This is a genomic window from Pseudomonas glycinis, from assembly GCF_054871425.1.
Map to the genome: position 1 here is coordinate 1 of NZ_JBTYHF010000016.1, position 47,704 is coordinate 47,704.

46 protein-coding genes and 1 pseudogene are annotated in these 47,704 nt (G+C 60.9%); 31 read left to right on the forward strand and 16 right to left on the reverse strand.

The genetic code is table 11. From position 1 onward, the window contains the following. Window positions 1-179, reverse strand: a pseudogene (locus ACYSTU_RS26340) (DUF6124 family protein); the annotation flags it as partial. A 621-nt stretch (window positions 180-800) separates the two neighbouring features. On the opposite strand from ACYSTU_RS26340, the gene flhA reads away from it, so the two are divergent. The 14 genes from flhA to ACYSTU_RS26410 all read left to right on the forward strand — a co-directional run bounded on the left by flhA (window position 801) and on the right by ACYSTU_RS26410 (window position 15,344). Then, window positions 801-2,930: a flagellar biosynthesis protein FlhA gene (flhA, locus tag ACYSTU_RS26345; RefSeq protein ID WP_016771062.1), complete on the forward strand. Its 2,130-nt coding sequence runs from the start codon at window positions 801-803 to the stop codon at window positions 2,928-2,930. Window positions 2,931-2,941: 11 nt separating this feature from the next. Beyond that, entirely contained in the window at window positions 2,942-4,282 is a 1,341-nt protein-coding gene (gene flhF / locus ACYSTU_RS26350) for a flagellar biosynthesis GTPase FlhF (RefSeq protein WP_499002604.1), read from the forward strand. Between the two features lie 116 nt (window positions 4,283-4,398). Next, on the forward strand, window positions 4,399-5,229 hold the full coding sequence (gene fleN, locus ACYSTU_RS26355; RefSeq protein ID WP_016771060.1) for a flagellar synthesis regulator FleN: 831 nt from the start codon (window positions 4,399-4,401) through the stop codon (window positions 5,227-5,229). Beyond that, complete coding sequence (gene fliA, locus ACYSTU_RS26360; RefSeq protein WP_016771059.1) at window positions 5,226-5,966, forward strand: RNA polymerase sigma factor FliA; 741 nt, start codon at window positions 5,226-5,228, stop codon at window positions 5,964-5,966. Before fleN ends, fliA begins: the two co-directional genes overlap by 4 nt. A 167-nt stretch (window positions 5,967-6,133) precedes the next feature. Beyond that, window positions 6,134-6,505, forward strand: a complete 372-nt coding sequence (locus ACYSTU_RS26365) for a chemotaxis response regulator CheY (RefSeq protein WP_024012118.1) — start codon at window positions 6,134-6,136, stop codon at window positions 6,503-6,505. An 18-nt stretch (window positions 6,506-6,523) separates the two neighbouring features. Then, window positions 6,524-7,312, forward strand: coding sequence for a protein phosphatase CheZ (locus tag ACYSTU_RS26370; RefSeq protein WP_016771058.1), 789 nt, complete (start codon window positions 6,524-6,526; stop codon window positions 7,310-7,312). A 53-nt stretch (window positions 7,313-7,365) separates the two neighbouring features. After that, window positions 7,366-9,651, forward strand: coding sequence for a chemotaxis protein CheA (locus ACYSTU_RS26375; RefSeq protein ID WP_499002607.1), 2,286 nt, complete (start codon window positions 7,366-7,368; stop codon window positions 9,649-9,651). 49 nt (window positions 9,652-9,700) lie between these two features. Next, a complete protein-coding gene (locus ACYSTU_RS26380) occupies window positions 9,701-10,852 on the forward strand; it encodes a protein-glutamate methylesterase/protein-glutamine glutaminase (RefSeq protein WP_076566611.1) in 1,152 nt (383 codons plus the stop codon). Next, the gene (locus tag ACYSTU_RS26385) at window positions 10,852-11,592 is read left to right on the forward strand and encodes a flagellar motor protein (protein WP_016771055.1); all 741 of its coding nucleotides are present in this window, start codon (window positions 10,852-10,854) and stop codon (window positions 11,590-11,592) included. Before ACYSTU_RS26380 ends, ACYSTU_RS26385 begins: the two co-directional genes overlap by 1 nt. Before the next feature lie 12 nt (window positions 11,593-11,604). Continuing rightward, window positions 11,605-12,495 (forward strand): flagellar motor protein MotD, encoded by an 891-nt coding sequence (gene motD / locus ACYSTU_RS26390; protein ID WP_016771054.1) that lies wholly within the window; start codon window positions 11,605-11,607, stop codon window positions 12,493-12,495. 43 nt (window positions 12,496-12,538) lie between these two features. Then, window positions 12,539-13,327: a ParA family protein gene (locus ACYSTU_RS26395; protein ID WP_024012121.1), complete on the forward strand. Its 789-nt coding sequence runs from the start codon at window positions 12,539-12,541 to the stop codon at window positions 13,325-13,327. 90 nt (window positions 13,328-13,417) lie between these two features. Further along, window positions 13,418-14,371: a CheW domain-containing protein gene (locus ACYSTU_RS26400; RefSeq protein ID WP_499002614.1), complete on the forward strand. Its 954-nt coding sequence runs from the start codon at window positions 13,418-13,420 to the stop codon at window positions 14,369-14,371. A 90-nt stretch (window positions 14,372-14,461) separates the two neighbouring features. Next, window positions 14,462-14,947: a chemotaxis protein CheW gene (locus tag ACYSTU_RS26405; protein ID WP_016771050.1), complete on the forward strand. Its 486-nt coding sequence runs from the start codon at window positions 14,462-14,464 to the stop codon at window positions 14,945-14,947. Window position 14,948: 1 nt separating this feature from the next. After that, entirely contained in the window at window positions 14,949-15,344 is a 396-nt protein-coding gene (locus tag ACYSTU_RS26410; RefSeq protein ID WP_016771049.1) for a DUF2802 domain-containing protein, read from the forward strand. A 314-nt stretch (window positions 15,345-15,658) separates the two neighbouring features. Here the strand turns inward: ACYSTU_RS26410 and ACYSTU_RS26415 are convergent, their stop codons facing one another. Both ACYSTU_RS26415 and fliK read right to left on the reverse strand, forming a co-directional pair. Next, window positions 15,659-15,988 (reverse strand): EscU/YscU/HrcU family type III secretion system export apparatus switch protein, encoded by a 330-nt coding sequence (locus tag ACYSTU_RS26415; protein WP_499002617.1) that lies wholly within the window; start codon window positions 15,986-15,988, stop codon window positions 15,659-15,661. Further along, window positions 15,985-17,559 carry a flagellar hook-length control protein FliK gene (fliK, locus tag ACYSTU_RS26420; RefSeq protein WP_499002619.1) on the reverse strand — a complete coding sequence of 525 codons (1,575 nt, stop codon included), beginning with the start codon at window positions 17,557-17,559 and terminating at the stop codon, window positions 15,985-15,987. The genes ACYSTU_RS26415 and fliK overlap by 4 nt, the downstream gene beginning before the upstream one ends. 197 nt (window positions 17,560-17,756) lie before the next feature. Between fliK and ccmA the strand changes: the two genes are divergently transcribed. The 10 genes from ccmA (at window position 17,757) to ACYSTU_RS26470 (ending at window position 25,153) form a co-directional block, all read left to right on the forward strand. Further along, window positions 17,757-18,392 carry a cytochrome c biogenesis heme-transporting ATPase CcmA gene (gene ccmA, locus ACYSTU_RS26425; protein WP_499002622.1) on the forward strand — a complete coding sequence of 212 codons (636 nt, stop codon included), beginning with the start codon at window positions 17,757-17,759 and terminating at the stop codon, window positions 18,390-18,392. Next, entirely contained in the window at window positions 18,389-19,057 is a 669-nt protein-coding gene (gene ccmB, locus ACYSTU_RS26430) for a heme exporter protein CcmB (protein WP_499002625.1), read from the forward strand. Before ccmA ends, ccmB begins: the two co-directional genes overlap by 4 nt. A gap of 97 nt (window positions 19,058-19,154) precedes the next feature. Then, a complete protein-coding gene (locus ACYSTU_RS26435) occupies window positions 19,155-19,910 on the forward strand; it encodes a heme ABC transporter permease (RefSeq protein WP_122611635.1) in 756 nt (251 codons plus the stop codon). Then, complete coding sequence (gene ccmD, locus ACYSTU_RS26440; RefSeq protein ID WP_016771045.1) at window positions 19,907-20,083, forward strand: heme exporter protein CcmD; 177 nt, start codon at window positions 19,907-19,909, stop codon at window positions 20,081-20,083. Before ACYSTU_RS26435 ends, ccmD begins: the two co-directional genes overlap by 4 nt. Then, a complete protein-coding gene (gene ccmE, locus ACYSTU_RS26445; protein ID WP_016771044.1) occupies window positions 20,080-20,535 on the forward strand; it encodes a cytochrome c maturation protein CcmE in 456 nt (151 codons plus the stop codon). Before ccmD ends, ccmE begins: the two co-directional genes overlap by 4 nt. 3 nt (window positions 20,536-20,538) lie before the next feature. Continuing rightward, window positions 20,539-22,527 (forward strand): heme lyase CcmF/NrfE family subunit, encoded by a 1,989-nt coding sequence (locus tag ACYSTU_RS26450; RefSeq protein ID WP_056783848.1) that lies wholly within the window; start codon window positions 20,539-20,541, stop codon window positions 22,525-22,527. Continuing rightward, window positions 22,524-23,060 (forward strand): DsbE family thiol:disulfide interchange protein, encoded by a 537-nt coding sequence (locus ACYSTU_RS26455; protein WP_024012128.1) that lies wholly within the window; start codon window positions 22,524-22,526, stop codon window positions 23,058-23,060. Before ACYSTU_RS26450 ends, ACYSTU_RS26455 begins: the two co-directional genes overlap by 4 nt. After that, window positions 23,057-23,527, forward strand: coding sequence for a cytochrome c-type biogenesis protein (locus ACYSTU_RS26460; RefSeq protein WP_016771041.1), 471 nt, complete (start codon window positions 23,057-23,059; stop codon window positions 23,525-23,527). The genes ACYSTU_RS26455 and ACYSTU_RS26460 overlap by 4 nt, the downstream gene beginning before the upstream one ends. Further along, a complete protein-coding gene (gene ccmI / locus ACYSTU_RS26465; protein ID WP_281876731.1) occupies window positions 23,524-24,723 on the forward strand; it encodes a c-type cytochrome biogenesis protein CcmI in 1,200 nt (399 codons plus the stop codon). The genes ACYSTU_RS26460 and ccmI overlap by 4 nt, the downstream gene beginning before the upstream one ends. Before the next feature lie 25 nt (window positions 24,724-24,748). Beyond that, on the forward strand, window positions 24,749-25,153 hold the full coding sequence (locus tag ACYSTU_RS26470) for a hypothetical protein (protein WP_016771039.1): 405 nt from the start codon (window positions 24,749-24,751) through the stop codon (window positions 25,151-25,153). Window positions 25,154-25,516: 363 nt separating this feature from the next. On the opposite strand, the gene ACYSTU_RS26475 is transcribed toward ACYSTU_RS26470, so the two are convergent. The 9 genes from ACYSTU_RS26475 to gcl form a co-directional block, all read right to left on the reverse strand. Beyond that, window positions 25,517-26,704, reverse strand: a complete 1,188-nt coding sequence (locus tag ACYSTU_RS26475) for an MFS transporter (RefSeq protein WP_499002632.1) — start codon at window positions 26,702-26,704, stop codon at window positions 25,517-25,519. A 166-nt stretch (window positions 26,705-26,870) separates the two neighbouring features. Then, window positions 26,871-27,869, reverse strand: a complete 999-nt coding sequence (locus ACYSTU_RS26480) for a sulfate ABC transporter substrate-binding protein (RefSeq protein ID WP_499002635.1) — start codon at window positions 27,867-27,869, stop codon at window positions 26,871-26,873. A gap of 104 nt (window positions 27,870-27,973) precedes the next feature. Then, window positions 27,974-28,798, reverse strand: a complete 825-nt coding sequence (locus ACYSTU_RS26485) for an ion transporter (protein WP_122611606.1) — start codon at window positions 28,796-28,798, stop codon at window positions 27,974-27,976. A 21-nt stretch (window positions 28,799-28,819) separates the two neighbouring features. Continuing rightward, a complete protein-coding gene (locus tag ACYSTU_RS26490) occupies window positions 28,820-29,734 on the reverse strand; it encodes an urea transporter (protein ID WP_123442829.1) in 915 nt (304 codons plus the stop codon). Window positions 29,735-29,885: 151 nt separating this feature from the next. Next, window positions 29,886-31,301 carry a pyruvate kinase gene (gene pyk, locus ACYSTU_RS26495; protein ID WP_122611608.1) on the reverse strand — a complete coding sequence of 472 codons (1,416 nt, stop codon included), beginning with the start codon at window positions 31,299-31,301 and terminating at the stop codon, window positions 29,886-29,888. Next, window positions 31,298-32,572 (reverse strand): glycerate kinase type-2 family protein, encoded by a 1,275-nt coding sequence (locus tag ACYSTU_RS26500; protein ID WP_499002640.1) that lies wholly within the window; start codon window positions 32,570-32,572, stop codon window positions 31,298-31,300. Before ACYSTU_RS26500 ends, pyk begins: the two co-directional genes overlap by 4 nt. A gap of 154 nt (window positions 32,573-32,726) precedes the next feature. Further along, window positions 32,727-33,620 carry a 2-hydroxy-3-oxopropionate reductase gene (locus ACYSTU_RS26505; RefSeq protein WP_016771028.1) on the reverse strand — a complete coding sequence of 298 codons (894 nt, stop codon included), beginning with the start codon at window positions 33,618-33,620 and terminating at the stop codon, window positions 32,727-32,729. A 119-nt stretch (window positions 33,621-33,739) separates the two neighbouring features. Continuing rightward, window positions 33,740-34,522: a hydroxypyruvate isomerase gene (gene hyi / locus ACYSTU_RS26510; protein WP_056783872.1), complete on the reverse strand. Its 783-nt coding sequence runs from the start codon at window positions 34,520-34,522 to the stop codon at window positions 33,740-33,742. Between the two features lie 209 nt (window positions 34,523-34,731). Then, a complete protein-coding gene (gene gcl / locus ACYSTU_RS26515; protein ID WP_336355198.1) occupies window positions 34,732-36,507 on the reverse strand; it encodes a glyoxylate carboligase in 1,776 nt (591 codons plus the stop codon). A gap of 268 nt (window positions 36,508-36,775) precedes the next feature. Here gcl and ACYSTU_RS26520 point away from each other — a divergent pair, with 268 nt between their 5' ends. Beyond that, on the forward strand, window positions 36,776-37,216 hold the full coding sequence (locus ACYSTU_RS26520) for a GlcG/HbpS family heme-binding protein (protein ID WP_130927505.1): 441 nt from the start codon (window positions 36,776-36,778) through the stop codon (window positions 37,214-37,216). Between the two features lie 212 nt (window positions 37,217-37,428). Then, the gene (locus tag ACYSTU_RS26525; RefSeq protein WP_073472715.1) at window positions 37,429-37,887 is read left to right on the forward strand and encodes an REP-associated tyrosine transposase; all 459 of its coding nucleotides are present in this window, start codon (window positions 37,429-37,431) and stop codon (window positions 37,885-37,887) included. Window positions 37,888-37,989: 102 nt separating this feature from the next. Here ACYSTU_RS26525 and ACYSTU_RS26530 read toward each other — a convergent pair whose 3' ends face one another. Beyond that, window positions 37,990-38,598, reverse strand: coding sequence for a TetR/AcrR family transcriptional regulator (locus ACYSTU_RS26530; RefSeq protein WP_051600396.1), 609 nt, complete (start codon window positions 38,596-38,598; stop codon window positions 37,990-37,992). Between the two features lie 135 nt (window positions 38,599-38,733). Between ACYSTU_RS26530 and ACYSTU_RS26535 the strand changes: the two genes are divergently transcribed. Continuing rightward, window positions 38,734-39,648, forward strand: coding sequence for a DUF808 domain-containing protein (locus tag ACYSTU_RS26535; RefSeq protein WP_123442825.1), 915 nt, complete (start codon window positions 38,734-38,736; stop codon window positions 39,646-39,648). Between the two features lie 127 nt (window positions 39,649-39,775). Here the strand turns inward: ACYSTU_RS26535 and ACYSTU_RS26540 are convergent, their stop codons facing one another. Together ACYSTU_RS26540 and ACYSTU_RS26545 are read right to left on the reverse strand one after the other, a co-directional pair. Further along, a complete protein-coding gene (locus ACYSTU_RS26540; protein ID WP_024012144.1) occupies window positions 39,776-40,564 on the reverse strand; it encodes an MlaA family lipoprotein in 789 nt (262 codons plus the stop codon). Further along, complete coding sequence (locus ACYSTU_RS26545; RefSeq protein WP_024012145.1) at window positions 40,557-41,855, reverse strand: serine protein kinase PrkA; 1,299 nt, start codon at window positions 41,853-41,855, stop codon at window positions 40,557-40,559. Before ACYSTU_RS26545 ends, ACYSTU_RS26540 begins: the two co-directional genes overlap by 8 nt. Window positions 41,856-42,079: 224 nt before the next feature. Between ACYSTU_RS26545 and ACYSTU_RS26550 the strand changes: the two genes are divergently transcribed. Next, window positions 42,080-42,448 carry a hypothetical protein gene (locus tag ACYSTU_RS26550; RefSeq protein WP_499002648.1) on the forward strand — a complete coding sequence of 123 codons (369 nt, stop codon included), beginning with the start codon at window positions 42,080-42,082 and terminating at the stop codon, window positions 42,446-42,448. 106 nt (window positions 42,449-42,554) lie between these two features. Here the strand turns inward: ACYSTU_RS26550 and ACYSTU_RS26555 are convergent, their stop codons facing one another. Continuing rightward, complete coding sequence (locus tag ACYSTU_RS26555; protein WP_499002651.1) at window positions 42,555-44,150, reverse strand: glycoside hydrolase family 17 protein; 1,596 nt, start codon at window positions 44,148-44,150, stop codon at window positions 42,555-42,557. A gap of 297 nt (window positions 44,151-44,447) precedes the next feature. Here ACYSTU_RS26555 and ACYSTU_RS26560 point away from each other — a divergent pair, with 297 nt between their 5' ends. The 3 genes from ACYSTU_RS26560 to ACYSTU_RS26570 all read left to right on the forward strand — a co-directional run bounded on the left by ACYSTU_RS26560 (window position 44,448) and on the right by ACYSTU_RS26570 (window position 47,507). Then, window positions 44,448-45,299 carry a glycine betaine ABC transporter substrate-binding protein gene (locus ACYSTU_RS26560; protein WP_041479599.1) on the forward strand — a complete coding sequence of 284 codons (852 nt, stop codon included), beginning with the start codon at window positions 44,448-44,450 and terminating at the stop codon, window positions 45,297-45,299. Between the two features lie 241 nt (window positions 45,300-45,540). Beyond that, window positions 45,541-45,852 carry a DUF485 domain-containing protein gene (locus ACYSTU_RS26565; protein ID WP_016771016.1) on the forward strand — a complete coding sequence of 104 codons (312 nt, stop codon included), beginning with the start codon at window positions 45,541-45,543 and terminating at the stop codon, window positions 45,850-45,852. Continuing rightward, window positions 45,849-47,507, forward strand: coding sequence for a cation acetate symporter (locus tag ACYSTU_RS26570; RefSeq protein WP_016771015.1), 1,659 nt, complete (start codon window positions 45,849-45,851; stop codon window positions 47,505-47,507). The genes ACYSTU_RS26565 and ACYSTU_RS26570 overlap by 4 nt, the downstream gene beginning before the upstream one ends. Window positions 47,508-47,704: the final 197 nt, after the last annotated feature.

Below are 47,704 nucleotides of genomic sequence, written 5' to 3' on the forward strand. Positions count from 1 at the left end.
TTGTGTCGGCGGTGACGGCATACATGGCGCGGGGGCTGAACGGCGGCGGGGTCGAGCCGGGTGGGCAGAGGTAGTGGTCGAGGGCGCGGTCGGCGGCTTGGTGGAGTTTTTTTGAGTCGAGGGATTCGTAGGGGGAGGTGGGGGTCGGTTTCGGGCGGGTTGGGTGTTGGTTTGATCATGGTGAAGCTCCTGAGGTTATGGAGCCACTTTCCCCCTGTCGCTAAACAAGTGAAGGTGGCAGCTGTACGCAGGTTAGCGAACCGGTCTCAGGCACCCCGGTAGACCCGAAGGTCTCCCACATACAGCCGCCATAACGTTATTGCGGGCGAAAAATCCCGCAACGAAGCCACGATCGCTGATGCACTGAGTTGGTCCGAGTCGCTAAACCCGATCGCTGATTCGTCAGCGACCGGACCACGATAGAACCCGACCCCCAGGTGCACAAGCCGGCGGATTCTGGCTTGGCTGTAGGCAATGGCGCAAGGATTTGTAGCCTTGAGACCGTGTCTGCAGGTGTCTTTTAAACAGCTTCGTTTAAATCGAAAAAATGCGCCGCATTCGAAGGCCTCTTCGCGAGCAGGCTCGCTCCCACAGGGGCCGTATTCCAAATGTCCGATTGGGAATGCATTTCAAACTGTGGGAGCGAGCCTGCTCGCGAAGGGGTCAGCCCAATCAGTCGATAATCCCAAGTAAAACCGCTCTATTTCATTCCCCGGCAAAAGTTGGAAAGCTTCTTGCAATAGCCGCCGTGCGTCCGTTCGGGGCGTCAAAAGTTTGCTTTAAAGGAACGGGGAAAACCGGTGGATCGCACTCAGTTATTCAATACAGCACGCACCAACGTTGCCGATCTCAGTCGAGGCAATCTGGGCGTGCCGTTGTTGCTGCTGGTCATGCTGGCGATGATGATGTTGCCGGTACCGCCGTTCCTGCTCGACGTTTTCTTTACCTTCAACATTGCCCTGTCCATCGTCGTCCTGTTGGTCTGCGTGTATGCGCTGCGGCCGCTGGATTTCGCGGTGTTCCCGACCATTCTGCTGGTGGCGACGCTGCTGCGTCTGGCGTTGAACGTGGCCTCGACGCGGGTGGTGATGCTCCACGGTCAGGACGGCCACGCCGCCGCCGGTAAGGTGATTCAGGCCTTCGGTGAGGTGGTGATCGGCGGTAACTACGTGGTCGGTATCGTGGTCTTCGCAATCCTCATGATCATCAACTTCGTCGTGGTGACCAAGGGTGCCGGGCGGATTTCGGAGGTGAGCGCGCGTTTCACCCTCGATGCGATGCCTGGCAAACAAATGGCGATCGACGCCGACCTCAACGCCGGCCTGATCGACCAGAATCAAGCCAAGTCGCGCCGTCAGGAAGTCGCCCAGGAGGCGGAGTTCTACGGTTCGATGGACGGTGCCAGCAAGTTCGTCCGTGGTGACGCGATCGCCGGCCTGCTGATTCTGTTCATCAACCTTATCGGCGGCATGGCGGTTGGTATCTTCCAGCACGGCATGAGCTTCGGCGATGCGGGCAAGGTTTACGCCTTGCTGACCATCGGTGACGGTTTAGTGGCGCAATTGCCATCACTGTTGTTATCTACAGCAGCGGCGATCATGGTGACCCGTGCTTCCGGCTCGGAAGACATGGGCAAGCAGATCAACCGGCAGATGTTCGCCTCGCCGAAAGCGCTGGCCGTGGCCGCTGGTTTGATGGCGGTGATGGGCCTGGTGCCAGGCATGCCGCACTTCTCCTTCCTGAGCATGGCGGCGCTGGCTGCGGGCGGCGCGTACCTGTTCTGGAAAAAGCAGAACGTCGCCAAGGTCGTGGCGCTGGAAGAGGTCAAGCGTCAGCAGGAACTGCTGCCGTCGCCGGCCCGCGCCATGGAAACCAAGGAGCTGGGCTGGGACGACGTGACGCCGATCGACATGATCGGCCTGGAGGTCGGCTATCGCCTGATCCCGTTGGTGGACCGCAATCAGGGTGGGCAATTGCTCGCGCGGATCAAGGGCGTGCGCAAGAAGCTCTCGCAGGATCTGGGCTTCCTGATGCCGACCGTGCACATCCGCGACAACCTTGATCTGGCGCCGAGCGCGTATCGCTTGACGCTGATGGGCGTGATTCTCGCCGAGGCCGAGATCTACCCGGATCGCGAACTGGCGATCAATCCGGGCCAGGTGTACGGCTCGCTCAACGGGATCAACGCCAAAGATCCGGCTTTCGGCCTCGAGGCGGTGTGGATCGAAATCAGCCAGCGCGCCCAGGCGCAATCGCTCGGCTACACCGTGGTCGACGCCAGCACCGTGGTCGCCACCCACTTGAACCAGATTCTGTACAAGCACTCCAGTGAGCTGATCGGCCACGAGGAAGTGCAGCAACTCATGCAATTGCTGGCCAAGAGCTCGCCGAAACTGGCAGAAGAGCTGGTGCCGGGCGTGGTTTCGCTGTCGCAGTTGCTCAAAGTTCTGCAAGCGCTGCTCGCCGAGCACGTGCCGGTGCGTGACATCCGCAGCATCGCCGAGGCGATCGCGAACAACGCTGCCAAGAGTCAAGATACCGCCGCGCTGGTCGCCGCCGTGCGGGTCGGCGTATCCCGTGCAATCGTCCAAAGCATTGTAGGCACTGAGTCCGAGCTGCCTGTAATCACATTGGAACCAAGGTTGGAACAGATATTGCTCAATAGTCTGCAGAAGGCAGGACAAGGCTCGGAAGAGGGCGTTCTGCTGGAGCCGAGCATGGCCGAGAAGCTGCAACGTTCGTTGATCGAAGCGGCCCAGCGTCAGGAAATGCAAGGCCAACCGGTGATCCTGCTGGTAGCAGGCCCGATTCGCGCGATGCTCTCGCGCTTCGGCCGCCTCGCAGTGCCAGGGCTGCATGTACTGGCCTACCAGGAAGTACCGGACAACAAGCAAGTGACCATCGTTGCGACAGTAGGGCCCAACGGCTGAGGTAGTGGTTTATGCAAGTTAAGCGTTTTTTCGCCGCCGATATGCGTCAGGCCATGAAGCTGGTTCGCGATGAGCTGGGCGCTGATGCCGCCATCATCGGCAACCGCCGCATTGCCGGCGGCGTCGAGTTGACGGCGGCTCTGGATTACAAATTGTCGGCGCTGGCGCCACGGGTTCCGAACATGGAACTCGAAGACGAGCTGCGCAAGACCCAGTCGCGCATCGTCACCGCCCAGGCCGAGCTGAGCCTGCGTGGCGAAGCCGACGGCAACACCAATCAGCAGTTGTTCGCCGGGCTGCCGTTGACCGCAGGCCTGCCGCTGACTGCTGCCGAGCCGCTGAGCGAGCCGACCTACGCCGCACCGACGCGCCCGGCCGCAGCGCCTGCGCAGGCCTCGGCGGGTGTCGATCCACGTGCGCTGGATTCGATGCGTTTTGAATTGAACAGCCTGCGCGAGCTGATGGAAGTGCAGCTCGGCACCCTGGCCTGGAATCAGCTGCAAGGCAGCCGCCCGGCCCAGGCCAATATGTATCGTCGTCTGCAGCGCATCGGCCTGTCCGGCCCGCTGTCGCGCGATCTGCTGGCGATGATCACCGACATCGAAGAACCCCGTCAGGCCTGGCGCATGCTGCTGGCCCACCTGGCGCGGATGATTGCCGTACCGGAAGTCGAGCCGCTGGAAGAGGGCGGTGTGATTGCCATGGTCGGCCCCGCCGGCATGGGCAAGACCACCACGCTGGCCAAGCTCGCCGCGCGTTACGTGCTCAAGTACGGCGCGCAGAACGTTGCACTGGTGAGCATGGACAGCTTCCGCATCGGCGCGCAGGAACAACTGAAAACCCTCGGGCGCATCCTCAACGTGCCGGTAACGCACGTCGATCCGGGTCAGTCGCTGGTGCAGGCATTGGATCCACTGCTACGCAAACGCGTGGTTTTGATCGATACTGCCGGCCTGCAAGCCAGTGATCCGGCGTTGCGCATGCAGCTTGAGAGCCTGGCCGGGCGTGGCATTCGCTCAAAAAATTATCTGGTCCTGGCAACCACCAGCCAGAAACAGGTTCTAACCGCCGCTTATCACAGTTACAAGCGTTGCGGGCTGGCCGGCTGCATCCTGACTAAACTGGATGAAACGGCCAGTCTCGGCGAAGTGTTGAGCCTGGCGATCAGTCATGAATTGCCGGTCGCGTACCTGACCGATGGCCCACGGATTCCGGATGATTTGCATCTGCCGCGCCGTCATCAACTGGTCAGCCGCGCCGTCAGCGTGCAAATGCAGGAAGAACCCAGCGAAGAAGCCATGGCTGACATGTTCGCTGATATCTATCACAGCCCGACCAAGCAGGTTGGCTGAGGTAATCATGAACAGTTTTTGTACCTACATCGATGGTCTGCCACGCATTGTTCCGATCAGGAACGCGCAGCCAGTAATGTGGCCTCCGTCTATGCAAGACAAGGTAAAGAAATAACATGGGCAGCATGCATCCCGTACAGGTGATCGCGGTGACCGGCGGCAAAGGTGGCGTCGGCAAGACTAACGTGTCAGTGAACTTGTCGCTGGCGCTGGCAGAGCTTGGCCGTCGGGTCATGCTGCTGGACGCCGACCTGGGCCTGGCGAACGTCGACGTTCTGCTGGGGCTGACACCCAAGCGCACACTGGCCGACGTCATCGAAGGCCGTTGCGAACTGCGCGACGTGCTGTTGCAGGGCCCGGGCGGGATTCGCATCGTGCCGGCGGCCTCCGGCACGCAGAGCATGGTGCACCTGAGCCCGGCGCAACACGCCGGCCTGATCCAGGCGTTCAGCGACATCGGCGACAATCTCGACGTGCTGGTGATCGACACCGCTGCGGGTATTGGTGACTCGGTAGTCAGTTTCGTTCGTGCCGCCCAGGAAGTGTTGCTGGTGGTCTGCGACGAGCCGACTTCGATCACCGATGCTTACGCGCTGATCAAGTTGCTCAACCGCGATTACGGCATGAACCGCTTCCGCGTGCTGGCCAACATGGCGCAGAGCCCGCAGGAAGGGCGCAACCTGTTCGCCAAGTTGACCAAGGTCACGGATCGCTTCCTTGACGTCGCCCTACAATACGTCGGCGCGGTGCCGTACGACGAAAGCGTGCGCAAAGCGGTGCAGAAGCAGCGCGCCGTCTACGAAGCCTTTCCCCGTTCCAAGTGCGCGCTGGCCTTCAAGGCCATCGCCCAGAAGGTCGACACCTGGCCGCTGCCGGCCAACCCGCGCGGGCATCTGGAATTTTTCGTCGAGCGTCTCGTGCAGCAAACCGCAGGGCCTGTGATATGACCGCCAGTGGCATGAATCTTTACAAAAAGTCGGCGCGTGACGCGCAATACGAATTGATCGAGCGTTACGCGCCACTGGTCAAGCGCATTGCCTATCACTTGCTGGCGCGCCTGCCGGCCAGCGTGCAGGTCGAAGACCTGATCCAGGCCGGGATGATCGGTTTGCTCGAAGTCTCGACCAAATACGACGCCAGCAAAGGCGCCAGTTTCGAAACGTACGCGGGCATTCGAATCCGCGGCGCGATGCTCGATGAAGTGCGCAAAGGGGATTGGGCGCCACGCTCGGTTCACCGTAATACCAGGATGGTCAGCGACGCGATTCGCTCGATTGAAGCTAAAACCGGCCGTGACGCTAAAGATCACGAGGTTGCGGCCGAACTCCAATTGAGTCTCGACGATTACTACGGGATTCTGAATGACACCTTGGGCAGTCGCCTGTTCAGTTTCGACGACCTGTTGCAGGACGGCGAACACGAAGGGCTGCACGAGGATGGCGCGAGTGCTCATATGGAGCCGTCACGCGATCTGGAAGATGAACGCTTCCAGGCGGCGCTGGCGGACGCGATTGCCAATTTGCCGGAGCGTGAGCGACTGGTGTTGGCGCTGTACTACGACGAAGAGCTGAACCTCAAGGAAATCGGTGAAGTCCTTGGCGTCAGTGAATCGCGGGTCAGCCAGTTACACAGCCAGTGCGCGGCCCGTCTGCGGGGGCGTTTGGGGGAGTGGCGAGCGCGCTGAAGGCAGTGTGGGGACACTGCGAAACGAGGCTGGTGCGGTGATGAACGGCGCCGGTCTCGATCCGTTGTGCTCCAGACAAACTTCGAGTGCTATGCCGATTGATTGAAGTGGCGCGTCCAGGTGCTGGGCGCGTTTAAGACTGCTTGGAGGTCGAATTGAACAAAGACATGAAAATCCTCATCGTTGATGACTTCTCAACGATGCGGCGGATCATCAAGAACCTGCTGCGCGATCTTGGGTTCACCAACACCGTCGAGGCCGACGATGGCACCACTGCCATTCCGGTGCTCAACAGCGGCAGCATCGACTTTCTGGTAACGGACTGGAACATGCCGGGCATGACCGGTATCGACCTGCTGCGTCACGTGCGCGCCGATGAAAAACTCAAGCACCTCCCGGTGTTGATGGTGACTGCTGAAGCCAAGCGCGAGCAGATCATCGAGGCCGCTCAGGCCGGTGTGAACGGTTACGTGGTCAAACCTTTCACGGCTCAAGCGTTGAAAGACAAAATCGAGAAGATTTTCGAACGCATCGGCTGATGAATGCGCGGGGGAGCTATGGAGCATAACGAATCATCACAGGGCGATTTCGAATCGACCCTGAAAAAACACGCGGTCGAACTGGTCGAGAGCCTTGAAAAAGGCAAGTTCGGCGACGCGGTGCAACTGATCCATGAGCTCAATCAGACCCGTGACCGCGGCCTGTATCAGGAAGTGGGCAAGCTCACACGTGAACTGCACAGTGCGATCGTCAATTTCCAGATTGATCCGCACATGCCGCAGGCCGAGGAAGTGTCGCAAATCACCGACGCCACCGAACGCCTGGGCTATGTGGTCAAGCTGACGGAAGCCGCGGCCAACCGCACCATGGATCTGGTGGAAAGCGCCACGCCGGTGGTCAACAGTCTCGCTGATGAAGCGCAGACGTTGAGCGCCGATTGGGGCCGCTTCATGCGTCGCGAGGTCGGGGCTGAAGAGTTCCGCGAACTGGCGCGCCGGGTCGACGGTTTTCTGTCACGCAGCAGCACGGACAACCGTGCGGTGTCGAGCAATCTCAACGACATCCTGCTGGCTCAGGATTACCAGGACCTCACAGGTCAAGTGATCAAGCGTGTGACCCAACTGGTCACCGAAGTCGAAAGCAATCTGCTCAAACTCGTGCTCATGGCCAGTCAGGTCGACCGCTTTGCGGGCATCGAACATGACCGCGCTGCAATGCTTGCTGAAAAAGATCCACAAAAACATCTCTCGCAGGGTGAAGGTCCGCAGATTCATGCCGATAAACGAGAAGACGTTGTGTCCGGTCAGGACGATGTGGACGATTTGTTATCCAGCCTTGGATTCTAGAGTTTCGGAATTCGGGTTTTTTGGGTTTTTAGACCTGTAGGAGCACCCCATTAATGAGCTTCGGCGCCGATGAAGAGATCCTTCAGGATTTCCTGGTTGAGGCCGGCGAGATTCTTGAGCAACTGTCCGAACAACTGGTCGAGCTGGAAAGCCGTCCGGATGATGCAGATCTGCTCAATGCAATTTTTCGCGGTTTCCACACTGTAAAAGGGGGCGCCGGCTTCCTTCAGCTCAATGAGCTGGTGGAGTGCTGTCACATCGCCGAAAACGTGTTCGACATCCTGCGCAAGGGTGAGCGTCGCGTTGATGCAGAACTGATGGACGTGGTGCTCGAAGCACTGGACGCGGTGAACAGCATGTTCAGCGAAGTCCGTGAACGTGCACCGATCACCGCTGCGACGCCGGAACTGCTGGCCGCGCTGGCGCGTCTGGCCGAGCCGCAATCGGCGGATGAAGCCCCGGCTTCGCCGGTTGCCGAGATGATCGAAGAACTGGTCGTTGAAAGCGACTCCTCGGACGACATCACCGATAACGAATTCGAACAACTGCTGGACTCGCTGAATGCCGTCAAGGCCCAGGCCGAGGCTCCGGCCGCTGTCGCTGCTCCCGCGCAGGTTGCCGATACGGCGGCCAGCGATGAAATCACCGACGCCGAATTTGAATCGCTGCTCGATCAACTGCATGGCAAAGGCCAGTTTGCTGTCGATGCGGTCGCTCCGGCGCCAGCACCAGCGGCTCCGGCTGCGCCTGCTGCGGGCGATAGCTCGGACATCACTGACGACGAATTCGAAGCCTTGCTCGATCAGTTGCACGGCAAGGGCAACTTCGCCGTTGACGCGCTGGAATCGGCCATCGCTTCGGCCCCGGCCGCACCTGCTGCACCGGCAGCCGCTGCGGCCGGCAGTGACCTGATCAGCGATCACGAATTCGAATCGCTGCTCGACGAATTGCACGGCAAAGGCAAGTTTGACGCCAGCGCTGCGACTGCCGGCTTTGCGTCGAGCGTCGCCACGCCAGCGGCGAAAGCTCCGGCTGCCGCTGCCGCTGCTGCGCCGAAGCCTGCCGCCAAGCCTGAACCGAAAGCCGAGACGCCGAAACCGGCCGCCGCTGCTGCACCGGCTGCGGCCCGTGCGCCAGCCGCTGCACCGGCAGAAAAACCGGCCAGCGAAGCAGAAACCACCGTGCGCGTCGATACCGCGCGGCTCGACGAGATCATGAACATGGTCGGCGAGCTGGTGCTGGTGCGTAACCGTCTGGTGCGCCTGGGCCTCAACAGCGGCGACGAAGCCATGTCCAAGGCCGTGTCGAACCTCGACGTGGTCACCGCTGACCTGCAGACCGCCGTGATGAAGACGCGGATGCAGCCGATCAAGAAGGTCTTCGGGCGCTTCCCGCGTCTGGTTCGCGACCTCGCACGTCAGCTCAAGAAAGAAATCAACCTGGAACTGGTGGGTGAAGAAACCGACCTCGACAAAAACCTTGTCGAGGCTCTGGCCGACCCGCTGGTCCACTTGGTGCGCAACGCTGTCGACCACGGCATCGAGTCGCCGGAAGAACGCGAAGCATCGGGCAAGGCCCGTGGCGGTCGCGTGGTGCTGGCGGCCGAGCAGGAAGGCGACCACATCCTGCTGTCGATCTCCGACGACGGCAAAGGCATGGATCCGAACGTCCTGCGTTCGATCGCGGTGAAACGCGGTGTGATGGACAAGGACGCGGCCGATCGCCTGAGCGATACCGAGTGCTACAACCTGATCTTCGCCCCGGGTTTCTCGACCAAGACCGAGATCTCCGACGTGTCCGGCCGTGGTGTCGGCATGGACGTGGTGAAGACCAAGATTTCCCAGCTCAACGGTTCGATCAACATCTACTCGACCAAGGGCCAGGGCTCGAAGATCGTCATCAAGGTGCCGCTGACCCTGGCGATCATGCCGACGCTGATGGTCATGCTCGGCAATCAGGCCTTTGCGTTCCCGCTGGTCAACGTCAACGAAATCTTCCACCTCGACCTGTCGACCACCAATGTCGTCGACGGTCAGGAAGTGGTGATCGTGCGCGACAAGGCGCTGCCATTGTTCTACCTCAAGCGCTGGCTGGTCAGCTCCGCCGCTCACGAAGAGCAGCGCGAAGGCCATGTGGTGATTCTTTCGGTGGGCACTCAGCGGATCGGCTTCGTCGTCGATCAGCTGGTCGGCCAGGAAGAAGTGGTCATCAAGCCATTGGGCAAAATGCTCCAGGGAACTCCGGGCATGTCCGGCGCCACCATCACCGGTGACGGCCGCATTGCGCTGATTCTCGATGTTCCAAGCATGCTCAAGCGTTACGCCACAAAGCGTATTTGAATCCGGGGCGGCGGCGCGATGACGCGCCGCTGCACCTAATGGAGTGTTTATGGCAGTCAAAGTCCTGGTGGTGGACGATTCGGGTTTTTTCCGCCGCCGCGTCTCGGAAATTCTTTCGGCGGATCCGAGCATCCAGGTGGTCGGCACGGCCACCAACGGTAAAGAGGCGATCGATCAGGCCATGGCCCTCAAGCCTGACGTGATCACCATGGACTACGAGATGCCGATGATGGACGGCATCACGGCAGTGCGGCACATCATGCAGCGCTGCCCGACCCCGGTGTTGATGTTCTCCTCGCTGACCCACGAAGGCGCGCGGGTAACCCTCGATGCGCTGGACGCCGGCGCGGTGGATTTCCTGCCGAAGAATTTCGAAGACATCTCGCGCAACCCCGAGAAGGTCAAGCAGCTGCTGTGCGAGAAAGTCCACAGCATCTCGCGCAGCAATCGTCGTTTCAGTGCCTACAGCGCGCCGGCTCCCGCCGCTGCGCCAGCGCCGACGCCTGCTCCGGCAGCGTCGAGCTACGGCAGCCACACGAGCCACAGCAGCCCTGTCCCGGCACGTCCGGCACCAGCGCCTGCGCCCGCGCCTGCCCGTGCATCCGCTGCCAGCGCTTCGTCGCCGGCACCGAAACGCAAAGCCTACAAACTGGTTGCCATCGGCACTTCGACGGGCGGCCCGGTTGCGCTGCAACGCGTACTGACGCAGTTGCCGGCGAACTTCCCGGCGCCGATCGTGCTGATCCAGCACATGCCGGCGGCGTTCACCAAAGCGTTTGCCGAACGTCTCGACAAGCTCTGCCGTATCAGCGTCAAGGAAGCCGAGGATGGCGACATCCTGCGTCCGGGCCTGGCGCTGCTGGCACCGGGTGGCAAGCAGATGATGATCGACGGCCGTGGCGCGGTGAAGATTCTGCCGGGTGACGAACGTCTGAATTACAAGCCGTGCGTGGACATCACTTTCGGTTCTGCAGCCAAGTCCTACGGCGACAAAGTTCTGGCAGTGGTGCTGACCGGCATGGGCGCCGACGGCCGCGAAGGCGCGCGTCTGCTCAAGCAGGGCGGCAGTTCGGTGTGGGCGCAGGACGAAGCAAGCTGCGTGATCTACGGCATGCCGATGGCCATCGTCAAAGCCGATCTGGCTGACGCCGTGTATGGTCTGGACGACATCGGCAAGCACATCGTCGAGGCGTGTATCTGATGGATGTTCTCAGCCTTATCGGCCTCATCATGGCGTTTGTCGCCATCATCGGCGGCAACTACCTTGAAGGCGGTCACCTCGGCGCGCTGGCCAACGGCCCGGCAGCGCTGATCGTGCTGGGCGGCACGGTCGGTGCTGCGCTGCTGCAATCGCCGATGAGCGCGTTCAAGCGCGCTATGCAGATTCTCGGCTGGATCTTCTTTCCGCCGCGTGTCGACCTGGCCGGCGGCATCGACCGCGTAGTCAATTGGAGCCTGACGGCGCGCAAGGAAGGCTTGCTCGGCCTCGAAGGCGTGGCCGACGCCGAGCCCGACAGCTATTCGCGCAAGGGTCTGCAACTGCTGGTCGACGGCGCCGAGCCGGAGGCGATTCGCAGCATTCTCGAAGTGGATTTCTACACCCAGGAATCCCGTGATATCGAAGCGGCCAAGGTGTTCGAAAGCATGGGCGGCTACGCGCCGACCATCGGCATCATCGGTGCGGTGATGGGCCTGATTCACGTGATGGGCAACCTCGCTGATCCGTCGCAACTGGGTAACGGCATTGCCGTGGCGTTCGTCGCGACCATCTACGGCGTGGCCAGTGCCAACCTGATCCTCTTGCCGGTCGCGGCCAAGCTCAAGTCCATCGCGTTGCGGCAGTCGCGTTATCGCGAAATGTTGCTGGAAGGAATTCTGTCGATCGCCGAAGGTGAAAACCCTCGTTCCATTGAGTTGAAGCTGCAAGGCTTCATGGACTAAGGGAATAACCTCATGGCTCGTCGTCGCCACCAGGAAGAACACGTCAATCACGAGCGCTGGCTCGTGTCCTACGCGGATTTCATCACTTTGCTGTTCGCGTTTTTCGTGGTGATGTACTCGATCTCGTCGATCAACGAAGGCAAGTACAAAGTCATTTCCGAAGCGCTGATCGGCGTGTTTACCGACTCCGACCGCTCGCTCAAACCGATTCCGATCGGCGACGAACGACCGAAAACCGTGACCCCGGCCAAGCCGCTGGTCAAGGATGCCGAGCAGGTCGACGCCGGTATTTCCGGGGCCAGCGATCCGCTGAAAAGCATCGCCGATGACATCAGCGCCGCCTTCGGTGATTTGATCAGCTCCAACCAGATGACCGTGCGCGGCAACGAGTTGTGGGTCGAGATCGAGCTCAATTCCAGCCTGTTGTTTGGCAGCGGCGACGCCATGCCGAGCGACATCGCGTTCAACATCATCGACAAGGTCGCGGCGATCCTGAAGCCGTTCGACAACCCGATCCACGTCGAAGGCTTCACCGACGATCAACCGATCCGCACCGCGCAGTACCCGACCAACTGGGAACTGTCCTCGGCGCGTTCGGCGAGCATCGTGCGCATGCTCGCCATGCAGGGCGTAAACCCTGGGCGACTGGCGTCGGTGGGTTATGGCGAATTCCAGCCAGTGGCCAACAATGCCACGGTCGAAGGCCGGGCGAAGAACCGTCGCGTGGTGCTGGTGGTGTCGCGCAATCTTGATGTGCGCCGCAGCCTGACGGGCACCGGAACCGCCAATGCGCAACCGGATGCGGCGTTGAAGCGCGCTGGCACACAAACTGCACCGACCCCGGTCAAGACGCCGGGACGCGAGAGTGCCGTCAATTCTCCGTCGCCCGCATTAACACGCTGAAGCATGTCTCGGTCAATCAACCTGGCCGGGAGGAACGAACTGAATGAGAGTCTGGGCAGTCGCCAATCAAAAGGGTGGTGTCGGTAAAACCACATCCTCCATCGCTTTAGCCGGATTGCTGGCCGAGGCGGGCAAGCGCGTGGTTGTGGTCGATCTCGACCCGCACGGCTCGATGACCAGCTATTTCGGCTACGACCCCGACAGCCTGGAACACAGCAACTACGACCTGTTTCTGCACAAGGGCAGCGTGCCGCAAGGCCTGCCGGGGCAGTTGCTGTTGTCGACCAGCGACGAACGCATTTCCCTGCTGCCATCGAGCACTGCACTGGCCACCCTTGAGCGCCAGTCGCCGGGGCAGAGTGGCCTGGGTCTGGTGATCGCCAAGAGTCTGGCGCAACTGTGGCAGGACTTCGATTACGCGATCATCGACAGCCCGCCGTTGCTCGGTGTGCTGATGGTCAACGCTCTCGCGGCGAGCCAGCAATTGGTGATCCCGGTGCAGACCGAGCACCTCGCCGTGAAAGGTCTGGAGCGCATGGTCAACACCCTGGCGATGATCAATCGCTCGCGCAAACAGCCGCTGCCGTTCAGCATCGTGCCGACCCTGTTTGACCGCCGCACGCAGGCGTCGATGGGCACCTTGCGCGTGCTGCGTGACAAATTCCCCGACGACATCTGGCACGGCTACATCCCGGTCGATACTCGTCTGCGCGACGCCAGCCGGGCGGGCGTCACGCCTTCGCAATTCGACGGCAAGAGTCGTGGCGTGCTGGCCTACCGCGCGCTGCTCAAGCACCTGCTCGCGCAGCAACTTGTTCCGCAGGTGGCCTGAGATGATTTCGATCTGTTTGCCCGAACCCTGTGGGAGCGAGCCTGCTCGCGAAGCAGACAACGCGGTTTCCCTGTCAGGCGCTGATCACCGATGAACCGCCCAGTGAAACTCACGTCACGTCCGCAACAGGCCTTGCAGTCCTATCTGGAAGACCTGCTGCTCGACCTGCCCGAGGACTTGCCTGCGCCGGCTGTAGCGCTGCCGCCAGTCGTCGAACAGGCGCAGCCTGAAGTGGTGGAAAGCACCGAGGCCATGGATGAGTTCCAGGCAGCGGTGCTGGAAGAGCAGGCCCGTGACGCTCAGAAATCCGTCGCTCCGATTGCCGCGCCTGCTGCTGCCCCCGTGGCCAAAGCACCGGTGGTGCTGATCGACGAACCGCGCGCGCCACTGTCGACACTGGCGCCGCTGCTGCAAACACAATTATTGACCGTGCCGGAACCCGAACCGGAGCCAGAACCCGCGCCGCAGATTGCTGAGCCGCAGGTGCTGGTCCCGCCGCTGGTGGAAGTGCACCTGCCGCCGAACAACCCGCCGCCACCGGTCGAGCCCGATGGCCGTCCGGCCTGGGCTGCCGAAGCCTTCGAATGCTTGCTGTTCGATGTTGCCGGGCTGACCCTGGCGGTGCCGCTGGTGTGCCTTGGCTCGATCTATTCGCTGGCCGGCCACGAGCTGACGCCGCTGTTTGGTCAGCCGGAGTGGTTCCTCGGGATTCTGCCGAGCCAGGCCGGCAATCTGAAAGTCTTGGACACCGCGCGTTGGGTCATGCCGGATCGTTACCGCGATGACTTCCGGCAGGGCCTGCAATACGTGATTTCGGTACAAGGTTACGAGTGGGGGCTGGCAGTGCATCAGGTCAGCCGCTCGTTGCGCCTGGACCCGAATGAGATCAAATGGAGAAGTCACCGGGGTCAGCGGCCATGGCTCGCCGGCACCGTGATCGAGCACATGTGTGCATTGCTTGACGTATCCGCACTGGCCGAGTTGATCGCCAGCGGCGGGGCAAAGCACTTGAATGGCAACAAGCCGCTACATAAACCGACATAGCAGCCGACATAACAATCACGCGATGGCATTTTCCAGTGCCACCACACAGAACACACACCGCCCGGGGCGGTTTTTTCGAGGGGTCAGGGTATGAGTAGTCAGGCGTCGAATGCAAAAGGTTCTGAAGATCCGATCCTGCAATGGGTGACCTTCAAACTGGATAACGAAACCTACGGCATCAACGTGATGCGCGTGCAGGAAGTGCTGCGCTACACCGAGATCGCGCCGGTGCCGGGTGCACCGAGCTACGTGCTGGGCATCATCAACCTGCGCGGCAACGTGGTCACCGTGATCGACACCCGTCAGCGCTTCGGCCTGCACAGCGGCGAGATCAGCGACAACACCCGTATCGTCATCATCGAAGCCGACAAGCAAGTCGTCGGCATCATGGTCGACAGCGTCGCCGAAGTGGTTTACCTGCGTCAGTCGGAAATCGAAACCGCACCGAACGTCGGTAACGAAGAATCGGCCAAGTTCATCCAGGGCGTGTGCAACAAGAACAACGAACTGCTGATTCTGGTCGAGCTGGACAAGATGATGAGCGAAGAAGAATGGTCGGAACTGGAGAGCATCTGATTTGATTCTCGAGGTTGCGGTAATTGTTCTGTTCCTGTTCTGGGCCGGCACGCTGGCGATGTTCGTCTCGTACATCAAGGCGCAGCGAGTGATCGCTGCGCAGCAGGCCCAGGGCGATGCGCTGCGTGATCAGCGCATCAAGGAACTGGCCAAACGCGTCGACGACTACCAGAACGGCAACGTGCGCATGGGCGAAGCCCTGCACGAGTTGCGCGCAGTGGTGAGTCCGTTGCCGGACAAGATCGTTGCCCTCGAACAACGCGACCCGTCGAGCCTGTCATTCGCCCAGGCGGCGAAGCTGGTAGGCATGGGCGCCAGCGTCGATGAACTGACTCAGTCGTGCGGCTTGACCCAGGCTGAGGCGGAGTTGATGCGCAAGTTGCACAAGGGCAGCTAGAAGCTTCAAGCTTCAAGCTTCAAGCTTCAAGCTTCAAGCGGCAAGCAAGATCAAAAGCGCTAGTCGCGAGCAGGCTCGCTCCCACATTTGATCACGGTCGAATGTGAGATCGTTCCCACGCTCTGCGTGGGAACGCATCCTGGGACGCTCCGCGTTCCGCCTGTGAAATGTGACGCGGAGCGTCACGGGCGGCATTCCCACGCGGAGCGTGGGAACGATCAAATCAAAAGCGCTATTCGCGAGCAGGCTCACTCCCACATTTGATCACGGTCGAATGTGGGAGCGAGCCTGCTCGCGAAGGCGTCTTTGAAACCTCAATAATCATCCCCGCGTGCGGTGATGTCCTTCTCGACCATCGGCGCATCCGGATCCTGTCCCTCGGGGAATTTGCCTTTCAGGTTCCAGGCAAACGCGATGATCTCGGCGATGGTGCGATAGAGCTCTTCGGGGATGCTGTCGCCCAGTTCCATCCGCGCCAGCAGGCGCACCAGTTCAGGGTTCTCGTAGATCGGCACTTCGTAATCGCGGGCAATGCGCAGGATTTCTTCGGCCAGTTCCTCGTCGCCCTTGGCGGTGAGGGTCGGGGCGTGGTTGCCGTCGTATTTGAGGGCGATGGCCTGGCGTGGGGCAGTGGAATCGTTCATGCGGTTTCGTCGACCCAGCGGTGCTCGAGGCGGGTTTGGTTGCCTTGCGGCGGCGTGCCGTGGTGGCAGTCGAGGTCGCCGACGTTGAGCCCGGAATCGAGCAAGCGCTGGCGCAGGGCGAACAGGTTGTTCTCGATCAGGTCGGCGGTGTACGGCCGCTCGGCCCACAGCTGACTGGACAGGCTGCCGGCGATCAATTGCGCCTGAATCTGCATTGGCCCGAGCGGTTCCAGATCGAAGGCCAGATCGACGCGCCACAGTTGCTGTTTGGCTTCGCGCTCATCGCGGCGTTCGTGCGGCTGCGGTTCGCGCTCCGGCGCTTCTTCACGCTGGAATTTGACCTGCAACGGCACGATGTCTTGCAGGTTGCGCATGGGGATTTCCAGCTGCCAGGTGCTGAGCAGGCGGCCATCGTCGGTGACGCCGGTCTGTTCCAGGCTCGACAGCTGATGGCTTTGCAGGCGCGACACCGCTGCGGCGGCGAGGCGCAACAGTTGTTCGAGATCACCTTCGCCTTCGAGTTTCGCCAGCAGTCGTTCGGGCAACGGGAAGCTGCTGGGCACCGGTTTGGCGCTGACCTGGCCGAGGGTGCCGAGGGCGTTCCGGACGAAACTCGGCAGCGCTTGCGCCAGGGTGTTGGCGGCGATGATCGCATTGAAATTGGTGTTGCTCGGCAGGCCCGGGGTCAGTTGCGCGATCAGTTTGAGCAGGTCGGCTTTCATGTCCGGGGCGAGAGTCGGATTCTGTCCGCCGAGCAATTTCGCTTCGAGGAACGCGCCGCTGTTGGCCAAGGCCAGCGCCACGCCTTTGGCGGTGCTCATTTGTTGCACGTCCGGCAGGCTGGCGAGCAGCTTGTCGACCACCGCGCGCAGATCCGCCGAGGTCTGGTCAGTGGCCGGCGGCAGATTTTGCAACATCTTCAGCAGACCATCGAGCGAGCCCTGACGACTTTGCTGACCGAGCAATTGCTGACTGACCGCCAGTTGCTCCTGACGGCTGCTCAGCGGCACGAATTTGAGGGTTTGCGCGTCCTGCACCTGCGCCGACAACAAGGTGCCGATGCGCAGGGGCTGGGGGCTGTCGACGGTCAAGGTGCTGCCGCTCAATGCGGTGTTGAGCAGGGTGACCATCGAGCGAAATACCGCCGCTTGCCCCGGCGTCTGCGGCAGGGCTTGCGAGGTCACGACTTTGCCTTGCAGCAAGGTGCCGGCGGGCAACTGTGCGGTATCGACGCGGGTCAGGGTGGCGACGCTGCTGGCAATCGCTTGTTGCACGGTGATCGCCAGATTGCCGGCCGACGGCTGAGTGATCGCCAGGTTGGTGCCCTGTGGCAACGGCAGGTTGCTGCTGGCCTGCACGGTGGTCTGACGGCCGCTGTCGAGGGTCACCTTGAGCAGCAATTCAAAGGTCTGATCAGCCTGCTTGAGCGACAACACCTCAGCCTTGGCGCTTTGCCCCGCGCCGATCAAGCCCTCGACCGGCGTCAGCAGCTTGAGCAGTTCACCCGTCTGCGGGCGAGCGCTCGCCGGCACGGTGGGCGGCAGCGGGAGGATGTTCATTTCGCCTGTCATACGCGGACACAACCTGAGGAAATTGCGCTCTTGAGAGTAAGGCACGGCATGTATAATGCCGCGCGTCGTGCGCTTCGTTCAAAAAACCTGGCAATTGTTTGATCCAGCTCGCCAGATCGAGCGATCAAAGCATCTATGCTGCATCTCTTTAACGGCCGCTCTAGAGCCGACTTGAACCGTATAAGGCCCGTGATCCCTTGACCAGTCCTGTCCTGCAAACCGTTGCCCTGGCGTGTGAACGCGATCTGCGGCTGCTTTTCGAAAACCTCGAATTGCGCCTGGCCAGTGGTGACATGGTGCAGATCAGCGGCCCCAACGGCAGCGGCAAGACCAGTCTTTTACGTCTGCTCGCCGGTTTGATGCAACCCACCGACGGCCAGGTACTGCTCAACGGTCAGCCGTTGACCGAGCAACGCAGCGAAGTGGCGCGAAACCTGTTGTGGATCGGCCACGCCGCTGGCATCAAGGATCTGCTCACTCCCGAAGAAAACCTGTCGTGGCTGTGCGCCTTGCATCATCCCGCCGAACGCGAGGCGATCTGGCAGGCGCTGGCAGCAGTAGGATTGCGCGGTTTCGAAGACGTTCCCTGCCACAGCCTTTCCGCCGGCCAGCAGCGCCGCGTGGCGCTGGCGCGGTTGTATCTGGACAGCCCGCCGTTGTGGATTCTCGACGAACCGTTCACCGCGCTGGACAAGCAGGGCGTCACTCAGTTGGAAGAGCATCTGGCCGGCCACTGCGAACGCGGCGGTCTGGTGGTGCTGACCACCCACCACACCCTGAGCCGCATGCCAGCCGGTTATCGCGACATCGATCTGGGGAAATGGGCGGTATGAGTGTCTTCGGCCTGCTGCTTGCCCGCGAATCGCGACTGCTGTTCCGCCGCCCGGCGGAGCTGGCCAATCCGCTGATTTTCTTTGCCATCGTCATTGCCCTTTTTCCGCTGGCCGTCGGCCCGGAAACTCAAGTCTTGCAAAACCTGTCCCCGGGGTTAGTCTGGGTGGCGGCGTTGTTGTCGGTCTTGCTTTCGCTGGACGGATTGTTTCGCAGTGACTTCGAAGACGGCTCGCTGGAACAGTGGGTCCTTTCGTCGCACCCGCTGCCGCTTCTGGTCCTGGCCAAGGTGCTGGCACACTGGCTGTTCTCCGGTCTGGCACTGGTGCTGCTGTCGCCTTTGCTGGCGCTGATGCTCGGGTTGCCGGCCGCGTGCCTGCCGGTGCTGCTGCTGTCGTTGTTGCTCGGTACGCCGGTGTTGAGCCTGCTCGGTGCAGTCGGCGCGGCGCTGACGGTCGGCCTGAAGCGCGGCGGCCTGTTGCTGGCGCTGCTGGTTCTGCCGTTGTACATCCCGGTGTTGATCCTTGGCAGCGGCGCGTTGCAAGCGGCGCTGCAAGGCATGCCGGCGACCGGATACCTGTTGTGGATGGCCAGCCTCACAGCGCTGGCGATCACCCTGACACCCTTTGCAATAGCCGCTGGCCTGAAGATCAGCGTCGGCGAATAATAATGAGGCCTGGTCAAAAATTGACCACTTCTTCCAGAAGAAAGGCATGACCCTCTGCCAGCTCGCGATGATGAGCGGCAACCGTGATGGAAACAGTATGAACTGGACCTGGTTTCACAAGCTCGGCTCGCCCAAGTGGTTCTACGGCATCAGCGGCAAGTTCCTGCCGTGGTTGAGCATTGCAGCGTTGCTGCTGATCGGCGTTGGCGTGGTCTGGGGTCTGGCCTTCGCGCCGCCGGATTACCAGCAAGGCAACAGCTTTCGCATCATCTATATCCACGTACCTGCAGCGATGCTCGCCCAGTCGATCTACGTGATGCTCGCGGTGTGCGGCGTGGTCGGGCTGGTGTGGAAAATGAAGCTGGCCGATGTCGCCCTGCAATGCGCCGCACCGATCGGTGCGTGGATGACCGCCGTGGCGCTGGTCACCGGGGCCATCTGGGGCAAGCCGACCTGGGGCTCGTGGTGGGTGTGGGATGCGCGCCTGACCTCGATGCTGATTCTGCTGTTCCTGTATTTCGGCGTGATCGCGCTGGGCAATGCCATCAGCAACCGCGACAGCGCCGCCAAGGCCTGCGCGGTGCTGGCGATCGTTGGCGTGATCAACATTCCGATCATCAAATACTCGGTGGAGTGGTGGAACACCCTGCACCAGGGCGCGACGTTCACCCTCACGGAAAAACCGGCGATGCCCGCGGAAATGTGGCTGCCGCTGCTGCTGACGGTGCTGGGTTTCTACTGCTTCTTCGGCGCTGTGCTGTTGCTGCGCATGCGTCTTGAAGTACTCAAGCGCGAGGCCCGCGCCAGTTGGGTGAAGACCGAAGTGCAGCAGAGTCTGGAGGCGGTGCGATGAGTTTTGCTTCATTCGGCGATTTTCTCGCCATGGGCCATCACGGCCTGTATGTCTGGTCGGCCTACGGCATCTGTCTGGCGGTGCTGGCCCTCAACGTGGTGGCGCCGATTGCGGCGCGCAAGCGTTATCTGCAACAAGAGGCGCGTCGTTTGCGCCGGGAGAACGGCAAGTGAATGCGCTGCGCAAAAAACGTCTGATCATCATTCTGGCGATTCTGGTCGGAGTGGGCGCTGCTGTCGGCCTGGCCCTGAGCGCGCTGCAGGAAAACATCAATCTGTTTTACACACCGACGCAGATCGCCAACGGCGAAGCGCCGCAAGACACGCGCATCCGCGCCGGCGGCATGGTCGAGGCCGGTTCGCTGCAACGGTCAAAGGATTCGCTGGACGTCAAATTCGTCGTCACCGACTTCAACAAATCCGTGACCATCGCCTATCGCGGCATCCTCCCGGATCTGTTCCGCGAAGGGCAGGGCATTGTCGCCCTCGGCAAGCTCAACGCTGATGGCGTGGTGGTCGCCGATGAAGTGCTGGCCAAGCACGACGAGAAGTACATGCCGCCGGAAGTGACCAAAGCGCTGAAGGACAGCGGTCAATCCGCACCGACGCCTGTGAAGGAGGGTTGATCGATGGCCGCCGCACTGTTTATTCCTGAGCTGGGCCACCTGGCCATGATCCTCGCGCTGTGTTTTGCACTGGTCCAAGCGCTGGTGCCGATGCTCGGCGCGTGGCGCGGCGACCGCTTGTGGATGAGCCTGGCGCAACCGGCGGCGTGGGGCCAGTTTGCCTTTCTGCTGTTTGCCTTTGGCTGCCTGACCTATGCGTTCATGACCGACGATTTCTCGGTCGGCTACGTGGCGATGAACTCCAACAGCGCGCTGCCGTGGTACTACAAATTCAGCGCGGTGTGGGGCGCCCACGAAGGTTCGCTACTGCTGTGGGCATTGATCCTCGGCGGCTGGACTTTCGCTGTGTCGGTGTTCTCCCGGCAGTTGCCGCAAGTCATGCTCGCCCGGGTACTGGCGGTGATGGGCATGATCAGCACCGGTTTCCTGCTGTTTCTGATTCTTACCTCGAACCCGTTCTCGCGGATCCTGCCGCAGATTCCCGCCGACGGTCGCGACCTCAACCCGTTGCTGCAAGACATTGGCCTGATCGTGCATCCGCCAATGCTGTACATGGGTTACGTCGGTTTCTCTGTGGCCTTCGCATTTGCCATCGCCGCGCTGCTCGGCGGCCGTCTCGATGCGGCATGGGCGCGCTGGTCGCGGCCATGGACCATCGTCGCCTGGGCCTTCCTCGGCATCGGCATCACCCTCGGTTCGTGGTGGGCGTACTACGAACTCGGCTGGGGCGGCTGGTGGTTCTGGGACCCGGTGGAAAACGCCTCGTTCATGCCATGGCTGGTCGGCACCGCGTTGATTCACTCGCTGGCGGTCACCGAGAAACGCGGCGTGTTCAAGAGCTGGACGGTGTTGCTGGCGATCGCCGCGTTCTCGTTGAGCCTGCTCGGCACCTTCCTCGTACGCTCGGGCGTGCTGACTTCGGTGCATGCCTTCGCTTCGGATCCCGAGCGCGGTGTGTTCATCCTGATTTTCCTGCTGTTCGTGGTCGGCGGTTCGCTGACGCTGTTTGCGCTGCGTGCGCCGGTGGTGAAAAGTCAGGTTGGCTTCAATCTGTGGTCGCGTGAGACTTTGCTGCTGGGCAACAACCTGGTGCTGGTCGTGGCTGCATCGATGATCCTGCTTGGCACGTTATATCCGCTGATTCTTGATGCCATCAGCGGCGCCAAGCTCTCGGTCGGCCCGCCGTACTTCAATGCGCTGTTCATCCCGTTGATGGCGTTGCTGATGCTGGTCATGGCGATCGGTGTGATCGTGCGCTGGAAGGACACGCCAGTGAAATGGCTGGCGAGCATGCTCACTCCGGTGTTGCTCGGCAGCGTCGCATTGGCCGTGGTGGCCGGCGTGGCGTACGGCGATTTCAACTGGGCAGTGATCGCGACGTTCCTGCTGGCGGCGTGGGTGTTGCTCGCCGGCGTGCGCGATCTGTTCGACAAGACCCGCCACAAAGGCCTGATCAAAGGTTTGCCGACGCTGACCCGCAGTTATTGGGGCATGCAGATCGCCCACCTCGGCATCGCCGTGTGCGCGCTGGGCGTGGTGTTGTCGAGCCAGAACAGTGCCGAGCGCGACCTGCGTCTGGCGCCGGGCGAGTCGATGGACCTGGCCGGCTATCAATTTGTCTTCGAAGGCGCCAAGCATTTCGAAGGGCCGAATTTCACATCGGACAAAGGCACCATCCGCGTCATTCGTGACGGCGAGGAAATCAGCGTGCTGCACCCGGAAAAGCGTCTGTACACCGTACAGAACTCGGTGATGACCGAAGCCGGCATCGATGCCGGTTTCACTCGCGATCTCTACGTCGCCCTCGGCGAGCCGCTGGATAACGGCGCCTGGGCCGTGCGCGTTCACGTCAAACCGTTCGTGCGCTGGATCTGGTTCGGCGGCTTGCTCACCGGATTGGGTGGTTTGCTGGCGGCGCTGGATCGGCGTTATCGGGTCAAGGTGAAAAGCAAAGTGCGCGAAGCGCTGGGCATGACGGGAGCGGCGGCATGAGGCGTTGGTTGATGTTGTTGCCGCTGGCGATTTTTCTGCTGGTGGCGGTGTTTCTTTATCGTGGGTTGTATCTGGACCCGGCGGAGCTGCCGTCGGCGATGATCGACAAGCCGTTCCCGGAGTTTTCCTTGCCGAGTGTGCAGGGTGACAAGACGCTGACCAAGGCCGACATTCTCGGCAAGCCGGCGCTGGTCAATGTCTGGGGCACCTGGTGCATCTCCTGTCGCGTCGAGCACCCGGTGCTGAACAAACTCGCCGAGCGCGGCGTGGTGATCTACGGCATCAACTACAAGGACACCAATGCCGACGCCTTGAAGTGGCTGGCCGAGTTTCACAATCCGTATGCGCTGGATATTCGTGACGACGAGGGTTCGCTGGGCTTGAATCTGGGTGTCTATGGCGCGCCGGAAACCTTCTTCATCGACGCCAAAGGCATCATCCGCGACAAGTTCGTCGGGGTGATCGACGAGCAGGTCTGGCGCGAAAAACTCGCGGCCAAGTATCAGGCGCTGGTCGATGAGGCCAAGCCATGAAGCGTTTTCTCGCAGCAGTGGTGTTGGGCTTGAGCCTGGCCGGTGTCGCCCACGCGGCCATCGACACCTACGAATTTGCCAAAGAGGGCGACCGCGAGCGTTTCCGCGAACTGACCAAGGAACTGCGCTGCCCCAAATGCCAGAACCAGGACATTGCCGACTCCAACGCGCCGATCGCCGCCGACCTGCGCAAAGAGATTTTCCGCATGCTCGGCGAGGGCAAGGACAATCAGCAGATCATCGACTTCATGGTCGATCGCTACGGTGATTTCGTCCGCTACAAACCGGCGCTCAATGCCAAAACCGCGCTGCTGTGGTTCGGCCCGGCCGGGCTGCTGCTCGGTGGTTTCGTGGTGATCGCGCTGATCGTGCGCAGGCGTCGCGGGCAGCGTGCCGAAACGCCGTCATCGCTGTCTGCCGAAGAACGTCAGCGTCTCGACCAACTGTTGGATAAAAACCAAGAATGATTGATTTCTGGCTCGCCGCAGGGCTGTTGCTTCTGGTCGCCCTGAGTTTTCTGCTGATCCCGGTACTGCGCGAACGCCGCGCCCAGCGGGAAGAAGATCGCACCGCGTTGAACGTCGCGCTGTACCAGGAACGGGTGGCCGAGCTGCAAGCGCAGCAGGCCGAGGGCGTGCTCGACGCCGCGCAACTGGACAGCGGCCGCGCGGAAGCTGCGCGTGAACTGCTCGCCGACACCGAAGGCGCCGCCGCGCCGCGTGTCTCGCGTCTGGGTAAACCGTTGCCGCTGCTGGCCGCTGTGCTGGTACCGGTGCTGGGCCTCGGTCTGTACCTGCATTTCGGCGCCGCCGACAAGGTCGAACTGACCCGCGAATTCGCTCAGGCACCGCAGTCGATGGAAGAGATGACCCAGCGTCTGGAACGTGCGGTCGCCGCACAACCGGATTCCGCTGAAGGTCTGTATTTCCTCGGCCGTACCTACATGGCTCAGGACCGCCCGGCAGACGCGGCGAAGATGTTCGAACGCGCCGCCAACCTCGCTGGTCGCCAGCCGGAGCTGCTCGGCCAATGGGCGCAGGCGCAGTATTTTGCTGACGGTAAAAAGTGGTCGGAGCAGATTCAGAAACTGACCGATGAAGCGCTGAAGGCTGATCCGAAAGAAGTCACCAGCCTCGGCCTGCTCGGCATCGCTGCGTTCGAAGGTGAGCGTTATCAGGAGGCCATCGACTACTGGAATCGCCTGCTCGCGCAACTGCCGCCGGATGACAACTCTCGCGCTGCGCTGCAAGGCGGCATCGAGCGTGCCGCCGAACGCCTGAAAGCCAGCGGTGGCAAGGTTGCCGAGGCTCCGGTGCCGAAAGCTGCATTGCTGAAAGTCAGCGTTGATCTGGCCAGCGACCTCAAGAGCAAGGTGCAACCGGGCGACAGCGTGTTCATCTTCGCCCGCGCCACTTCTGGCCCACCGGCGCCGCTGGCGGCCAAACGTCTGACCGTGGCTGACCTGCCGGTGACCGTCGAACTGGGCGATGCCGATGCAATGATGCCGCAGTTGAAACTGTCCAACTTCCCTGAAGTCCAACTGGTTGCGCGCATCTCACGGGCCGGTCAACCGACCTCCGGTGAGTGGATCGGTCGCAGCGGCCCAGTGGCCAGCAGCACTACCGCGCCACAAAAACTGACTATCGACAGCCCGGACAAGTAACCGGACCCAACAGGAAAGCACCGCCATGCACACCATCGCCCGCATCACAGTCCTCACACTGGCCCTGGGCTTGAGTGCATGTGCGGTACAACGCCCGGAACCGACCACCAGCCTGCCGCCGATCCCGCCGTCTCAGCCAAGTCCAACCCCGTCGACCTCGCCAAGCCCCGGCAAGAGCATCCCGGCCAAACCCGCCAAGCCCGTGCCCCGCACCTCGGCCAGCTTCGCCCCGCCACCGGGCGGCAACAGCCACTGGGACCAGAAGCTCGGCGTCTACGTGCTCGACGACCAGACCAACACCTTCTACCGCCAGCGCACCTACTACCGCTGGAACAACGGCTGGAGCCGCTCGGTCAGCCCCAACGGCCCGTGGGAAGACACCAACATCCACGGCGTCCCGCCGGGGTTGGGCAAGAAGTTCGGGCAGTGATGAGAAACGGCGATCTTGGGATCGTCGTTTTTTCGTTTGCGGGGTATTGGAGTGCGGCGCAAAACCTGTAAGAGCGAGCCTGCTCGCGAAGGCGTCGGGTCAGTCAAATCAGCTGAGACTGAAACTCCGCTATCGCGAGCAGGCTCCCTCCTGCAGTAGTTTTCGGCGATGCCCTATTCCGCATCCGCCAAGAACCTGTGGGAGCGAGCTTGCTCGCGAAAGCGTCAGGGCAGTCAAATTATCTGTAACTGAAACACCGCTTTCGCGAGCAGGCTCGCTCCCACACTGGATTTGTGTATTGCAGTGATTCGCAGGTCACCCAAAACCTGTGGGAGCGAGCCTGCTCGCGAAGCTTTTGAAGCCTTAAGCCGTGGCCAATGAAGCGCGTCGTGAAGTGCTCAAAAACCGCAGCAACGCCAACAGCGGAAACACGCTGCCGACAATCACGATCCACAACCAGCCGCCATGCTCGTACACCGCGCTGGCCACCGAGGAGCCGAAGGCGCCGCCGATAAAGATGCTGGTCATGTACAGCGCGTTCAAACGGCCACGACTTTTCGCGTCCAGCGAGTACACCGCGCGTTGGCCGAGGACCATGTTCATCTGCACGCAGAAGTCCAGCACCACGCCGGTCACGGCCAGGCCGATGACGCTATAGGCCGGGTGGATGAAGGCGGGGAGGAAACTCAGGCTGGCGAACAGCATGGCCAGCAGCGAGGCGCTACGTGTGTGGCCGGCATCAGCGAGGCGGCCGCTGATTGGCGCGGCGATGGCACCGATGGCGCCGACCAGGGCGAAGATGGCGATTTCGCTTTGCGACAGGCCATGGTTGCGTGCAAGTTCCAGTGGCACGGCGGTCCAGAACAGGCTGAACGTGGCAAACATGCAACCCTGGTAAAACGCCCGCTGACGCAGCACCGGTTGCTGGCGCAGCAGTGTCCACAGCGAGCCGATCAATTGGCCATAAGTTGCGCTGTGATCCGGCTGGCGCTTGGGCACGGTCAGCGCCAGCACCACGCTGATTGCCGCCATCAACGCTGCGGCGATCATGAACATGGCGCGCCAGCCGAGGTGATCGGCGACCACACTCGACACCGGTCGCGCCAACAGAATGCCCAGCAGCAAACCGCCCATGATCCCGCCCACCACGCGACCACGGGATTCTTCCGGCGCCAGATGCGCGGCCAGCGGAATCAGGATCTGCACCGACACCGAGCTGAAGCCGACCAGCAGCGAGATCAGCAGGAACACGTTCGGCTGTTCAGTGAACGCGGCGCCAAGCAGACTGGCGATCGCCACGACCGTGGTGATGATCATCAGCCGCCGGTTTTCCAGCAGATCCCCCAATGGCACCAGAAAGAACAGGCCCAACGCATAGCCGATCTGCGTCAGCGAGACGATGAAACTGGCCATGGTGTCGGAGAGGCCGATGTCCGGCGCGATCAGGCCAATAATCGGTTGTGCATAGTAGATGTTGGCAACAATGGCGCCGCAGCAAAACGCGAACAGCAGGACCATGCCTCGGGTCATTGCGTGAGGAGTGGTGGTCATAGGGGATCTCGGGTCGGGCACAGGAAAGGGCTGAGGCTAATGGACAACGTGGACTGGCAGAAGACGTTTTCGGATGATAACTGTTATTACGCCGTGTAATGACCGGTATTCCCACGCAACAAAAAGGCGACCCGGTGGGTCGCCTTTTGATTTTTCAGATCAAGCCTTACTGCCCGCTATAAATCTGATCAAACACGCCACCATCATTGAAGTGGGTTTTCTGCACCGTGCGCCAGTCACCAAAGGTCTTCTCCACCGAAAGGAAATCGACTTTCGGGAAACGGTCGGTGTACTTCGCCAGCACCGCCGGGTCACGCGGACGCAGGTAGTTGGCCGCCGCAATTTCCTGACCTTCCGGCGACCACAGGTACTTCAGATACTCATCAGCCGCAGCGCGCGAGCCCTTCTTGTCGACCACTTTGTCGACCACCGAAACCGGTGGCTCGGCTTCTGCGGAGACGCTTGGGTAGACAACTTCGAACTGATCGCGACCGAACTCGCGGGCGATCATTTCCGCTTCGTTTTCGAAGGTCACCAGTACGTCGCCGATCTGGTTGGTCATGAACGTGGTGGTGGCGGCGCGGCCACCGGTGTCGAGTACCGGCGCCTGCTTGAACAGCTTGCCAACGAAGTCCTTGGCCTTGTTCTCGTCGCCGCCGTTTTTCAGCACGTAGCCCCAGGCCGACAGGTAGGTGTACCGGCCATTACCCGACGTTTTCGGGTTCGGCACAATCACCTGTACGCCGTCCTTGAGCAGATCGGGCCAGTCTTTCAAAGCTTTCGGGTTGCCCTTGCGGACGATGAACACCGTGGCCGAGGTAAACGGCGCGCTGTTGTTCGGCAGGCGCGTGACCCAATTGTCCGGGACCAGTTTGCCGTTGTCGGCGAGGGCGTTGATGTCGGTGGCCATGTTCATGGTGATGACGTCAGCCGGCAGGCCGTCGATCACCGAACGCGCCTGCTTGCTCGAGCCGCCGAAGGACATCTGCACGGTGATGTTCTCCTTGTGCTCGGCTTGCCAGTGCTTCTGGAACGCAGTGTTGTAGTCCTTGTAGAAATCGCGCATCACGTCGTAGGAAACGTTAAGCAGCGTCGGTGCTGCCTGGGCGATGTTGGCCAAGGCCAGGCCGGCGGCGAGAAGTGAGGCGCCAAAGAGTTTTTTCACTGCGCATTCCTTGTTCTGTGGGGGTGTCGTGTCAAAAATGAGGCGATTTGCCAGCGACTATAGCGGGCCTCGCATAGTCGCTTAAAGATTAAAAAGCTCTGTGCTTATTCCACTTTCTTGAACAGCTGACTGCCGCAGCGCGAACAGAACGCTGCGCTCTGTTCATGGTTCTTTTTCTGGCAGCCCGGGCAGTCATGTTGCAGCTGTTCGCCGCGCATGGCGTTGGCCAGCTCAGCGGTGAAAATCCCTGTGGGCACGGCGATGATCGAATAACCGGTGATCATCACCAGCGAGGAGATCACCTGGCCCAGCGGCGTCTTCGGCACGATGTCGCCGAAACCCACAGTGGTCAAAGTCACGATCGCCCAATAGATGCCTTTGGGAATGCTGGTGAAACCATGCTCCGGGCCTTCGATCACGTACATCAGCGTGCCAAACACCGTCACCAGCGTGCACACGCTGACCAGAAACACGACGATTTTCTGCTTGCTGCCACGCAGCGCCGACATCAGATAGTTGGCTTGCTTGAGATACGGGCTGAGCTTGAGCACGCGGAAAATCCGCAGCATCCGAATGATGCGGATGATCAGCAGATACTGCGCATCGCTGTAATAAAGCGCGAGAATGCCCGGCACGATCGCCAGCAGATCCACCAGGCCATAAAAGCTGAAGGCATAGCGCAGCGGCTTGGGCGAGCAGTACAGACGCAGGATGTACTCGCCGAGGAAAATCGCCGTGAAGCCCCACTCGATATAGGCCAGAACGTCGGCGTAATTACGGTGAATGCTGTCGATACTGTCGAGCATCACGATCACCAGGCTGGCGAGGATGATCACCAGCAGGATGCCGTCGAAGCGACGCCCGGCCGGGGTGTCGCTCTGGAAAATCATGACGTAAAGCCGTTCGCGCCAATTGTTGCTGCTGTCCATGGATAACGCCTGAATCGAAGATCAGCGCAGCCTAGGGTGATTCTCCTCGTGAGCGCAAGACTCATGCGCAAGCGACGCTTTGCCAAGCATTTGAATACCGGCACGAATCAACCAGCAGGCGAGGATGAACGGCGCGGTCAGAGTCGCCAATCCAAGGGCAGCAAACAGCGGCGTCACCAGCAGTGCCAGAACAATTGCGAGCAGCGGCAGCCACGGATGTTGCCGTTGCGAGCTGAAGGCGAGGGCGGCGAGTACGGCGTTGTAGCCACCGAGCCCGAGCAGTGCGGCGGACGTTTCGTGGTGCAGAAGGCTGGAACCGAGGCCGATCGCCGATGCCAGCAGCGCCCAGCAGAACGCACGGCGATCGGCGAGCAGCAAACCGCTGGCGATTAACGCCCCGGCCAAAGGATGGTCGAGGAACATCACCTGGCCGAATCCGCGCAGTTCAGCGGCCAGCAGATTTGTCGTGTTCAGGTCGACCGATGCCGCCGGTGTGGACGGCTCGGCGAACATCAGCAGCACCCAGCTGAGCGCCACGAACGGCGAGGTATACGCCGGTATGGCGCGACTGCGGTACACGTGTTTGAGCCATTGCTGCGTGAGCATCGCGCTCAAGCCGCCCGCTGCAAGAATCAACGGCGGCAGCAGCGGTGACCAAGGGAAATACAGGCTCAGCAGCAGACCGAGCAGCACGCCGTTGTAGCTGAACAGACCAGCCTGGCGATCGGCCTTGGCGTAGTTGCGCCGCTGCGCGGTGAGCAGACCGGCAACGCCACCGAGCAGCGCCCCGGCGAACAGCACCGGCGCCGTCAGCAGAATCGCCAACAGACACAGCAGGCCGCACAGCGGATGGCGCTGGAAGAAAATCTGACTGAAACCGTTGAGCAAAGCCTCGGCCCAGTCGGGGCAGTGGGTGTTGAAGTGATTGGCAGGCATGGCAGTTCTGAAAGTCAGGGAAACCGGGTTACTGATCGTTCCCACGCTCCGCGTGGGAATGCAGCCCGGGACGCTCCGCGTCCCAAGAGCAGACGCAGAGCGTCCATTGAGGCGTTCCCACGCAGAGCGTGGGAACGATCATGGTGGGGCGTTAGATCAACGTCTCGATCCGCAGCGAATTGGTCGACCCCGGCTGCCCGAACGGTACGCCAGCGGTAATCAGCAGCGTGTCGCCACGCTCGGCCATGCCTTGCGCCTGGGCGATTTCCAACGCGGTCGAGCAGACTTCGTCGACCTGACGCAGGCGATCGTTGACCACCGAATGAATGCCCCACGCCACGCTCAAGCGCCGCGCCGTTTGCAGGTTCGGCGTCAGATTGAGGATCGGTGCTTTCGGCCGTTCCCGCGATGCGCGCAACGTCGAGGCGCCGGACTCGCTGTAATTGACCAGCACCGCCACCGGCAGCACGTTGCTGATCCGGCGGATCGCACAGCTGATCGCATCGGAAACCGTCGCCTCGGCTTTCGGTCGACTGACGTCGAGCTGGGTCTGATAATCCGGGCCGTTCTCAACCTGACGGATGATCTTGCTCATCATCTGCACGGCTTCCAGCGGGTACTCACCGGACGCGGTTTCCGCCGAGAGCATCACCGCATCGGCGCCTTCGGCCACGGCGTTGGCGACGTCAGTCACCTCGGCACGGGTTGGGGCAGGGGAGAAACGCATCGACTCGAGCATCTGCGTCGCCACCACCACCGGTTTGCCCAGCGCACGGCAGGTGGTGATGATGTTTTTCTGAATCTGCGGCACGCTTTCCGCCGGCACTTCCACACCAAGATCACCGCGAGCGACCATGATGGCGTCGCTCAACTCAGCAATCTCACGCAATTGCTCGACCGCCGAAGGCTTCTCGATTTTCGCCATCAGAAACGCCTTATCGCCGATCAACGCGCGGGCTTCGACAATGTCCTGCGGGCGCTGTACGAACGACAGCGCGACCCAGTCCACACCCAATTCCAGGCCGAAGCTCAGATCGCGGCGATCCTTGGCGGTCAGCGGGCTCAGGTCGAGCACCGCTTGCGGCACGTTCACACCTTTGCGATCAGACAGTTCGCCGCCGTTGAGCACGGTGGTGTCGATCGCATCGTTGTACTTGGTGACCACGCGCAGACGCAGCTTGCCGTCGTCGAGCAGCAGGTCCATGCCGGCTTCCAGCGCGGCAATGATCTCTGGATGCGGCAGGTTGACCCGGCGCTCATCGCCCGCTGTCGTATCGAGATCGAGGCGGAACGCCTGACCGCGATGCAACTGCACCTTGCCGTCAGCGAACTTGCCGACGCGCAGTTTCGGCCCCTGCAGATCCATCAGAATGCCCAGCGGGTAGTTGAGCTGACGCTCGACCTCCCGGATCCACTGATAGCGCTTGGCGTGGTCGGCGTGATCGCCGTGGCTGAAGTTCAGGCGGAAGATATTGACCCCGGCCTCGACCAGCTCGCGGATGTCGTCGATACCGTCGACGGCAGGGCCGAGGGTGGCGAGGATTTTGACCTTTTTATCAGGCGTCATGATTTGCAGTTCTCAAGGATCAGAATGGCGCGGAAGTCGTTGACGTTGGTGCGGGTCGGCTCGGTGACGATCAGCGCATCGAGCGCCTGGAAGTAGCCGTAGCCGTTGTTGTTGTCCAGCTCGTCGCTGGCGCTCAGACCCAGTGCGGCGGCGCGGGCGTAGCTGTCCGGGGTCATGATTGCGCCGGCGTTGTCTTCCGAGCCGTCGATGCCATCGGTGTCGCCGGCCAGCGCGTAGACGCCGGGCTGGCCCTTGAGGCTGTCGGTCAGGCTGAGGAGGAATTCGGCATTGCGTCCGCCACGGCCATTGCCGCGCACGGTTACCGTTGTTTCACCGCCGGAGAGAATCACGCAGGGCGCCGCCAGTGGCTGGCCGTGGTGGATGATCTGTCGGGCGATGCCGGCGTGGACTTTCGCCACTTCACGGGACTCGCCTTCGAGGTCGCCGAGAATCAAGGTGCTGAAACCGGCCTGACGGCATTTCACCGCCGCCGCGTCCAGCGATTGCTGCGGGCGGGCGATCAACTGGAAATGACTGCGCGCCAGGCTTGGGTCGCCGGGTTTGACCGTCTCCGATTCCGAACTTTGCAGCCAGGTGCGCACGGAGGCAGGAATGTCGATACCGTAGCGCTTGATAATCGCCAGTGCTTCGGATGAGGTGCTCGGGTCGGCCACGGTCGGGCCGGAGGCAATGACGGTGGCGAGGTCGCCCGGCACATCGGAAATCGCGTAGGTGTAAACCGTCGCCGGCCAGCAGGCCTTGCCGAGGCGGCCGCCCTTGATCGCCGAGAGGTGCTTGCGCACGCAGTTCATCTCGCCGATGGTTGCGCCGGATTTGAGCAGGGCTTTGTTGATCGCCTGTTTGTCGGCGAGAGTGATGCCTTCGGCCGGCAGGGCGAGCAGGGCAGAGCCGCCGCCGGAGAGCAGGAAGATCACGCGGTCGTCTTCAGTCAGGTTGCTGACCAGCTCCAGCACACGCTTGGCGACGGCCAGCCCCGCCGCATCCGGCACCGGGTGTGCGGCTTCGACCACTTCGATTTTTTCGCATGGAGCGCCGTGGCCGTAGCGGGTCACCACCAGGCCGGTGACTTCACCCTCCCAGCAGCGCTCGACCACTTGCGCCATGGCGGCAGCGGCTTTGCCGGCGCCGATGACGATCACCCGACCCGTGCGATCGGCAGGCAAATGGGCTTCGAGGACTTGGTTCGGATGGGCCGCGTCGATGGCTGTGGCAAACAGCTCGCGCAGCAGTTGTTGCGGATCGACCGACATGGCGGGCTCCCGGAATTCTTGTTATTCGAAAGGGCAACTCGGAACCCTTGTGGGAGCGAGCCTGCTCGCGAACGCGGTATGTCAGCCAACATGGATGTTGAATGTGAAGCCGCTTTCGCGAGCAGGCTCGCTCCCACAGGGTTTTGTGCAGGCTTTACTTATTGTCGCGAATCGAGAAATTGGCCATGTGTTCCAGGCCCTTGATCAGCGCCGAGTGGTCCCAGTTGCTGCCACCGATGGCCGCGCAGGTGCTGAATACCTGCTGGGCATTGGCGGTGTTGGGCAGGTTGATGTTCAGTTCCTTGGCGCCTTGCAGGGCCAGGTTCAGGTCCTTCTGGTGCAGGCTGATGCGGAAGCCCGGATCGAAGGTGCCCTTGATCATGCGCTCGCCGTGCACTTCGAGGATCTTCGAAGAAGCGAAACCGCCCATCAGCGCTTCACGCACCTTGGCCGGATCGGCACCGTTTTTCGAGGCGAACAGCAGGGCTTCAGCGACAGCCTGAATATTCAGCGCGACGATGATCTGGTTCGCCACTTTGGCGGTCTGGCCGTCGCCATTGCCGCCGACCAGGGTGATGTTCTTGCCCATGGCCTGGAACAGCGGCAGGGCGCGTTCGAAGGCATCGGCGTCGCCACCGACCATGATGCTCAGGGTGGCGGCCTTGGCGCCGACTTCACCGCCGGACACTGGCGCGTCGAGGTACTGCGCGCCTTTTTCGTTGATCTTGGCGGCGAAGGCTTTGGTCGCGGTCGGCGAAATCGAACTCATGTCGATGACCACTTTGCCTTTACCGATACCGGCCGCAACACCGTCGGCGCGGAACAGCACGTCGTCGACCTGCGGAGTATCCGGAACCATGACGATGATGAATTCGGCTTCCTGCGCCACTTCGCGCGGGTTGGCCAGGGCGACGGCGCCAGCGGCGACCAGATCGGCCGGGGCCGCGTCGTGGTGTTGCGACAGGAACAGGCTGTGACCGGCTTTCTGCAGGTTCGCCGCCATTGGGTGGCCCATGATGCCGGTGCCGATGAATCCGATTTTAGCCATGAGAAAATCCTCTTGTTTTTGTCGTGCCCCCAACCCATGGCTGGTGAGCTTTTGTGGCGAGGGGATTTATCCCCGTTGGGCAGCGCAGCTGCCCCAGATTTTTTGCAATGCGTGGTCAATCAGATTGCGTTGTGTGATTTCAACCAGCCCAGGCCCGCTTCGGTGGTGGTCAGCGGTTTGTACTCGCAACCGACCCAACCCTGATAACCGATGCGATCAAGGTGTTCGAACAGGAAGCGGTAGTTGATCTCACCGGTGCCCGGCTCGTTGCGCCCCGGGTTGTCCGCGAGTTGCACGTGGTTGATCTCGCCCAGGTGCGATTGCAGGGTGCGGGCCAGATCGCCTTCCATGATTTGCATGTGATAGATGTCGTATTGCAGGAACAGATTGGCGCTGCCGACCTGCTCGCGAATCGACAGGGCTTGCGCCGTGTTGTTCAGGTAGAAACCGGGAATGTCGCGGGTGTTGATCGCTTCCATCACCAGTTTGATGCCCACCGCTTGCAGCTTGTCGGCGGCATATTTGAGGTTGGCAACGAAGGTCTTTTCCACGGTGGCATCGTCAACGCCTTGCGGGCGGATGCCGGCCAGGCAGTTGACCTGGGTGTTGCCCAGCACCTGTGCGTAAGCGATCGCCAGATCGACCCCGGCGCGGAATTCTTCGACCCGATCCGGCAGGCAGGCAATACCGCGCTCGCCCTTGGCCCAGTCACCGGCCGGCAGGTTGAACAGCACTTGGGTCAGCCCGTTGGCCTCGAGTTTTGCCTTGATTTCAGCCGAGCTGAAGTCGTACGGGAACAGGTATTCCACGCCACTGAAACCGGCCTTGGCGGCGGCGTCGAAACGGGCAAGGAAATCCTGTTCGGTGAACAGCATGGACAGGTTGGCTGCGAAACGCGGCATGGTGGTCTCCCGTAAATCTTGTGAGGTCCCATGTGGGAGCGAGCTGTGGCGAGGGGATTTATCCCCGTTCGGCTGCGAAGCAGTCGTAAACCATTGTATGCGGTGTACCTGATACGTCGCGGTTTCAGGTTTTGAGGCCGCTTCGCGCCCTAGCGGGGATAAATCCCCTCACCACACAGGCTCGCTCCCACAGGGAGAGCAGTCAGCAGTTAATCCAACATCGAAATCGCCGTCGGCGCATCGTTGCCGACCAGTGCCAGGTCTTCGAACTCGTTGACCGCGTTGATCTCGGTACCCATGGAGATGTTGGTCACACGCTCCAGAATGATCTCGACGATCACCGGCACCTTGAACTCTTCGATCATCTGTTCGGCCTTACGCAGCGCAGGGGCGATTTCCGACGGTTCGAACACACGCAGTGCCTTGCAGCCAAGGCCCTCGGCGACTGCGATGTGGTCAACCCCGTAACCGTTGAGTTCCGGCGCATTCAGGTTATCGAAGGACAGCTGCACGCAGTAGTCCATTTCGAACCCGCGCTGGGCCTGACGGATCAGGCCCAGGTACGAGTTGTTCACCACAACGTGGATGTACGGCAGTTTGAACTGAGCGCCGACCGCCAGTTCTTCGATCATGAACTGGAAATCATAGTCCCCCGATAGGGCCACGACTTTACGGCTCGGATCGGCCTTGACCACGCCCAGTGCTGCCGGAATGGTCCAGCCCAACGGGCCTGCCTGGCCGCAGTTGATCCAGTGACGCGGCTTGTAGACGTGCAGGAACTGCGCGCCGGCAATCTGCGACAGACCAATGGTGCTGACGTAGCAGGTGTCTTTGCCGAACACCTGGTTCATCTCTTCATACACGCGCTGCGGTTTGACCGGCACGTTGTCGAAGTGGGTCTTGCGGTGCAGGCTGGCTTTGCGCTGCTGGCAATCCTGCAGCCAGGCGCTGCGGTTCTTCAGCTTGCCGGCGGCTTGCCATTCACGGGCGACTTCGATGAACACGGTCAGCGCTGCGGCGGCGTCGGAAACGATGCCCAGATCCGGGGTGAACACACGACCGATCTGCGTGCCCTCGATGTCGACGTGAATGAACTTGCGGCCTTCGGTGTAGACATCCACCGAACCGGTGTGGCGGTTGGCCCAACGGTTACCAATGCCCAGCACCACGTCGGATTTCAGCATGGTGGCGTTGCCGTAACGGTGCGAAGTCTGCAGACCGACCATGCCGACCATCAGCGGGTGGTCGTCAGGGATGGTGCCCCAGCCCATCAGGGTCGGGATGACCGGAATACCTGTCAGCTCGGCGAACTCGACCAGCAGGTCGCTGGCGTCGGCGTTGATGATGCCGCCGCCGGCCACCAGCAGTGGGCGCTCAGCTTGATCCAGCAAAGCCAAAGCTTTTTCAACCTGAACGCGGGTCGCAGTCGGCTTGGCCAATGGCAGCGGTTGGTAAGCGTCGATGTCGAATTCGATTTCGGCCATCTGCACGTCGAACGGCAGGTCGATCAGTACAGGGCCTGGACGGCCGGAGCGCATTTCATAGAAGGCTTTCTGGAATGCGTAAGGCACTTGGCCCGGCTCCAGAACGGTGGTCGCCCACTTGGTGACTGGCTTGACGATGCTGGTGATGTCGACTGCCTGGAAGTCTTCTTTATGCATACGGGCGCGGGGTGCCTGACCGGTGATGCAGAGGATTGGAATCGAGTCGGCCGAGGCGCTGTAGAGCCCGGTAACCATGTCGGTACCGGCAGGGCCGGACGTGCCGATGCACACGCCGATGTTGCCGGCCTTGGTGCGGGTGTAGCCCTCGGCCATGTGCGAGGCGCCTTCAACGTGGCGAGCAAGGACGTGATCGATGCCACCGACCTTCTGCAAGGCGGAGTACAGCGGGTTGATCGCGGCGCCCGGGATGCCAAAAGCGGTATCAACCCCTTCGCGGCGCATCACCAGAACGGCGGCTTCGATTGCTCTCATTTTGCTCATGGTTTTGTGCCTCTTTACGTTTTGTAATTGTATACAAGTGGCTTTGCGCAGAGTGTATTCACGGCGGACGGCGCAGGTCAATCCATTTTCTCAAGCGCCTGTTTCATTCGTCGGAAGCTCGCTGCGCTGTGGCTTTTCGTCGCATATGGCGCTTTTCGAGAATTATTGTATACAAAAAAATAACTCATTGTGTTCTATTTGTGTCATCGGACTGCGGCACAAACGCGCAGTCCCACGACTTTCCCTATAACAAAATGAGGACGGCACCATGAGCGCTTTAACCTTGAAAGTCGCAGTCAACCTGGTCAGCGAAGCCATCAACGCAGGACGCGGCATCAACGCCGCACCGCTGACCATCGCGGTACTCGATACCGGCGGCCACCTGATCGCCCTGCAACGCGAAGACGGCGCCAGCCTGCTGCGCCCCGACATCGCCATCGGCAAAGCCTGGGGCGCCATTGCCCTGGGTAAAGGCTCACGCCTGCTCGCCCAGGACGCCCAACAACGCCCGGCGTTTTTTTCTTCGCTGAACAGTATGGGGCAGGGCAGTGTCGTGCCGGCGCCTGGGGGCGTGTTGATTCGCAACCAGGCCGGTGAAGTGCTCGGCGCGATCGGGATCAGTGGGGATTTGTCGGATGTCGATGAGCAGGTGGCGATCAGAGCGGTGGAGGCGCTGGATTTGCGGGCGGATGGCGGGGTGGCTGTTTGAATGTCAGTGTCTGAATAACCGCTTTCGCGAGCAGGCTCACTCCCGCATTGAGTTTGGGTTGGACACAAAATGTTCGAGTGTTCGAAAGCCCCTGTGGGAGCGAGCCTGCTCGCGAATAGGATCTGCGCTACACATCTTGCTAAAAGTCTGACGCTCCCTTTGCCATCTCCACGGCTAGCCTTCTCATGATCAACCTATGAGAAGGCAACGGAATGCCGGGTTTATCTGCTTCACATCGCTTGCGCATCGGACGCTATTCAGAACACAACCGCATTTACCTTCTGACCGCCAATACCGCCGGGAGAGAACCCGTATTCAGCGATTTCTTCCTTGGCAGAATGCTTGTAAGCCAATTCCGAGCAGCTGAGGAAACGGGATTGGCCAATTCTCTGGCTTGGGTCGTAATGCCAGATCATTTTCACTGGCTGATTGAATTGAAGAGTGGCTCGCTCGGCGAATTGATGCAGCGAACCAAATCCCTCAGCACCAAAGCGGTAAAGCTTTCGACCGGCCGAAAGACCAGCCTTTGGCAACCTGGCTTCCATGACCGTGCACTGCGTAAAGAGGAGAATCTGGTGAAGATGGCGCGGTATGTCATTGCCAACCCATTGCGGGCAGGGCTGGTCAAAAGCCTTGGCGACTATCCGTTGTGGGATTCGATCTGGTTATGAGTTGAGGTGTGCGGTGCGGCTATTCGCGAGCAGGCTCGCTCCCACAGGAGAATGCATTCCAAATGTGGGAGCGAGCCTGCTCGCGAAGCGGTTCCCCCGATCTCACTGATCCGGCTCACACCCCTTCAACACCAACCGAATAATCGTCTGCGCCGCCGCTTCATAATCGGCCTCATCAAGCTTGTCCTTCCCGGTCACTGCGGAAATCTGCCAGTCGAAGTCGGCGTAGGTCTGGGTCGCGGCCCAGATGCTGAACATCAGGTGGTTGGGGTCGATCGGGGCGATCTGGCCGCGGTCGATCCAGCTCTGGATGCAGGCGATGTTGTGTTTGGCCTGGGCGTTGAGCTGCTCGACCAGGTCGGCGCTCAGGTGCGGGGCGCCGTGCATGATTTCGCTGGCGAACACCTTGGAGGCGTAGGGCAGGTCGCGGGAGATGCGGATCTTCGAGCGGATGTAGCCGCTCAGCACCTCGCTCGGCACGCCGTCCGGGTTGAACGGGGTCGAGGCCTGCAGAATCGGCTCGATGATGCTTTCCAGCACCTCGCGGTAGAGGTTTTCCTTGGATTTGAAGTAGTAGTAGACGTTGGGCTTGGGCAATCCCGCCTTGGCGGCGATGTCGCTGGTTTTGGTCGCCGCGAAGCCCTTGTCGGCAAACTCTTCGCTGGCGGCGCGCAGGATCAGTTCTTTGTTACGCTCGCGGATTGTGCTCATAAACCCGGTGGTTCCTTGCCTGTTCTGGCGGTGGCGCATGGTAGCACCGGCCTTGAGCGGCGCTCAACAATGCAGCCTGTGGCCGGCGGTCGCGTTATGCTTGGCAACATTCATACACAGAAGGAAACAGGATTCATGGCAGGAAGCAGTTTGCTGGTGCTGATCGATGACATCGCCACCGTTCTGGATGACGTTGCATTGATGACCAAGATGGCCGCGAAGAAGACCGCCGGTGTACTCGGTGATGATCTGGCGCTCAATGCCCAGCAGGTTTCGGGCGTGCGCGCCGAGCGGGAAATTCCCGTGGTCTGGGCGGTGGCCAAGGGCTCGTTCGTCAACAAACTGATCCTTGTGCCGTCGGCATTGGCGATCAGCGCTTTCGTACCGTGGCTGGTGACACCACTGTTGATGGTCGGCGGCGCGTACCTGTGCTTCGAGGGTTTCGAGAAGCTCGCGCACAAATTTCTGCACAGCAAAGAGGAAGACGAGGCAGAGCACACGCAGTTGACCGAAGCAGTGGCCGATCCGGCGACCGATCTGGTGGCGTTTGAGAAGGACAAGATCAAAGGCGCGATCCGCACTGACTTCATTCTTTCGGCAGAAATCATTGCCATCACTCTCGGCACCGTGGCAGATGCCTCGCTGACTCAGCAAGTGGTGGTCATGTCCGGCATCGCCATTGTCATGACCGTGGGCGTTTACGGTTTGGTGGCGGGCATCGTCAAGCTCGACGATCTGGGGCTGTGGCTGACACAGAAGCCCGGGCAGATGGCGAAAAAGATCGGCGGCGGCATTCTCAGCGCCGCGCCGTACATGATGAAAACCCTGTCGGTGGTTGGCACGGCAGCGATGTTCCTGGTCGGCGGTGGCATCCTGACCCATGGCGTGCCGGTGCTGCATCACTGGATCGAAGGTGTTGGCGCAGCGGCAGGGAGCGCCGGGTTCGCCGTGCCGATGCTGCTCAATGGTGTTGCGGGGATTATTGCTGGCGCGGTGGTGTTGGCGGTGGTTTCGGTCGTAGGCAAGCTCTGGAAAGCGCTGAAGGGTTAATCAGCAACACATAACAAATGTGGGAGCGAGCCTGCTCGCGAATGCGGTAGCCCAGTCAATATTGATAGAGACTGGTACTCCGCGTTCGCGAGCAGGCTCGCTCCCACAGTGTTTTCCGGCAGCCGATTTACTCGGCGATCTGCAACTTGCGCGCCTCGGTATACACGTACCGCACTTTCTCGTACTCGAACGGCGAGTTCATCTGACCATAGCGGAAGCTGGTCTGGTAGCGCTTGTCGATCGCACGCAAAGCCCAGACTTCCGGGTGGTTGGAGCTGACTTCGGCGACGTTGAGGAAGTTGATCGCAGTGTCGGCGGTGTAATCCACGGCCAGACCTGCGGTGTCGCGGATGTTCGACGGACCGAAGATCGGCAGTACGAAGTAGGCGCCGCCCGGTACGCCGTAGAAGCCCAGAGTCTGACCGAAGTCTTCGTTCTGGCGTGGCAGGCCCATGGCGGTGGCCGGGTCCCACAGGCCGGCGATGCCGATGGTGGTGTTGAGCAGCAGGCGCGCGGTGGTTTCCATCGAGCGCTGGCCCTTGAACTGCAACAGGCTGTTAACCAGGTTCGGCACGTCACCAATGTTGTTGAAGAAGTTGCTCACCCCGGTACGCACGAAGCTTGGGGTGATGTAGCGATAGCCATCGACTACCGGCAGGAACACCCACTGGTCGAAGCGATAGTTGAAGTGGTAAACCCGGCGGTTCCACGATTCCAGCGGGTCATAGACGTTCAGCGCGTTGAGCGTCGAACGTTCGAACTCGCGCTGGTCCAGGCCCGGGTTGAACTTGAGTTTGGTCAGCGGTTCCTTGAAGCCGTCGCTGTCGACCACCACCGGTGCGTCGGCTTTACTGTTGTCGGCCTGGGCCACGCCTGCACAGAGGAACGCTGCAATCAGCAGGAGATATTTAGCCACGGAAGAACTCCAGCATGGCGTCGCTGTTGACGCGATAGTTAAGGTTGCCGCAGTGGCCGCCCAGTGGATAAACGGTCAGGCGATCACCGAAGGTTTTACGCAGGAAGCCCAGGTCGCCAGGGCCGAGGATGACGTCGTCGGCGTTGTGCATGACGGCGATTTTCGGGCTGTCGTGCAGGTAATCCTTAAGCGCATACAGGCTGACCTGATCGATCAGTTGCAGCAGGCTGCCGCCGTCAGTGCGCGCGCGCCACATCGGAATGACCTGCTCGGTGATGTAGCAGTCGAAGTCGCATTGCAGCGCACGCTTGAGGAACGGCGTGAGGCTGGTGCCTTCGGTGATCGGGAATTTCGGCGGGGTAATCAGACCGCGACGGTTGACCAGGTCCGAGGTGTAGGCAATGTCGGCTGCCGAGAAGCGGAACGACGTGCCGATCAACATGGCCATCTGTTCGTTGGTCAGATGCTGCTTGGACTGCTGGAAGTCATACAGCAGCGCATCGTTGAGGTCGATGTAGCCTTTCTGCTGGAAGTAGCGGGTCAGCTTGGTCAGTACCAGTTCATAGAAGGTGGTGCTGTTGTTGATGCCTTTCACCTCGGTCTGTACCAGCTTGTCGAGGTTGGTCACCGAGGTATAGAGATTGACCGGCGGGTTCAGCAACAGGACTTTCTTGAAATTGAAGCTGCGGCGTGTCTCGTCCAGATGCGCGACGAACGCCGCATCGAGGGCGCCGAGGCTGTAACCGGTGAGATAGTACTCGGTGACCGGCAGTTTCGGGTTCTGCGCCCGCACGGCCTGCATCACCCGATACATGTCTTCGGCATCTTCCTTGGTCACGCCTGGGGTGGCGAAACGCGAGGCGGCGCTAATGAAGTCGAAGCTGGTCGGCGACGACAACTGCACGACATGGTAGCCGGCCTTGTAATACAGCTTTTTCAGGTATTCGTTGAGCGTGCTGTCAAAGCGCGCGCCGGTGCCGGCGATCAGGAAGATCAGCGGCGCCGGTTTGTCCTGCGTGGCGATGCGGTAGGTGAGTTTTTTGACTGCCCAGAAATTGTCCGGCAGCTGGAATTCACGCTCCGGGCGCAGGGTGAGGCTGCGGTCCGTTTGATTGATGTCGTCGTCCAGCGGCAACTCCGGACGCAAATCCGGTGGTGTCGTGGCGATCGTCGCCTCGAACGGGTTGGTCAGCGGGTAGCCATAGCTGGCGGCGTCGATATCCACCGCCAGCGCGGACGCACTCAAGATAAGGCCGCTGAACAGCGCGGCGAAGCGCAAGGAACGGAGCATGACTAGATCCCTTAGAGGAAGGTGCCGATTGAAGTTCGCAGGCTATGACCACCGGCCGTGCGCCAAAGTGCCATGCTGCGGCACCAAACAGGCGGAATTCGGGGTAATAGTAGCTGGACGATACACGTTGCGAGGGCTTGCTGAACAGTTAACAGTTGTTAGTGCTTGCGAATGCCGGTCGGCAGATTAAGCTGGCCGCCGATTTCCGCAGATTGGAGTGCCCCATGTCCCGCCGCTTGCCCGTGATTGTGCTGCTTGTTTTGTTGCCGCTGTGGCTGGCCGCCAGTTATGCCGCGCGCTATGGCTTCATGGAAGATGGGCAGTGGGTGGGCATCTGCGTCGACGAGGCCAGTCGTTGGGAATGCCTGGTGCGGTCGAATCTGGGGCTGATGATTCATTTCAAGGTGTTGGGCTGGGCGGCGGTGGGCGCGGCGGTATTGGCGTTTGTCGTGCCGGGACGGGCAGGGTGGTGGCTGGCGGTGCTGGCGCTGGTGTTCGGCCTGCCGGCGCTGGCGTTGTACAACACGACGTTGGCGGTGTTTGCGGTGGTGATAGCCGGGTTGCGCCTGGTCCGCGAGTCCCGCAGCGCCTGACAGTCAGTCATCGCGGGCAAGCCCGCTCCCACAGGGAATTTGTGAACGCTACAGATCCAATGTGGGAGCGAGCCTGCTCGCGAAGAGGCCTGAACCGCTCTGAAGATCAGAGGCTGCGAACCCGCAGGCATCGCCACAACGCCACCACCATCAAGCCACTCACCAGCGCCCAACCCCAAGCCTGCTGATTCAGCATCCCTTCCTGATACAACTGCGGTGCAATCCCGGCGCCGATGATAAAGGTCAGCAGAGCAATCTCCCGACGCGGCACGCTCACCGGGCGGCACAGGTAGACCAGCGCCGGCAGCACGAACGCCATGCTGGCGAAACTGCGATAGCGCGGATCGAAGACCATCTCCAGCATTATCACCGCGGCGGCAAAACCGGCCGCCACGACCAGCCAGCCGGCGCGCCGTTCGAGGAAATCGAAGGCTCGCGCGCGCCAACCGCTACGCGCGCTTAGCGTCAGCGCGGCATGCGCAAGGACCAATAGATTCAAACCGGTCAGCAAGCCAACCCACAGCCATTCCCCGGCAAACCGCGTGGTCAATCGAGCCAGATCGCCCCAGGCGCCAATCGAGCACGCTGCGACCGCGCCCAGCAGTGGCAGCACAAGCGCCGAACGTGTGCTGCGCACGCGTCCACCAAGCATCAGCGTGCCAAGGAAAATCAATCCGCCTACCGCCAGCCATTCTTTCCAGTACGGCACGTTGCTCACCGGCCCGGCGAGTACGCCCTTGTCCTGCCGATCGGCATCGAACAGCCCCCAGTAGCCGCCGACCGCGCCTTCACTGCCGCGCTTCCACGGTTGGTCGAAGGCTTCGATCAGGTTGTAACGCCAGCCTTCCTGCTCGGCCATCGCCACAAAGCCACGAATGAATTTTGCCTCGTTGACCCGGCTCGGTACGGCTGTTTCACGCTGACGGCCTTCGCTCGGCCAGCCGGTTTCGCCAATCATCACGTCTTTGGGCGCGAACTTGTTGCCGAACACCTGACGCACATCCGCCACATGCTGCAGCGCCACGTCGATGTTCGACGGATCGTCTTCCCAGTACGGCAGCAGGTGAATAGTCAGAAAGTCCACGGCCGGGGCGATTTCCGGATGCTTGAGCCAGAATTCCCAGACGTCGGCGTAGGTCACCGGTTGCTTGACCTGGCTTTTGACCTTGTTGATCAGCCGGGCCAGTTGCGCGCCGGTGACCTCTTTGCGCAGCAGCGCTTCGTTGCCGACGATTACGGCTGTGACCACGTCGGGGTTGGCATTGGCCGATTTGATCAGCAGCTCGACTTCCTGCTCGGTGTCGACCGGGTTGCTGTTGACCCAGGCGCCGATCATCAACTTCAAACCGTGTTTGCGCGCCAGATCGGGCAGGGCGTCGAGGCCGGTCATCGAGTAGGTGCGGATACACTCGAAGCGCGTCGCCAGCAGTGCGAGGTCGGCGTCCATGCGCTCGGGGCGCAATTTGAACGGCACGTCGAACGGCGATTGGTCTTTGTCGAACGGTGTGTAGGAGGCGCATTGCAACTTGTGCGTCGGCGTCGCGGCGTCCGGCAGGATCACCGGTTGGCCGAGGCCATACCAGAAACCGCCAAGGGCCAGGAGCCCGAGCAGGCAGGCGAACAGATAAGGCAGAAAAGGAAATCGGGACATTGCGGACATGGTCAGGCCGAGTGGCTGCAAAGCGACGCATGTTACCTGCATTTATAGAAGGGCTGGTGGCTTGCAGGCGTTGTACATGCAAAGTTCGGGCGGATTGTCTGGCGTCAATTAATCGCGCTTGATTAATGGCTTTCTGATGTCGTTTCTCGCTGCCTTGAGGTCGCTGACAGAGCAGGTCGCCGGCCGCTTGAGGTTGATGATCAAACCATCAGTACCCTTTTTGAAAAATCGGCTGATGTTCGGTGTGTGAGGTCCGGCGTGATGGGGGCGCTGTGCACCATAACAATACGTTGACGATGCCCGGCATCCGTCGGGCGCAGCATTTCGGGGAAGTAAACGATGAAGATGCGACGACTTTTAGGCGCAGGTGCCGCTCTGGCGCTTGCGATGAGTTCCACTTTCGCCAACGCTGAAAAACAGACCCTGAACATCGGTTACGTTGACGGCTGGTCCGACAGCGTCGCGACCACCCACGTGGCGGCCGAAGTGATCAAACAGAAGCTCGGTTATGACGTGAAGCTGCAAGCCGTCGCCACCGGGATCATGTGGCAGGGCGTGGCCACCGGTAAACTCGATGCCATGCTCTCGGCCTGGCTGCCCGTGACCCACGGTGACTACTGGACGAAAAACAAGGATCAGGTCGTCGATTACGGCCCGAACTTCAAGGACGCGAAGATCGGCCTGATCGTGCCGGAGTACGTCAAAGCCAAATCGATCGAAGACCTGAAAACCGACGACACCTTCAAAAACCGTATTGTCGGCATCGACGCCGGTTCAGGCGTAATGCTCAAGACCGATCAGGCGATCAAGGATTACGGTCTGGACAAGTACAGCCTCAAGGCCAGTTCCGGCGCCGGCATGATTGCCGAGCTGACCCGCGCCGAGAAGAAAAACGAATCCATCGCCGTCACCGGTTGGGTGCCGCACTGGATGTTCGCCAAGTGGAAACTGCGCTTCCTCGACGACCCGAAAGGCGTGTATGGCCAGGCTGAAACCGTGAACAGCATCGGCAGCAAAGGCCTGGACGCCAAGGCGCCGGAAGTGGCCAAGTTCCTGAAAAACTTCCAGTGGGCGTCGAAAGACGAAATCGGCGAGGTCATGCTGGCAATTCAGGACGGCGCCAAGCCTGATGCTGCGGCCAAGGACTGGGTGGCCAAACACCCGGATCGTGTAGCTGACTGGACCAAATAATTTAAACACCGCCACACCCCTGTGGGAGCGAGCCTGCTCGCGAATGCAATCTGTCAGTTGATGCGATATCGACTGATACGACGCCTTCGCGAGCAGGCTTGCTCCCACAGTTGTTTTTGTGTGTGCTTGAAAATGGCCAGAACATCATGGCCATCTACTACTAAGGTCGTCTGGAACCTCTCTCGCAGCCGCATACATTAGCTACGTTCCAACAATAATTTGTGCTGCGAGGATAAAAACAATGAACGACAGCATTTACCTCTCGATTCAAAACAGTCCCCGATTCAAGGAGCTGGTTCAGAAAAGGGAACGATTCGCCTGGATTCTCTCGGCAATCATGCTTGGGCTGTACTCCGCATTCATCCTGCTGATCGCATACGGGCCGCACGTGCTCGGGGCGAAACTCAGTCCTGAATCCTCGATCACTTGGGGCATCCCGATCGGTGTCGGCCTGATCATTTCAGCCTTCGTCCTGACCGGCATCTACGTGCGCCGCGCCAATGGCGAGTTCGACGACCTGAACAATGCGATTCTCAAGGAGGCTCAGCAATGATCCGGCGTCTACTGGCTCTATTGAGTGTTGCGGCTTTCGCGCCGAGTGTCTGGGCGGCTGACGCGCTAACGGGGGAGGTGGCCAAACAGCCGCTGAACATCCCGGCGATCCTGATGTTCGTGGCCTTCGTCGGCGCGACGTTGTACATCACCTACTGGGCTTCGAAGAAAAACAATTCGGCCGCCGACTACTACGCGGCGGGCGGCAAGATCACTGGTTTTCAGAACGGCCTGGCGATCGCTGGCGACTACATGTCGGCGGCGTCCTTCCTGGGTATTTCCGCGCTGGTGTTCACCTCCGGCTACGACGGCCTGATCTACTCGATCGGCTTCCTCGTGGGCTGGCCGATCATTCTGTTCCTGATCGCCGAACGCCTGCGCAACCTGGGTAAATACACCTTTGCCGACGTGGCGTCCTACCGCCTCGGGCAAACCCAGATTCGCACCCTGTCCGCCTGCGGTTCGCTGGTGGTGGTGGCGTTCTACCTGATCGCGCAGATGGTCGGTGCCGGCAAGCTGATCCAGCTGCTGTTCGGCCTCGATTACCACGTTGCGGTGATTCTGGTCGGCGTGCTGATGTGCATGTACGTGCTGTTCGGCGGCATGCTCGCGACCACTTGGGTGCAGATCATCAAGGCAGTGTTGCTGCTGTCCGGTGCCTCGTTCATGGCGCTGATGGTGATGAAGCACGTGGGCTTCGACTTCAACACGCTGTTCTCCGAAGCGATCAAGGTTCACGCCAAGGGCGAAGCGATCATGAGCCCTGGCGGTCTGGTCAAGGATCCGATTTCGGCGTTCTCGCTGGGTCTGGCATTGATGTTCGGTACCGCTGGCCTGCCACACATTCTGATGCGCTTCTTCACCGTGAGTGACGCAAAAGAAGCGCGCAAGAGCGTGCTGTACGCTACCGGCTTCATTGGCTACTTCTACATCCTGACCTTCATCATCGGCTTCGGCGCGATCCTGCTGGTCAGCACCAACCCGGCCTTCAAAGATGCAGCGGGCGCCTTGCTCGGCGGCAACAACATGGCGGCGGTGCACCTGGCCAACGCGGTGGGCGGCAGCATCTTCCTTGGCTTCATCTCGGCAGTGGCGTTCGCAACCATTCTGGCGGTGGTAGCCGGTCTGACGCTGGCGGGTGCTTCGGCGGTTTCTCACGACCTGTACGCCAGTGTGATCAAGAAGGGCAAAGCCAACGAGAAGGATGAGATTCGCGTGTCGAAGATCACCACCATCGCCCTGGCGGTGCTGGCGATTGGTCTGGGCATTCTGTTCGAAAGCCAGAACATTGCGTTCATGGTCGGCCTGGCGTTCTCCATCGCGGCGAGCTGCAACTTCCCGGTGCTGCTGCTTTCGATGTACTGGAAGAAGCTGACTACTCGCGGCGCGATGATCGGCGGCTGGCTGGGTCTGGTGAGTGCTGTTGGTCTGATGATCCTTGGCCCGACCATCTGGGTGCAGATTCTGCATCACGAGAAGGCGATCTTCCCTTACGAATATCCGGCGCTGTTCTCGATGATGATTGCGTTCATCGGGATCTGGTTCTTCTCGATTACCGACAAGTCGGCGGCTGCGGACAATGAGCGGGCGCTGTTCTTCCCGCAGTTTGTGCGTTCGCAGACCGGGTTGGGGGCGAGTGGGGCGGTTTCGCACTAAGAGATCAGATGTAAGCTGTAAGCTGCAAGCTTCAAGAAAACGCCCTGATTGAGAGATTGGGGCGTTTTTTTGTGGGCGGTTATCGGTTGGTTTGGTGTGTATATCCGTTGCTGCGGTAACGGCGGCTTAGGGTTTCGCCCTTACGGCGAGTCACCTTTTCCAAACGCCGAAAAGGTAACCCAAAAGGCTTGCTCCTA

Bases quoted from the DNA above. Each gene is read 5' to 3' on its own strand.
- flhF (WP_499002604.1), top strand. From the start codon at position 2,942: ATGCAAGTTAAGCGTTTTTTCGCCGCCGATATGCGTCAGGCCATGAAG.
- fleN (WP_016771060.1), top strand. From the start codon at position 4,399: ATGGGCAGCATGCATCCCGTACAGGTGATCGCGGTGACCGGCGGCAAA.
- fliA (WP_016771059.1), top strand. From the start codon at position 5,226: ATGACCGCCAGTGGCATGAATCTTTACAAAAAGTCGGCGCGTGACGCG.
- ACYSTU_RS26365 (WP_024012118.1), top strand. From the start codon at position 6,134: ATGAAAATCCTCATCGTTGATGACTTCTCAACGATGCGGCGGATCATC.
- ACYSTU_RS26370 (WP_016771058.1), top strand. From the start codon at position 6,524: ATGGAGCATAACGAATCATCACAGGGCGATTTCGAATCGACCCTGAAA.
- ACYSTU_RS26375 (WP_499002607.1), top strand. From the start codon at position 7,366: ATGAGCTTCGGCGCCGATGAAGAGATCCTTCAGGATTTCCTGGTTGAG.
- ACYSTU_RS26380 (WP_076566611.1), top strand. From the start codon at position 9,701: ATGGCAGTCAAAGTCCTGGTGGTGGACGATTCGGGTTTTTTCCGCCGC.
- ACYSTU_RS26385 (WP_016771055.1), top strand. From the start codon at position 10,852: ATGGATGTTCTCAGCCTTATCGGCCTCATCATGGCGTTTGTCGCCATC.
- motD (WP_016771054.1), top strand. From the start codon at position 11,605: ATGGCTCGTCGTCGCCACCAGGAAGAACACGTCAATCACGAGCGCTGG.
- ACYSTU_RS26395 (WP_024012121.1), top strand. From the start codon at position 12,539: ATGAGAGTCTGGGCAGTCGCCAATCAAAAGGGTGGTGTCGGTAAAACC.
- ACYSTU_RS26400 (WP_499002614.1), top strand. From the start codon at position 13,418: ATGAACCGCCCAGTGAAACTCACGTCACGTCCGCAACAGGCCTTGCAG.
- ACYSTU_RS26405 (WP_016771050.1), top strand. From the start codon at position 14,462: ATGAGTAGTCAGGCGTCGAATGCAAAAGGTTCTGAAGATCCGATCCTG.
- ACYSTU_RS26415 (WP_499002617.1), bottom strand. From the start codon at position 15,988: ATGAACGATTCCACTGCCCCACGCCAGGCCATCGCCCTCAAATACGAC.
- fliK (WP_499002619.1), bottom strand. From the start codon at position 17,559: ATGACAGGCGAAATGAACATCCTCCCGCTGCCGCCCACCGTGCCGGCG.
- ccmB (WP_499002625.1), top strand. From the start codon at position 18,389: ATGAGTGTCTTCGGCCTGCTGCTTGCCCGCGAATCGCGACTGCTGTTC.
- ACYSTU_RS26435 (WP_122611635.1), top strand. From the start codon at position 19,155: ATGAACTGGACCTGGTTTCACAAGCTCGGCTCGCCCAAGTGGTTCTAC.
- ccmD (WP_016771045.1), top strand. From the start codon at position 19,907: ATGAGTTTTGCTTCATTCGGCGATTTTCTCGCCATGGGCCATCACGGC.
- ACYSTU_RS26450 (WP_056783848.1), top strand. From the start codon at position 20,539: ATGGCCGCCGCACTGTTTATTCCTGAGCTGGGCCACCTGGCCATGATC.
- ACYSTU_RS26455 (WP_024012128.1), top strand. From the start codon at position 22,524: ATGAGGCGTTGGTTGATGTTGTTGCCGCTGGCGATTTTTCTGCTGGTG.
- ACYSTU_RS26460 (WP_016771041.1), top strand. From the start codon at position 23,057: ATGAAGCGTTTTCTCGCAGCAGTGGTGTTGGGCTTGAGCCTGGCCGGT.
- ccmI (WP_281876731.1), top strand. From the start codon at position 23,524: ATGATTGATTTCTGGCTCGCCGCAGGGCTGTTGCTTCTGGTCGCCCTG.
- ACYSTU_RS26470 (WP_016771039.1), top strand. From the start codon at position 24,749: ATGCACACCATCGCCCGCATCACAGTCCTCACACTGGCCCTGGGCTTG.
- ACYSTU_RS26475 (WP_499002632.1), bottom strand. From the start codon at position 26,704: ATGACCACCACTCCTCACGCAATGACCCGAGGCATGGTCCTGCTGTTC.
- ACYSTU_RS26485 (WP_122611606.1), bottom strand. From the start codon at position 28,798: ATGGACAGCAGCAACAATTGGCGCGAACGGCTTTACGTCATGATTTTC.
- ACYSTU_RS26490 (WP_123442829.1), bottom strand. From the start codon at position 29,734: ATGCCTGCCAATCACTTCAACACCCACTGCCCCGACTGGGCCGAGGCT.
- pyk (WP_122611608.1), bottom strand. From the start codon at position 31,301: ATGACGCCTGATAAAAAGGTCAAAATCCTCGCCACCCTCGGCCCTGCC.
- ACYSTU_RS26500 (WP_499002640.1), bottom strand. From the start codon at position 32,572: ATGTCGGTCGATCCGCAACAACTGCTGCGCGAGCTGTTTGCCACAGCC.
- ACYSTU_RS26505 (WP_016771028.1), bottom strand. From the start codon at position 33,620: ATGGCTAAAATCGGATTCATCGGCACCGGCATCATGGGCCACCCAATG.
- hyi (WP_056783872.1), bottom strand. From the start codon at position 34,522: ATGCCGCGTTTCGCAGCCAACCTGTCCATGCTGTTCACCGAACAGGAT.
- gcl (WP_336355198.1), bottom strand. From the start codon at position 36,507: ATGAGCAAAATGAGAGCAATCGAAGCCGCCGTTCTGGTGATGCGCCGC.
- ACYSTU_RS26520 (WP_130927505.1), top strand. From the start codon at position 36,776: ATGAGCGCTTTAACCTTGAAAGTCGCAGTCAACCTGGTCAGCGAAGCC.
- ACYSTU_RS26525 (WP_073472715.1), top strand. From the start codon at position 37,429: ATGCCGGGTTTATCTGCTTCACATCGCTTGCGCATCGGACGCTATTCA.
- ACYSTU_RS26530 (WP_051600396.1), bottom strand. From the start codon at position 38,598: ATGAGCACAATCCGCGAGCGTAACAAAGAACTGATCCTGCGCGCCGCC.
- ACYSTU_RS26535 (WP_123442825.1), top strand. From the start codon at position 38,734: ATGGCAGGAAGCAGTTTGCTGGTGCTGATCGATGACATCGCCACCGTT.
- ACYSTU_RS26545 (WP_024012145.1), bottom strand. From the start codon at position 41,855: ATGCTCCGTTCCTTGCGCTTCGCCGCGCTGTTCAGCGGCCTTATCTTG.
- ACYSTU_RS26550 (WP_499002648.1), top strand. From the start codon at position 42,080: ATGTCCCGCCGCTTGCCCGTGATTGTGCTGCTTGTTTTGTTGCCGCTG.
- ACYSTU_RS26555 (WP_499002651.1), bottom strand. From the start codon at position 44,150: ATGCAGGTAACATGCGTCGCTTTGCAGCCACTCGGCCTGACCATGTCC.
- ACYSTU_RS26560 (WP_041479599.1), top strand. From the start codon at position 44,448: ATGAAGATGCGACGACTTTTAGGCGCAGGTGCCGCTCTGGCGCTTGCG.
- ACYSTU_RS26565 (WP_016771016.1), top strand. From the start codon at position 45,541: ATGAACGACAGCATTTACCTCTCGATTCAAAACAGTCCCCGATTCAAG.
- ACYSTU_RS26570 (WP_016771015.1), top strand. From the start codon at position 45,849: ATGATCCGGCGTCTACTGGCTCTATTGAGTGTTGCGGCTTTCGCGCCG.